This is a genomic window from Cupriavidus sp. FW306-1B-F12B, assembly GCF_058781795.1.
The window spans coordinates 620,224-676,795 of record NZ_JBYSXC010000001.1 but is presented as its reverse complement, the minus strand read 5'-3'; the positions used below and the strand labels follow the sequence as shown (position 1 = coordinate 676,795).

Genomic DNA, 56,572 nt, shown 5'->3' with positions numbered 1-56,572 from the left:
GCGCAGGATACAGTCCAGCAGCGTATTCGCGGCCACGCCCATCGGGCGGCCAGCCTTCACCAGCAGGCGTGCCTTGGCGGCCTCGAACAGCGGATGGGCGATAGGCAGCGTCACCAGCTCGCCGGACTGCAATTCACGATAGGCCGCGAACCCGCCGATGAGCGTGATGCCATCATGCCGCTTCACGAAATGGCGCAGCACGGCCAGGGAGTTCGTGGTCAGCGTCGGGCGGATCTGGACATTCTCCGTGTAGGCCAGCATCTGCACGACCTGCCCGAGTCCGAATGCCGGCGGCATCATCGCCAGCGGGTAGTCGCCCAGTTCGTGCACGTCGACCTTGCCGCCCCGGCGTGCCAGCGGATGCCCGGCATGCACCAGCAGCACCACCGGCTGCGATGACGTGGCAACCCAGGCGATATCGGCATGCGCAGGCGGATTGTAGGCCAGCCCGATATGCGCGCGGCTTTCCGCTACCTCTTGCAGGACGTTGTTGACCGGGAGGATGTCGACGGTCACGTCGAGCCTGGGATAGCGCGCACAGAAGTCCGTCAGCACTTCGTCCATCAGTCCGTCGACATAGCCCTCGCTGGTGGCGATGCGCACCTGGCCGTGCTGCAGGCCGCGCAAGGCCTGCAGGCGGTCTTCGAAGAGCTCCTGCTGTGCGCGGCAGCCGCGCCAGTACTCGAGCAGATGCACCGCGGCTTCGGTCGGCTGCACCCCGCGTGCATGGCGGTCGAACAGCGGCGCGCCGACCTCATCTTCCAGCAGCCGGATCTGGCGCGTGATCACCGATGGCGAGGTGTTGATGCTGTCGGCCGCGCCACGGATCGAGCCATGTGTCAGTACCTCGTGAAAATAGCGCAGCCTGCGCTGGTTCAGTTCCCGCATATCGGATCCCGCTGTTGCCAATAGGGCAACGATAGCTGACTTAAGTTGCTCTTGCTCTGTTTTTTCATATGCCAGACGATCGACCCTGAACGACATCGCATCCACAAGAGATAGAGCCGACCACGGGAGAGACCGACATGTCCGCAACCCTGCCCCCACGTACCACGCCGGAGTATGGCAGCGCCGCGCAGCAGGCGCTGTACCGCAAGCTGAACTGGCGCCTGTTGCCGTTCCTGCTGCTCTGCTACACCTTTGCCTACCTGGATCGCGTCAACATCGGCTTTGCCAAGCTGCAGATGCAAAGCGATCTCGGCTTTTCCGATGCGGTGTACGGGCTGGGCGCCGGCATCTTCTTCTTCGGCTACGTCCTGTTCGAAATCCCGAGCAACCTGCTGCTGCCCCGGATTGGCGCCCGCAAGACCATCAGCCGCATCCTGGTGCTGTGGGGTCTCACTTCCGCGGGCATGATGTTCGTGCGTGACGAGACCACGTTCTATGTGCTGCGCTTCCTGCTCGGCGTGTTCGAGGCCGGCTTTGCACCGGGCATGATCTTCTACCTGACCTACTGGTACGGGCAGCGTCGCATGGCGCGCGTGATGGCCGTGGTGATGCTGGCCGGGCCCATCGGCGGGATCTTCGGCTCGCCGCTGTCGACGTGGCTGATGACAGGACTGTCCGGCGCCTACGGCCTGGCGGGCTGGCAATGGATGTTCCTGGTCGAAGGGCTGCCTTGCGTGCTGCTCGGTGCGCTGGCGCTGCGCGTGCTGGCCGACCGGCCCGCCGAGGCGAAGTGGCTCAGCGACGAAGAGAAGCGCATGCTGGCGGCTGAACTGCAGGTGCCGGCAGGCGGCCACCAGTCATTCGGCCAGGTCGCGCGCGACCGGCGCGTCTACCTGCTGGCCTTTGCCTATTTCACGATGATCTGCGGCATCTACGCCGTGAGCTTCTGGCTGCCGTCGATCCTCAAGGCCGACGGCGTCACGGACACCATGCAGATCGGGCTGTATTCGATGATTCCGTACATGGCGGCGGCAATCGCCATGGTCGTGATCGGCCGCAGCTCGGATCGCCGCGGCGAGCGCCGCTGGCACAGCGCGGTCCCCGCATTTGTCGGCGCCGTGGCGCTGGCCCTGGCCACGGTCTCGAGTGGAAACCTGCCGCTGTCATTGCTCTGCATGACCGTCGCCACGGCGATGATGTGGGCCGCCTATACCGTGTTCTGGGCGATTCCGTCGCAATACCTGAAGGGCGATGCCGCCGCCGGTGGCATCGCGCTGATCAATACCATCGGCCTGATTGGCGGCTTCCTGAGCCCGACCATCATTGGCGCGGTGCGTACCGCCACCGGCAGCATGCAGGCCGGCCTGCTGGTGATGGTGGCGCTGCTGATGGCCGGAGCGGCCGTACTGGTAGCCAACCGGATGCCCTCGCCCCAGGGCGCGGTCTCGCCCGCCTGAGGCTGGCCATTCAATTCACGGAGAGAACATTGGCAACACGGATTCTGATCGCCGGATTTCAGCACGAGACCAACACCTTTGCGCCGTCAAAGGCCACCTATGCCAGCTTCGAGCGCGGCGAAGGCTTTCCGGCGATGGTGCGTGGCGATGACGTGCTGTCGCTGCGCGACGTCAACATTCCGGCCGGCGGCTTCATTGCCGCGGCTGAGCGGCGCGGCTGGATGCTGCTGCCGGTGATCTGGGCCGGCGCCAGCCCATCCGCGCACGTGACCGAGGATGCGTTCGAGCGCATTGCCGGCGAAATCGTCGAGGCCACGCGCGCCGGCGGATTCGATGCGGTCTATCTGGACCTGCACGGCGCGATGGTTGCCGAACATAGGGACGATGGCGAAGGCACCTTGCTCGCGCGCATCCGTGCCGTGGTGGGGCCGGGCGTGCCGGTGGTCGCATCGCTCGATCTGCATGCCAACGTCACGCGGGCGATGCTCGAGGCCGCCGACGCACTGGTGGCCTATCGAACGTATCCGCACGTGGACATGGCCGAGACCGGCGAGCGGGCCGCGGCATTGCTGCAGCGCTTGCTGGAGGGCAGGGGGCCGCTGCATCGCGCAGTACGCCGGCTGCCGTTCCTGATCCCGATCAACGGCATGTGCACGATGCTGGAGCCTGCCCGCGCCATGTATTCGCTGCTGCAGCAGGGGGAAAGCGGCGCCGTGGTGTCGCTGTCGTTCGCGCCGGGCTTTCCCGCAGCCGATTTCCCGGAATGCGGGCCGGTGGTCTGGGGATACGGCGAGGACGCCGCAGCGGTCGACGCGGCGGTGCAGGCCTTGTACGACCGGATGCTGGCCGATGAGCCTGCCTGGGAGGTCCCGTTCCTCTCGCCGGACGAAGCCGTGCTCGAGGCCATGCGGCTGGCCGAGGGGGCGACGCGCCCGGTGGTCATTGCCGACACGCAGGACAACCCCGGGGCCGGTGGCGACTCGAACACCACGGGCATGCTGCGCGCCTTGCTGCGCCACGGCGCGCGGCACGCGGCCATCGGGCTGATCTGGGATCCGGCCGTGGCGGCCGAGGCGCACCGCGCCGGCGTGGGAGCCACCATCGACGTCGCTCTCGGCGGGGTTTCCGGGGTGCCCGGTGACGAGCCGCTGCGGGGGCGCTTCAAGGTGCTGAAGCTCTCCGATGGCGTATGCCGCTACGGCGGGCCGATGATGAACGGCATGCTGGCCGATGTCGGGCCCGTTGCGCTGCTGCGTATCGACGATGTGCTGGTGGTCGTCAGTGCCGGCAAGGCCCAGATGCTGGACCGCAACCTGTTCCGCGTGGGCGGGGTGGAGCCCGAGGCCATGAAGATTCTCGTCAACAAGAGCTCGGTGCATTTCCGGGCCGATTTCCAGGGCATTGCGCACGCCGTGCTGGTGGCCAAGGCGCCCGGCCCGATGACGGCGGATCCCGCGGACCTGCCCTGGACCAGGCTTGCCCCCGGCATCCGTCTCAAGCCGATGGGCAAGCCCTTCCAGGGCTAGTACCGCGTCAGCGGCGCGGCCTGGCGACCCGGCGGGGCGTCAGTTGAAGACATCCTGCCGGTACCTGCCCGCGCTGACCATCTCCGCCAGCCAGTCAGACGCCGCCTCTGCCGTCATCCCCTCTTGCTCTGCGCAGATCTGAATCAGCACCTGCCTGACCGCGGGCGCCATGTGGCGGCCGTCGCCGCACACGTAGATGATCGCACCCTGGTTCAGCCGCGCCCAGACATCGGCACGGCGCTGCCACAGCAGGTCCTGCACGTAGCGCGGCTCGCCATCCACGACGACTGAACAGGCCAGGTGGACCTGCACCACGCCCTGTGCCTGCCAGCGCTCCACGTCGTCGCGGTAGAGCCAGTCGTGCGCGGGGTGGCGGCAGCCGTAGTACAGCTGCACCGGGGCCAGCGGCTGCCCGGCTGCCTGTTGCGCGGCCCGCTCCTCAAGGAAGCCGCGGAACGGCGCGATGCCCGTGCCGGGGCCGATCAGGATCATGGGCGTGGCCGGGTCCGCCGCGGGCGCGAAGGTGGGATTGGGCGTGCGGATGGCGCCCGCCATCATGGCGCCTGGCGCCAGGCTTTGCAGCCAGGTGGAAGCCACGCCGCGGAAGAGCCCGCGGCCAGACAGCGCCGGTGACCAGACCGTGCCGACGGTGATGGTCGCCACGTCGGGCGAGACCAGCGGCGATGAGGCAATCGAATAGAACCTCGGCCGCATCGGCACGGTGCAAGCGAGCAGGCCGGCCAGATCCACCTCGATCGCTGGAAAGCGGTCCAGCACTTCGGCCAGCCCGAGCCGGCGCGGCGCCACCTGGGCGGCGTACCCGCTCCCGGCGTCGTCCGAGGCCAGCTGCTGCAGGGCCTGGCGCGTGACCGGGCAGCGCGAAGACTGCGACAGCAGGCGCAGGGTATGGCGCGACACCACGTCCTGCAGCTCCACAAAATGGGTCAGCAACTGGCGCACGGACAGGGCCTCGCCCAGCGGCAGGCCGCGCGCGGCCCCGCCGGAGGCGGACAAGGTGACGATGGCGTCCGGGTCGATGCCGATCCGCTCGCACAGGGCCGCGACCATCCCGGGCTGGTTCTGCGGATAGACGGCGAGGTGGTCGCCGGTGGCGTAGCGCACGCCTTCGGGCAGCCTGAGGCGGATATCGCGCGTGGAAGTCCGCGGCGCCTCGCGCGAGAAATCCCACAGGCCGGCTGGATCGTTCACCAGCTCGGTGTTGGCCAGGACCGTGAAGGCCTGGGTGTTCGCCGGCAGCGTGGATGCGCGGATTTCGGCGACGTCTTTCACCTGCACCCGGACCGGCGGCGTTCCCTGGGCCGGCCCGCCCACGCCGTCACCGGCCTGCAAGGCTTGCCACAGCAAGGCGAGCCAGCGTTCCGCGGCCTGGTCGAAGTCGCCGTTGCCGTCAGCTTCGCCACGCGGCAGCAGCGGACTGGCGCCGGCATTGGTGAAGAATTCATAGACCCGGCGCGGGAAGGCCTGGTACGTCGGCCATTGCGAGTTGCCGCAGCCCAGCACGGCCACGCTCAGCGCTTCTGCCCGGTAGCCGCTGGCGGCGCCGCTGTCGAGCAGTGCTTCGAGCCGCCTTGCCGAGTCCGGCGCGCGGCCGTTATAGGTGGCGGCGATGATGACGGCCAGGCCGGTGGTCGGCAGCGCGTCGGCCACGTCGTCCAGGTCGCGCAGCGTCGCATCGAAGCCCGCCGCCAGCGCGCCGGCATGCACCTGCTCAGCCAGTTCGCGCGCGGTGCCAAGGCTGGATCCGTACAGCACGGCAAGCGTCCTGCCGCCGCCCCGCACATCGGGGCCCGCCTGCGGCGCTTGCGCGATCCCGGCGAGCGGCGCCGCAGCGATGCGCTCATGCGGCCGGCGCCGGCGCGCACGCACCGTGAATCCGTCGGGCTTGATCGTCAGTGTTTCCTTGATGCGGAACTGGTAGTCGTGCGCGTCGGTGAACTGGAAATTGCGCAGCATCAGCGCCAGTGCCAGCTTGGCCTCGGTCAGCGCAAACTGGCGGCCGATGCAGGCACGTTCCCCGTTGCCGAAAGGCATGTAGGCGTGGCGTGGCAGCTTTGCCTCCTGCTCAGGCAGGAAACGGTCGATGTCAAAGCGTTCCGGGTCGGCCCACACCTTGGGGTCGCGGTGCAGCGCGGTCAGCACCACCGACAGGCGCCTGTCCTTGCGGATCAGGTAGCGGCCGCCCAGCAGCGTGTCTTCAAACGGCGCCACGGCGAAGGCGGGCGCGGTGGGCCACAGGCGCAAGGTTTCCTTCAGCACGCGGTCCAGTACCGGCAGCCGCGCCAGGTCGGCGTAGACCGGCGCCGCGTCGCCGGGCAGCACGGCGTCCACCTCCGCGTAGGCCTGTGCCATCACGCCCGGGTTGCGCAGCAGTTCATACAGCGCGAAGGTGAGCAGCCCGCTGGTGGTCTCGTGGCCCGCAATCAGGAACGTGATCACCTGGTTGCGGATGTTCTCGTCGTCCAGCCGCTGGCCGGTGTCCGGGTCCCGCGCTTCCAGCATCAGGCCGAGCAGGTCGTTGGCCGTGCCGCCCCTGCGTTCGCCCGCGTCGCCCGCGCGCCGCCGCCGGATCACGTCGTCCACCAGGTCGCGCATGAAGCGGGTGTCGTGGTCGAACTTCTGGTGTGCCGCGTGCATGAAGCGGTCTTGCAGGGCAAAGCGCGTCAGCTTGGACATCGCCTCTTCCAGCGCGCCCACCATGGCCTCGATGAAGGGGTGCAGTTCCGCGCTGGCGAACGATTCAAAGTCATAGCCAAAGCCGGACAGCGCGATGGTATCGAGCGTCAGCCGCGTCATGTCGTCGGCGACCGCGATATCGGCATCCGGGCCTTGCCGGTCCCATTTGTCCACCAGCCGGTTGGCCACGCGCAGCATGACGTCGAAGTAGCCCTTCATCGCGCGCTGGCTGAACGCCGGCATCAGGATGCGGTGCGCCTTGCCCCAGTTGGCCTCGTCGGAGCGTGCGGTGAACAGCCCGTCGCCGGCCATGCCGCGCAGGTAGGACAGCGGCGGGCCGATGTACTTGCGGAACTGCGCGGCATCGCACAACTCGGAGGCCAGTGCCACCGACGTCACGAACGGCACGCGCCGGCCGGCGAAATTCAGCTCGAAGATGCCGTCATGGTGGCGGCTGCGCGCCAGCAGGTGCTGGCCCAGCGCACCAGGCGTGATCTGCAGCAGGTTGCCGACCAGCGGCCAACCCGGGTCGCGCGGGATGGGCTCGGGGATGGGGGCATGCATGGAGCGGGCAGGGGTTTGATGCGGCGCGTCGGACGCCTGGTCGGGGCTGGATAGCTCAATGGGCGGCGGCATGGCGGGGCGGTGTCTCCTGAACGGGCGCTGACACGCGATTTGCCACGTGCGGCCGTTTCATTTAACGTAGACATCTGTCTACCGGCCCAAGCGTAGACAACCGTAGACATGCTGTCAACGAAGCCTGTCGGGCAAAAACCGAGTCCTGCTACTAAACCACATTCATGGAAGCCATTGCCGACGGCAAACGCCGCCTGATCGACGCCGCGTTGCGGCTGGCCGCAGCCAAGCGCAGCTTTGCGGCACTCAAGCTGCGCGAGATCGCGCGCGAGGCCGGCCTGAATCCCAACACGTTCTACCGGCATTTCAGCGACATGGAAGACCTGGCCATCACCGCCATGGCCGAAGTCAGCGCTGAACTGCGGCCGATGCTGCGTGCGGTCCGATGGGCCGCTGCCCGCGACAACCCGGGTGAAGTGGCCAAGCGTGCCTGCGAAGCCCTGTTCTTGTACGCGCAGCATCACCCGGATGCATTCATCGTTGGTGTATGCGGGATCACGGGCCCGCAGCCCGCGCTTCGCGTTGCCATTCGCACGGTGCTGGATGACATCGCCGCCGAGATGGCGGAAGACATCGAGCGGCTGGGGTTGTGTCCCAAGCTCTCACGCCCGGTCATTGACGACGTCTGCGCGTACGTCGTTTCCTACCTTTTCCATCAATGCGTCGACTACATCGAAGCCGATGCCGCCGGACGGCGCAGGCTGATGGCGCGCTCGGTGCAGTTGAGTTGCTGGCTGCTGCAGGGCGCGGCAGGGCCGAATGCCCAGCCGGGAACGAAATCAGGCAGGGAGCGCAAGGCCGTGGCGGCGTAGCCTGCTGCGACGAAACACGCGGAAGGAAGAATTCAGCCGAAGCAGTGGCCGAAGCGAAGGCGTGTGTCCGGGCCAGCGCTCACCCTGAAATCGTGATGCCGCACTCTTGCGCCACCGCCAGGAGCTTTTCCATGTCCGGCGCGCCTGGCGCAATTTCCTCATCGAGCCGCGTGAACAGGCGCGATGCGTTTCCGCCATGGCTGGTGACTGAAATCATTTCGCCGCCGCCGAAGCCGAAACGGAAGTAATGCACCGTGCCCGCTGGCACATGGACAAAGGTGCCAGCGGCAGCAGTGATCGCTTGATCGCCATAGCCGATCTCGACCGTCCCCTTGGTAATGAAGAACGATTCGTCCCAGTCATGGCTATGGGGCGGTGGGCCACTGCCTTCTTCGCCCTGCTGCAGAAACACCTCATAGCCTTGCGTGGCGGTCCTGGATGCCAGCACCGTGATCCTTTCTCCCACCACGTTGAGCGCGCGTCCATACGCATCCGGAGTCACCGCAAATGGTTCTGGTTTCATGCTGTTCTGCTCCGTCAGTGAGAACGCCGACGTGGCGATGCTGTCCAGGTGTGAGGCATGCGGCAGCTCCAAAGCGAGCCGGCCACGATGCCGGACGGGCGGGGCATGGGCTGCTCCCATATTTGATGTCTGGGAATTTTAGGCGGCCCACGATCGGAAGTCATCGCCAGGAATGAGGATTGCCATGGCCAATGTGCGTCAGCAAACGTTCCTCCCATGCGCAATGTCACTTGCCCCTGGCTCGCTTTCCCATTTCAATGGAGTTGACAGGGAGAGGGGATGACATCATGACAGTCACTCGCTTGCAGAGCATTCCCGGCATCGGGGTTGACAGGATGGCCGACAAGGCTGACTCGATGCGAAACGCCAATATCTTGCGACTGGAGAACCTCGACACTGACTTGCGGCCGCCGCCAGCAGCAATCCGGCGCACGCATGAGGCAATCGATGACGATGCTGCCAACAGCTATCTGCCATTCATGGGCCAGCGTGCACTGCGGGAAGCCGCGGTGGCGCGTGTCCGGCGCATCTCCGGCGTCACATACCACCCTGATACCGAATGCATCATCTCCGCGGGTGGATTGGCCGGGATTCTGAATGTCCTGTTATCCACAATCGAGACGGGGGACGAGGTGGTACTGACGGATCCGACCTACGCAGGCCTGATCAATCGTGTCTACCTCGCAGGCGGGCTGCCAAGATTTGCGCGCCTCATGCCAGGGGTCGACGGCTGGCGACTCGACCTGGACAGCCTCGCCGACGCGATCGGGCCGCGCACACGGGCATTGCTCATCATGTCGCCGTCGATGCCGACTGGCTTCGTCGTGTCCGCGCCGGAGTGGGAGGAGATCGCCCGGCACTGCGAGCAGGTCGGTGCGTGGCTGGTATATGACGCAGCCATGGAAAGAATCCTGTTCGACGGTCGGCAGGTGATCCACCCCGTTTCTCTGCCTGGCATGCGCGAGCGCACTATCACCGTTGGTTCGGTCTCCAAGGAATATCGCATGATTGGCTGGAGAGTCGGCTGGATAGTCGGGCCGGAGCCGCTGATGGCCGACGTGCGGCTGACCAGCTTGTCGAACGTCGTGTGCCAGGTCGGTATCGCCATGCCAGGGGCCACAGCCGCACTGACTGCCAGCGACGATGGCGTGGCCGCGGCAACGGCAGAGTGGGAATCACGCCGCGATATGATGTTGTCCGCGCTGGCCGATCTCCCCGTGATTCGCCCGCACGGCGGATGGTCGCTTCTGATGGATACCCAACGGCTCGGTCTTGCACCGTCTGAAGCGTCCAGGCGCTTGCTGGCGCGCGGCGACGTGGCGGCCACGCCGATGGATAACTGGGGGCCAAGCGGCATCCGGTACCTGCGCTTCGTCTTTGCCAATGAGCCGGTCCAGCGCCTGGCTGACATTCGCGAGCGGATTCGCCTGGCGTGGGACCTCTGACACGTGCAACGCTGAGCGACGAAAATGCCGGCCGCTTCTGGTCATGGTGGTTCCGAGGGCAACGACCGGACCCTGCTGTATTTCGGCTGGCTGACCCTGTTCATCGCCCTGGCAACGCCGGCCGGCTACCTGGTCGATATACAGACGTCGTACCTGCTCAAGAACCAGTTGCATGCGACGGCGACTGAGATATCGATATTCCGGCTGGTGACGGGCATACCAGTCTACCTTGCGTTCGTTTTTGGCCTCGCGCGCGACCAATGGAACCCGCTGGGATTGCGCGATCGGGGCTTCTTCCTGATTTTCGCCCCGGCGACCGCGGCGGCATTCATCTGGATGGCGTATTCAGGTTTCTCATACGCGGGACTGGTCATCGGGATGCTGCTGGCAATGCTGTCGTCCCGATTTATCGCTGCAGCCTATCAGGGGTTGATCGCGCTGGTGGGCCAGGAGAAGCTCATGTCCGGGCGCCTGAGCGCGCTGTTGAACGTGGTCGGCTCCGTCCCGGTGGTTGCGGGGGCGTTCGCCTCCGGGTACATCTCGGATCATCTTGCCGCAAAGGAAGCCTTTCTCCTGATGGCGATGTTCGCCTTGTCGATTGCGGTGCTGGGGCTCTGGAAGCCCGCTTCGGTCTTCCGCCACATCTACGAGAAGCCACAAGCCAGGGGCACGGATCTCGTTGGCAATGTCAGGCGGCTGGTGAGACATAAGGCTGTCTATCCAGCGGTTCTCATCTGCTTTCTGTGGAACTTTGCGCCAGGCGCGGCCACGCCGCTGCAGTTCTATCTGAGCAATGAGCTGCATGCATCGGATTCCGTTTACTCGTACTACAACGGGATCTTTGCCGCCGCGTTCATCCCGACATTCCTGCTGTATGGCTTTCTGTGCAAGAAGGTATCGCTGAACAAGCTGCTGTGGTGGGGAACGATCGTCGCAGTGCCGCAGATGGTTCCGCTGGCATTCATCGACTCAGCCAATCTTGCCCTGGTACTGGCGGCACCGATAGGGCTGATGGGCGGTGTCGCCACGGCGGCATACTTCGATCTCGCGATGCGGTCCTGTCCGCCGGGCCTGCAAGGAACCCTGATGATGCTGGTGGATGGCGTTCTTGCGCTCTCGGCGCGTGCCGGCGATGTCCTGGGATCATGGATCTATAACAGCAGCCCGACGCACGGTTTCACATATTGTGTGATCGCGACGACAGTGGTGTACGCACTGATCCTGTTTTTGATCCCGCTGGCGCCAAAAGAATTGATTGCTACCCGGGACGGCGAAGCAAATCCGGAGGTCCTCAGTCAGCGCACCGTTGAATGAACTGCGTGATGGCGGGCAGGATGGATTGCCGGAAACGCTGGCCGGCGAAGGTGCCGTAGTGACCCACGCCATCGACGACCAGGTGTTCCTTCCGGTCGGCCGCAAGACCGGCGCAGAGCGCGTGAGCCGCTTCGGTCTGGCCGCGGCCGGTGATGTCGTCGTCGCTGCCTTCGATGGTCAGCAATGAAACGTTGGCAATGGCCTCGGGGTAGACGCGGCGCTGGCCGACTTCCATGCAGCCGCGGCACAGGTGATGCTCCAGGAAAACCTTCTGGATGGTTTCCAGGTAGTACTCGGCCGGCACGTCGAGCACGGCGTTGTACTCGTCATAGAACTTGCGGTGCCTGGCTGCCTCGGTCTGCCTGCCATCGACCAGGTGGCGGTAGAAGTCGAGGTGCGCACCGGCGTGCTGTGCGACGTTCATCGATACGAAGCCTGCCAGCTGGAGGAAGCCCGGATAAACCCGGCGCCCGTTTCCCGGGTAGCCGGCGGGCACCCGTTCGATGACGTTGGCCTCGAACCACGCCAGCGAATATTGCTGCGCGAACTGGTCGACCGCCGTCGGGCTGACGCGCGTGTCGATGGGCGCGGCGATCAGGGTCATTGAGCGAGGCTGCACCTGCTCGTTGTCTTCGGCCATCTGGGCGACCGCGCAAAGCACCGGGACCCCGGGCTGGCAAACCGCGACGATATGCGTGCCGGCGCCGAGGTAGCGCAAGAACTTTTTCAGGTAGTCGACATAGCCGCCAAGATCGAAGTGCCCGGCGTCAAGCGGGACCTGGCGCGCATCGGCCCAGTCGGTGATGTAGACATCGTGCTCCGGCAGCAATGCCTCGACCGTCGGGCGCAGCAGGGTGGCGTAGTGGCCGGAGAGCGGTGCCACCAGCAACACGCGGGGCCCAGGGCTGGACATGTCCTTCCTGAAATGCAGCAGCCGGCAGAAGGGCGCTTCGATGAGCGCGGTCTCGGTGACGGCCACCGGCTGCCCGCGCACCAGGACCTCGTCGATCTCAAAGCGAGGTTTCCCGTAGGCCTTGGTCAGCCGGGTGAACAACTCAAGCGCGGCGTCGGTCTCGCGCAGCCCCGGAAGCCAGGCGACCGACTCGCCCCAGAAATTGACTGCACGATAACCCGCTTCGATCATCGCCCCGAGCGGGCCAAGGGATTGCAGCGTGAGTTCCCGCAGAGCGTAGAGCGCCATGGCGATTCCCGCCTTCTTGATAGGGTTGGTGTGTTGTTCTGGCGCAGGGGCCGGCAAACCGGGCAGAGACCAGTGCTTTCTTGCAGGTGCTGCGCGATGCGGGCGTCAGCGCAGGTGGCGCGCCCGGCAGCCGCACGGCCGGCTTCGTGCAAGATGGCTGGGCGGGCGACAGGCTTCTGCCGCGGGTGCGTCAGTGGGAAGGTGGCGCTGGTGCACCGCGAAGTGCTGCGCGCGGCTCAGGTGCCGTCGATGTCGAATGGACTGGTTGCGGGAAGCACCGGCGTTGCCGTGGCGGCCGTTGCGGCCGGACAGGTGCGCGCGGCCCAGGTCGCACGCGAATCGGCTGGAATGCTGCATGATGCCCCCCTACTACTCAAGCCACCGGCATTGCGTCGCAATGCCAGCGGTACAGCTTGCAATCAAGTTACGTCATTTACATTCAGTAACATATTCGATCTAACCCTATTGCAACGCTTTGCATACGTCATTTGCAACGAAATGAAGGCTGGCTGGTTCATTCGATGCGAATGTGGCTTATGTGCTGCCGGGATGTGATCCTCTATAGCCAGCAGGGCGGATGCCGTCAGGCCGTCTGCTGGGCTATTTGTAAATCTTTGCAAGTTACGTTCGGGTAAAACGCCAGGCAGGCGGATGCGGTTGACCCGCCCGGTGCCGCTTCCGCGCTGTCAAGCTGCCCGGCCAATGACCGGAATCACGCCGAAGGCAACGGTAGCCAGCATCATGACCACTGCCGCCGACAGCGCCCAGAGCAGCGTATAGCGCTGGTGATCGCCGAATTCGACCTCGGCCAGGCCGACTAGCAGGTAGGTCGACGCGACCAGCGGGCTCAGCAGGTGAACCTGCTGCCCGATCAGCGAGGCGCGTCCGATTTCCGCCGCGCCGATGCCATAGACGGCGGCGGCCTTGGCCAGGATCGGCAGGATGCCGAAGTAGAACGCGTCGTTCGAGATAAAGAAGGTGAACGGAATGCTCAGCACCCCGGTCACCAGGGCCATGTAGGGACCCATCCAGTCCGGCACGGCGCTGATGACGCTGTTGGCGATGGCGTCGACCATCTTGGTGCCGGACAGGATCCCGACGAAGATGCCGGCGGCAAAAATCAGCGACACCACCGGCACGACGTTGGCGGCATGCGCGCTCATGCGCTCCTTCTGTTCGTGCAGGCTCGGGTAGTTGACCATCAGCGCGATGGCGGACGCGATGATGAACAGCGCAGGCAGCGGCAAGGTGCCGAGAATCAGCAGCACCATCAGGCCGCTGGTCAGCAGGAAGTTGAACCACAGCAGCTTGGGCCTGGCGATCCGGGGATCGCCGGTGGCAGCCTCCGGCATGGCATGGCCGTCATCGCCGGCCCCGGTGCGCATCAGGGCGATGCCGGCCAAGCCGGTTGCGTTCGCGGCGGCCGAGCAGGAATGCCACGAACAGGCCCCACATGCCGGTGACGATCATCGGCAGGATCATCGGCACGAACAGCGAGCCCACGTCCACGCCCAGCGCGCTGGCGGCACGCGCGGTCGGGCCGCCCCAGGGCAGGATGTTCATCAGCCCGCCGGCCATCATGATCACGCAGGCCAGCACCAGCCGGCTGATGCCCAGGCGCTTGTAGAGCGGGAGCATGGCGGCGCAGGTGATCATGTAAGTGGTCGAGCCGTCGCCGTCGAGCGACACCAGCGCGGCCAGCACGAAGGTGCCCATGATGATCTTGACCGGATCGCCGCCCACTATCTTCAGGATCGCGCGCACCACCGGATCGAACAGCCCGGCATCGATCATCAGGCCGAAATACAGGATGGCGAACATCAGCATCACGCCGGTCGGCGCCAGCTTCTTGACGCCGTCCAGCATCATCGGGCCGAGTTCGGGGCCGAAACCGCCGATCGCGGCGAACGCAATCGGAACCAGGATCAGCGCCACCATGGCGGAGAGCCGCTTGGTCATGATCAGTGCCATGAACACGATCACCATCGAATAGGCGAGCAGGGTCAACATCTTTTTCTGGATCTCTTTGCCGCCCTGCAGCGTGGGGTGCATGCGGGCGGGTGTGTGTGCGTCCGTGCGGCGCACGAGGTTAAAAGCAAGGCCGATCCCGCCGGCACGCCAGGGCGTGCCGGGTATGGAATGACCGCGGAGGGTGGCAGTCTTGCGCGCTGGCCCGGGCGGGCCGCGCGGGCGCGGCTCAGCTGGCGGAAACGATGCGTTTCACTACCGCGTCCGCGAACTGCAGCGTGGTGGCCGTGCCGTGGAGGTCGCCGGTCTTCACCTGGTCCTGGACGAGCGTCAGCTCGATGGCCGTGCGCAGGCGCGTGGCCAGGTCCTGGCGGCCCACGTGGTCGAGCATCAGGCCGGCGGCCAGCATCAGCGAGATCGGGTTGGCAATGCCTTTGCCGGCGATGTCTGGCGCCGAGCCGTGCACGGCCTCGAAGATCGCGGCCTGGTCGCCGATGTTGGCGCCCGGCGCCATGCCAAGCCCGCCAACGAGGCCGGCGATCTGGTCCGACAGGATGTCGCCGAACAGGTTGGTACAGAGCAGCATGTCGAAGCGCCACGGGTTGAGCACCAGCTGCATGGCGCAGGCGTCGACAATGATGTCGTCCATGTCCACGCGGCCCGCGTAGTCCTTGGCGACCTCGCGCGCCGCTTCCAGGAAGATGCCGGTGAGCGCCTTCAGGATATTGGCCTTGTGCACCACCGTGATCTTCTTGCGGCCGTTTTTGACGGCGTACTCGAAGGCGAAGCGGGCAATGCGCCGGCACGCGTCGCGCGTGTTGGTGCCGGTCGACACCGCCACCGCATGCGGGTCGTCGCCAACCGGGATGTAGTAGTCATGGGCCACATAGAAGCCGCCGACGTTCTCGCGCACCAGCACCAGGTCGATATTCTCGAAGCGGCCCGGCACCAGGGTGCGGGCCGGGCGTACATTGGCATAGAGGTTGAACGTCTCGCGCAGGCGCACATTGACCGAGCGGAAACCACCGCCCACCGGCGTGGTCAGCGGCCCCTTCAGGGCCAGGCCGGTGCGGCCGATGCTGTCCAGCGTGTCTTGCGGCAGGGGATCGCCGCTGTATTCGACGCCGGCCATCCCCGCGCGCCGGATATCCCAGGCAAACGGGGCGTCCAGCGCTTCCAGCACCCTGACGGTGGCGTCCACAACTTCGGGACCGATCCCGTCGCCGGGGATCAGCGTGGCCGGGATCTGTTCGCGTGCACCGTTTTCCATTTGCGTTCCTGTCGTGAATTGAGCGTTTCGCTGGCCGGCCAGGGCGCCAGGGAGGCTATGTTTCTCGTCGCCGGGCGGGCGCCGGTCCGGGTGACCAGGGGCCCGATTCTAGGCGGGGAAGGCTGTCAGGAATCTGTCAATGTGCCGGCTATGTCATTGGGGTTTACGCGGAGGGGGACGATCTCTGCTGACGGAGAGCGGCTGGCCGCGACGTTGAACGGGCGCTGATGCCCGGAAGCCGGGCTAGGCGGGCAGGCGTGCCGCCTTGAATTGTTTCCAGAGGCGGCGCAGCGGCTGCCGGTCAACGCTGACACCCCTTGCGATATAGCCGCGCGCATAGCCGCAGCCAATGGCAAGTTGCTGCCGTTCTGTCCCCAGGCGCAGCAACAACCCCGCTGCAACCGCCATATCATTGCGCCATCCGAGGTCATCCTGCAGGCGCGACAATTGCCGGCGATAGCGGTGCACCTTGTTCGCGGCAAACAAGGATCCAAAGAACTCGGTCGCATAGCGCAGCTTCTTTGCGGCGATACGCGCACGATGGCGCCGCTGCTCATCGAGCTTTGCCATGCCCCGTCCCCGCTTGAGCAGCCTGCGTTGCCGCTTGCGCAGCGTGGTCAGCGCGAAATCCCTGGCGGGTCCGGTGAGTGCCGTGCGCTGCGCCTCGCCAAGGCCATCGCGCCAGCCCGCGCTGCCCAGCCAATGGCTCAGCGTCAGGATCAGCCGGGTGTAGCGATCGGAATTCACGGCCTGGGCCGCGCGTTGCCGGGCATCGGCTGCGACTGCCTTCGCCGCGGCAAGCACCGCGCCGGCGCCCACGTCCTCCGGCGCCCCATCGAACGCGTCACGCAAGGTGGTATTGGCAAGCACTTCCCAGTCTCGTGCGGGGCCGAGTTCATCGGCAATCCATTTGAGGTCCGATTGCAGTGCCGGCGGGCAGGCAAGCAGCGGCTCAAAGATATCGAGCGCGGAGCGCAGGCGACGCAGGCCGACACGCATCTGGTGCACGCTTTCCGGATTGGAGCCGTTCACCACGCCGCGTTCGTTCCCGGAGATTTGCGCCAGGCAGTTCTGGGCAATGCACCGAAACACCGCCTCCGCCGAGCCGGCATCGGCCAGCCTGAGGGGCTGCGCCCGTACCGCTTCTTCGGCCTCGGCAGCCACCAGCGCATAGCCACGGTCGCCTTTGCTGGCGCGGCTCAGGCGCATTGGCACTGCGTCGAGCAGCCGCAGGGCAAACGCTGACAGATGGGCCGGCTCCCCGGCCTGGATCTCCATCTCAAGCTCGCGGATCGGCTCCGTGGCGTCGTTCGCGCGGACAACGCCGCGATCGACCGCCAGTTCGACCTCGTCCCCCTGTGGCAAGCGCAACAGCAGGACCGTGCGCCGGACATCCGTGATGAAGATCGGCTTCAGGCGTTGTGCCAGGTCGCCTTCACGCAGCAGCGTCCCCAACGCAGTGCCTTCGGGCAGCTTGTCTCGCAGTGCACCCAGATCTGGCGTATTTCCGGGGACCGCCGACTCAAACTCTTCCCGCTCGTAAAGCGCCCCATGCTGCGTGCCCCAGGTCTTCAAGGTCTGCACATAATGTTCACCCGCTTGCCGCACGCGCAGCGACGCGTGCATACGCCGAAAAGCAAGGTCCGACGTATCGAAATACGTGCTCACGAGCCTGTCTTCGTGCGGCGGCTCCACACAGCAGGACGACACCAGGGGCAAGCCGATCAGCGCTTCGGCCTGATCCTGCAGCAACTCGAGCTTGAGTTCGCGTTCCATTTATCCGAGCTTTGCCGTGCCCTCGAATTTTGCGAATACCCTGGCCTGGACTGCGTTCATCACTGCAAGGGTCTCGTCACTGGCAGGGCCGCTGGTGGTCACCCCGGTGGCGTTCTTCGGCTTCGAGCCGGGCGGGTCGAAGATAAAGAGCGTATCGAACTTTCCGGCCGACTCTTTCTTCAGGCGCCGGTTAAGTGCTTTCAGGTATCGTTTCTTGTCAGTCTTCGACATAGGTTCCAAGGTTATCTGCGGTGGCAATAACGACCCAGGTCATTGAACTACCTGCTTAATGAGCTCACGCTTCGCCAGGCACCCCTGCTAGTGAGACTGGCTGGCATTCGACTCCCCGCCGAAGGGGATTTCGTGCTCCCGCAACTTCTGCAGCGATTGGGTCAGCCTGGCGCCGTGCTTGCGGTCCGCGGCCAGCAGCAGTGCCTCTATGCCGTCCTCCAGCCCGGCAAGCTCGCGGTCACCCGGCAGCCTGGTCGCTTTCATATCCTGCAATTCGTTGGCAATGCGCTTCCCCAACTTGCGCACAAACTCCGGGTCAAGGTGACCTCGCGCTGCAGCACCTCCAATATGCTCGATCAAGCGCATCAGCCCTTCCGGGGTGGTCTCGGTCGCAGATGGTATTACGTGGGTCATTGGCAGCTCCAGTGGGCGCGTCAGATCATTCTACGCATCGGATGCTCATAAGATGGTACGTATTTCGCGGGAGCAGTGCGATCAGTTTCGCCCCGATATGCGCGATACGCCAGCTAGAATCGGGAAGGATTCCCCCGCACAGGCACTCACATCATGAAACCCGAATCCGATCCCATGCAGAATGCGTCACCGATGGTCGCGGGGGAGGGGCGCCTCGGCACCCCGGTCGACGCGGATGGCCTGCCGAATGGCAATGAGCTCTATATCAACCGCGAACTCAGCCAGCTGGAGTTCTTCGGCCGCGTGCTGCAGCAGGCCGCCGATCCCGCGGTGCCACTGCTGGAGCGGCTGCGTGCCCTGTGCACCTTCAGCAGCAACCTGGATGAGTTCTACGAGATCCGCGTCGCAGGCCTGAAGGAGCAGTGCTTGCTTCAGTCCCCGGTGGCGGGCCCGGACGGGCTGACGCCGCAGGCGGTCTATGCCAGGGTCAACCAGCGGGTCCGGGAGCTGATCGACCAGCAGTACCGCCTGTTCAATGACATGCTGATCCCGGCCATGTCCGAGCAGCAGATCCGCTTCTTGCGGCGGCCCACGTGGAACCCCGCGCAGGCGGAATGGATCCGGGAGTTCTTCTTCGCCGAGCTGATGCCGGTCCTGACGCCGATCGGGCTGGACCCGGCGCATCCGTTTCCACGGGTGCTCAACAAGAGCCTGAACTTCGCCGTTGAGCTCGAGGGCAAGGATGCGTTCGGGCGCAACTCCGGCTATGCCATCGTGCAGGCGCCGCGAGCGCTGCCGCGGGTCATCGTCTTGCCGCCGGAGACTGCCGGATGCGAGCATGGCTTTGTGTTCCTGTCTTCCATCCTGCATGCCCACGTCGGCGAGCTGTTCAGTGGCATGACGGTGCGCGGCTGCTACCAGTTCCGCGTGACCCGCAACAGCGAGCTGTTCGTGGACGAGGAAGAGGTCAAGAACCTGCGCGAGGCGCTGCAAGGCGAACTGCCGCACCGTCATTATGGTGACGCGGTCCGGCTGGAGGTGGCTGACAACTGCACGCCGGCAATGACTGGGTTCCTGCAGCAGCAGTTCGGCCTGGCGGCAAGCGAGGTGTTCTCCGTCAACGGACCGGTCAACCTGGTTCGCCTGATGCAGGTGCCGGACCAGGTGGACCGGCCCGAACTGAAGTACCTGCCTTTCCGGGCCGGCCTGCCGAAGGTGCTGCACGAGCAATCCGATATCTTCCGCGCCATTCGCGAGGGCGACATCCTGCTGCATCACCCGTTCCAGTCGTTCACTCCGGTGGTGGACTTTGTCAGGCAGGCGGCACAGGACCCCGATGTGGTGGCAATCAGCCAGACCGTGTATCGGGCCGGGCATGACTCGGTCCTGCTCTCTGCACTGATCGAGGCCGCGCGCAACGGCAAGGAAGTCACCGTCGTGGTGGAACTGCTGGCCCGCTTCGATGAAGAGGCCAATATCGGTTGGGCGACGCAACTGGAGGAAGTCGGCGCGCATGTCATCTATGGGGTCGTCGGTTTCAAGGCGCACGCCAAGATGGTCATGGTATTGCGGCGCGAGGGCGGGAAGCTCCGCCGCTATGTGCATCTCGGAACCGGGAACTATCACCACCAGACCACGCGCACCTACACGGATTTTGGCTTGCTCACCTGCAGTGAGTCGCTGACGCAGGATGTGGCGCAAGTGTTCAGCCAGCTGACCGGCCGCGGCCAGACCCATAGCATGACCCATATCTGGCAATCGCCCTTCACCATGAAGCAGGCGTTGCTTGAAGCGATCCGGTGCGAAGCCGGGCACGCCAGGGCCGGCCGCAAGGGATGGATCGTGGTCAAGATGAATGCGCTGCTGGAACCCGACCTGATTCAGGCGCTGTACGACGCCTCACGCGACGGAGTCCGTATCGACCTGATCATCCGGGGCGCCTGTGCGCTGCGCCCCGGCGTTGCCGGCCTGTCGGAGAACATTACGGTGAAATCCGTCATGGGCCGGTTTCTCGAGCACTCGCGCATCTTTTATTTTCACGATGGCGGCGCGGAAAAGGTCATGCTGTCCAGCGGTGAATGGATGGAGCGAAGCCTGTCCCGGCGGATCGAGATCTGCTTTCCCATCCTTGATGCCGGGTTGAAGGAGCGCGTTATCGCGGAAGGGCTGAAACCGTACCTGGCAGACCGGCGTGACACCTGGCAGATGGCGCCGGACGGAACCTACGAGCGTCAGGCCTCGCGTGACGGCGAGGGGGTGCAGGATATCCTGCTGTCGGCTTTGACGTGATCCCTGCATAAGGGCGCCAGCGTGATCGTGCCTTTGCTCAACTGAGATCGTCCTGGATCGGCCGGTGGCCTGCCTTCATCATTAATTTGATGTGGCCCGTGACGTTTCATTTCCTATACATACTTTTTCCGGTCGCTTTGGCGGTCTGCCTACTACTTTCTCGGTAAGCCGTTCAGCTCGCGCGGGCATTCCACTCCAGTGGGGATTGACGGCATTTTCCGGGGCGTTGGATACCCGTTTCGCAGTGCCTGCCGGAGCCTCCGGAAACGACTTTCCATGACTGGCAATGCCTTGTCCTGCAAGGCTTCACGGGAAACCCGCGGCCCCGCGGCTGACTAGTGCCGTGCGCTCCGACATAATCCCGCGCGCCGGTGGCGCGGCGCATTTTCATCCGCTGCGGGACGCCATTCCGTATAACCGAAGCTCGTCCATAGAGCCGATTTTCCATTCCGATTCCGCCAGCTAGATTGACCTCATCGTTGGCGCTGCCAATGCCATCGAATCTCACGTGCTCAAAAGGCCAAGGAAAGGGGGTCCATCCATGAAACGCATCCACATGAAGCTGGCGGCCTTGCCGCTCGCCTGTCTCGTCATCACGGTCGCAGGTTGCGGGGGAGGCGGGGGCGACTCGACGCCTGCCCCTGCCGCCACCACGGCACCAGGCACCGGAACGTCAACGTCAACGCCAACGTCACCAACGTCGCCAACAACGCAGACCGCGGCCAGCAGCAGCGCCATGCTGTCGGGTACCACCGATCCCGGGTCCGAGATCGGTAAGGACGGGGACTTCTACCTGAATACCGTGACCTGGATGCTGTTCGGGCCCAAGGCAAACGGCGTGTGGCCGGCAGGGGTTTCGGTGGCGGGTACCGGCAATACCGGGGCGGCCGGGAACACGATCCTGTCCGGCTCGGTCGATCCGACTGACAGCGTCGGCAACAATGGCGACTACTACATCAATACCTCCACCTCGACCCTGTTCGGGCCCAAGGCAAACGGCACGTGGCCGCCGGGCGTCCAGATGGGTGGCGGCACCGGGTCGGGCGCCGGCGGCGGCGTCGTCCTGACGGGCGCGGGGGCGCCAGCCAACAGTGTCGGCAACAATGGCGACTACTACCTCGACACCGACACCTGGACGCTGTACGGGCCCAAGGCCAATGACGTGTGGCCGGCAGGGGTTTCGCTGGTCACCCAGCCGGGCGGCAGCGGCGGCACCGGCGGCACCGGTGGCGGCACTGTCGGCAATGGCGGTCACATCCTGTACGGCAGCGGTGCACCGACCAACGATATCGGCGTCGATGGCGACTTCTATTTCGACACCGCGACCTCGACGCTGTACGGTCCCAAGGCGGGCGGCCAGTGGCCGACCTCGGGCGTGCCCATGGGGACAGGCACCGTCTACAACGGCAACTTCAACGTGCCAGCCACGCTCAGCCGCGGCAACTATGCCATGACCGGCGCCGGCGGGGCGGTTGCCTTGCCGTCGGACTTCGGCGTCGTGATCCCCTACGATTGCAGCCGTGTCACGCTCACTGCCACCACACTCGGCAAGGTGCAGGGAACGCTGGACATTTCGGTGCACACGGTGACAGGGGCCGGCGCTTCGGCGACCATCACGCCGGTCAGGGACCTGAGCTGCAAGATCAGCAATGGCCAGCAGAGCTGCAGCAAGGAGGTGCCGTCCGGAACCGTCATTCGCAACGACAAGCTGCAGGTACAGGTCGACACCAACCAGGCCACCGATTGGGGAGGCCTCACCGTCAAGCTTGCCTGCGTCATCTAAGCCGGTTGGACGGGGGCGCGCGTCTGTGCCGGGGGGCAGATGGGCGCCTGAGCGGAGGCAGGGCAAATTGCCCTGCCTCCTTTTCATTTCCCCGCCAGGGATGGTGAGCGACTGCGTGTAGCCCGTTCGGCCTGACCTGCGGATCGCGGAGAGCCCCGGCAGGGACGAGCGAGGGCGTCGGCCACCGCTACGACGTGCGGTTTCCGCTCAACGTGACCTATGGGTGGGGATCTGGCAGAGGAGTTCGGGCAACACGTCGGCCATCGCCGACGTCATGATGCGCATCGGAACCGCGCCCATCTGGCCGGACAATGACTAGCCACCAGCGCGGGCCACATCTTCAGCCGGTAGCCTGCCCAGTACCCTGAGCGTCGCGGCAAGCAGCCGCTCGCAACGGCGCCGCCATGATGGCCGCATCGCGTCGTCGGGCCACGGGCACGGCTGTGCCGGCTCCGTATCGGCTGACACGTCCGCTTGCAGCACGGGCTGCGCGAAGACGGCGTGCCCTCTGTACTGGGCCAGCAGTTCCTCGCGGCTGACTTCCTGCACCCCACCGCCCCAGCCTGGCAGGGCGACGAGAAACCGTCCGTGCTCGCAGCGCTGCAGCAGTACGCACGGCCTGTTCTTGTCCAGCAACAGGATTGCCGGTATCGAGGTATCCGGGATATCGTCGAGGTCGCGCTCCGCCAGCCGGGCCGACAAGCCGGCGCGCGCCGCTGCGGCGCAGAGCATCGGCAACGTCAGGGCCTGTCCATCCAGCGGCAGTCCTTCCAGCAGGACCGCTGAAGGCACCGTCCGTTGCAGGGCCCGGTTCAGCAACAGCAGGCAGCCCAGCATCGGATCGTCCGCACCCGTGAGCCGGCTCATTGCGGCAGGAGGCTCCTGGCGGCCAGCCATGACGTACAGGCCGGAAGTCCCGGGATGCACAGCGGGCGTTGTGCTGTGTGTGCGCCGCGGTGGCGCTGATCCAGCTTCGATGTCTTCTGCTGGCGCCTCGCATAGTGCAAGGTCAGCCGACGCATGTCGCCCGCGCGGACTCTGTTCACCCATGATTCCCCCCGGTTTCAGTGGCGTGAGCTCTACTGCGAGGGTAGTGCACCACGGTGCGAGAGCCCATCCTGCAAACAGGCTAGTGCAGACGCGGCAAGACTGATTCAGGATTGAAACGCCCGGGGCGTGCCTGTTCGCTGGCGTGGACCGGCCGCCCCCCTCAACGCCGCTGCGCCAGCCAGATCCCCGCCGCGATCGCGGCCAGTCCCACGGCGTGGTACCAGCGGGGCCAGTCGCCCAGCAGCAGCGTGGACAGCAGGGCGGCGAACACCGGCGTCAGGGTGATAAAGAACACCGGCAACTGCGCGCCCGCGCGGGCGATGGCGCGGTCCCAGGCAAAGTAGGCGAGCAGCGAGGGAATGGTCGCTACATAGAGCAGGATGGCGGCGACCTTGCCGTTCCATTGCAGCGGCTGGTCCAGCGTCATCAGCTCCCATGCCGTCACGGGAGCGCTTGCCAGTACGCCGGTGACGATCTGCGCGAACAGCAGCGCCGGCAGCGGCATGGCGGGGCGCTGCTTGCGCAGCAGCCAGGTATAGCCGCTCCAGGCGATGGTGGCGGCCAGCATGAACAGGTCGCCGGCAACCAGGTCCAGCTGGGCGAGCCGGCCCAGCTCGCCGCGTACCAGGACGAAGGTCACGCCGACCATGCACAGCAGCGCCCCGGCGACATGCCATGGCTTCACCCGTTCGCCAAAACAGATCGCGCCGATCACGATCAGAAACAGCGGCGTGGATGCGCCGATCAGCGTCACGTTGATCGGGGTCGAGGTGGTCAGCGCCAGGTACTGCAGGGCGTTATAGCTGGCGATCGAAAGCACGCCCAGGGCGGTGATCACGCCGGCGTGCCGGCGCAGTGCCGCGCGGTGCTCGATCACGCCGCGCCAGGCAAAGGGTGCCAGCAGCAGCCCTGCCAGCACCCAGCGCACAGAGTTCAGGGTGATGGGCGGCACAGTGCCGGCGGCCAGGCGGCCGATGATGGCATTGCCGGCCCAGCTCAGTGGCGGGAAGGTAAGCAGGAACAGCGTTGTCCAGTCGATGCGTCCAGTGGTGTTGCTGCTTGCGGGCATGGGAGGGAGGTGCTTGCAAATAGCGCATTATCCGCCATATGCGGCGCCGGGGCGCCGGGCGCCAAGGGTCAGGCAGCCGGGCAGGGGCCAGCAAGCAAGGAAGCGCACGAGGAAATCGGGCGGCGAATCAGCCCGCCCGTCGCAGGGGAATCGTCATGGCCTTGCGCAGGCCATGACCGCTGTCACATGTCAGGCGTCCCGAGCGCCCGGCTGATGCGCAAGGCGGCCAGCGTGCCGATCACGCCAGACAGCAGGTAGAGGCTGACCGCCGCCAGGCCGAACAGCGAAGACAGGCCCAGCGCCACCAGCGGCGCAAAGGCGGCGCCGAACAGCCAGCCGAAGTCGGTGGTCAGCGCGGCGCCGGTGTAGCGGAAGCGGCGTTCGAAGTTCGACGTCACCACGCCCGCAGCCTGTCCGTACGACAGGCCCAGCAAGCCGAAGCCGACCAGGATGAAGATGTCCTGGCCGGTCGCGCCGCCACCGAGCAGCCACGGCGTTGCCAGGCTGAAGATGCCGATCAGCACGGCCATTGCCGACAGCGTGGTGCGCCGGCCGATGCGGTCCGCGATCCAGCCGGATAGCAGCGTGCCGATGAACGCGATGAAGCCGCCCACGATCTGCACGGCCAGCACGTCGGAGATGCTCTGGGTGCGGTGCAGGATTACCCAGGAGAGCGGGAACACCGTGACCAGGTGGAACAGCGCATAGCTGGCCAGCGCAGCAAAGGCCCCCAGGAAGATGTTGAAGCCTTGCGCGTTCACCATCTGCAAGGTGCTGATCGGCTCCAGCTCGTCTTCCTCGAGCAGCTGCGTGTACTCATGGGTCACCACCAGGCGCAGCCGTGCAAACAGTGCCACGACGTTGATGGCGAAGGCCACGTAGAACGGATAGCGCCAGCCCCACTCGATGAATTCAGGCGGGGTCAGGCTGGCATGCAGGAACAGGTACAGCGAACTGGCGACGATAAACCCGGTGGGTGCGCCGAGCTGGCCCACCATCGCATACCAGCCGCGCTTGTCCTCCGGCGTGTTGAGCGCCAGCAGCGACGGCAGCCCGTCCCACGACCCGCCGAACGCAATGCCCTGCAGGAAGCGGAACAGCGCCAGCAGGTAGATCGACGCGGCCCCGATCGAGGCGTAGGACGGCAGGAACGCAATCCCCACCGTGGCCGTGCCGAGCAGGAACAGCGACGCCGTCAGCTTGATGCCGCGGCCCCAGCGCCGCTGGATGCGCATGAACAGCGCGGTGCCGAACGGGCGTCCGATAAACGCAAACGAGAAGATCGTGAAACTGAAGAGCAACCCCGCCAGCTCGCTTGCAAACGGGAAGTAGACCGCCGGGAAGACAAGCACGGAGGCGATGCCGTACACGAAGAAGTCGAAGTACTCGGAGGCCCGACCGATCACCACCCCGGTGGCGATCTCGGCAGGCGCCACCTGGTGGTGGCCGGGTGCCGGAGGTGCAGTCGGCGATGCGCGATGCTGGTGGGTGAGGCTGGCCATCGTCAAGTCTCCTTCTGGCAGGAGTGCGTCGATACTGCACATGGAGCCGACCCCATTCCGATGAAATTGGCTCTTAAGTCTCGCACTGACAAGAATAGCGCCTAAACTGCCTTAGAAAAACGAAAGGTGAGTTCGCCGGCAGTTTGCCGATATTCCTCAGACGCCACTTCCGAGACTATGGGCCGCTTCGACTCTGTAGTGCCGCCAAGACGTGTGCAGGGAAGACTACTGCTGCGATGCGCCGCCGCAGTCATGCTGGCGTGCCTGGCCGGTTGTAACGCAGTGCTGCTTGCGCCATCCGGCGACATGGCCTTGCGCCAGCGCGACCTGATCATCATCGCCACCTGCCTGATGTTGCTGATCATCGTTCCGGTGATCATCCTCACGCTGCTGTTTGCGTGGCGCTATCGGGAAAGCGCGACCGACGCGCCCTACAACCCCGACTGGGATCATTCCACGGTGCTCGAGCTGGCGATCTGGGCCGCGCCGCTGCTGATCATCATCGCGCTGGGCGCCGTGACCTGGGTCAGCACCCACCAGCTCGATCCGTACCGGCCGCTGACGCGGATCGACGCAGGCCGGCCGGTTCCGGCGGACGTGAAGCCGCTGACGGTGGAGGTGGTGGCAATGGACTGGAAGTGGCTGTTCCTGTATCCCGAGCAGGGCATCGCCACCGTCAACGAGCTGGCGGCGCCGGTCGACCGGCCCATCGCTTTCCGCATCACCGCCACCTCGGTGATGAACGCATTCTTCGTCCCGTCGCTGGCGGGCATGGTCTACGCCATGCCCGGCATGGAAACCAAGCTGCATGCCGTGATCAACAAGTCCGGCGTGTATGAAGGCTTCTCCGCCAACTACAGCGGCGCGGGCTTCTCCCACATGCGTTTCAAGTTCCATGGGCTGTCCAACCAGGACTTCGAGCGCTGGATCCAGCAGGTCAAGTCATCGGGCCAGGGCCTGTCCACGGATATGTACCTCAAGCTCGCGCAGCCCAGCGAGCGCGACGCGGTGCAACGCTATGCCAGCGTGGCGCCAGGCCTGTACGACCTGATCCTGAACCGCTGTGTGGGCGGCGGGCGGTGCATGGCAGACACCATGGCGCTTGACCGCAGCCGCGGCAAATTCGACCCGTTCGCCGGCATCTGCACGGCGCGCAACACCGCGGCCACAGCGCCCGTGTTCGCGTCGGAGTCCGCGCGCAATGACGGCCGGGTGCTGCTGCAGTAGGGTGCGGATCCGGATCTTCCCTCGCGGTACTGGCCAGCCCCATCGGCCATGGTTGGTTAATTCAGGCCCCAGGTGACAAACATGCCCGAGCGCTCGGAACTCGCCAATTTGATCTTCGGCCGGCTTTCGTGGGAGGCCCTCCCGCTGCACGATCCCATCCTGCTCGGCACCTTCATCGTGGTGGTGATCGGCGGGGGCGCAATCGTCGCGGCGCTCACCTACTATCGCCTCTGGGGCTACCTGTGGCGGGAATGGTTCACCAGCATCGACCACAAGAAGATCGGCATCATGTATGTGATCCTGGGCATCGTGATGCTGCTGCGGGGCTTTGCCGATGCGATCATGATGCGCATCCAGCAGGCCATCGCGTTCGGCGACAACCTTGGCTACCTGCCGCCGCACCACTACGACCAGATCTTTACCGCGCACGGCGTGATCATGATCTTCTTCGTTGCCATGCCGCTGGTCACGGGGTTGATGAACTTCGTCATGCCGCTGCAGATCGGCGCGCGCGACGTGGCCTTCCCGTTCCTGAACAACTTCAGCTTCTGGATGACCACGGGCGGTGCCATCCTGGTCATGATGTCGCTGTTCGTGGGCGAGTTCGCGCGCACCGGCTGGCTGGCCTATCCGCCGTTGTCCGGCATCATCCACAGCCCTGACGTCGGCGTCGACTACTACATCTGGGCGCTGCAGGTGGCCGGGGTAGGGACGCTGCTATCCGGGATCAACCTGCTGGTGACCATCGTCAAGATGCGGGCGCCCGGCATGACGCTGATGCGCATGCCGATCTTCACCTGGACCGCGCTGTGCACCAACGTGCTGATCATCGCCGCGTTCCCGGTGCTGACCGCGGCGCTGGCGCTGCTTGCGCTGGACCGCTACGTCGGCACCAACTTCTTCACCACCGAGCTGGGCGGCAGCGCCATGATGTACGTGAACCTGATCTGGATATGGGGCCATCCGGAGGTGTACATCCTTGTGCTGCCCGTGTTCGGGGTGTTCTCGGAAGTGGTCGCCACGTTCTGCCGCAAGCGCCTGTTCGGGTACGCGTCGATGGTCTACGCCACGGTGGTGATCACCGTGCTGTCGTACCTGGTCTGGTTGCACCATTTCTTCACGATGGGATCGGGTGCCAGCGTCAATTCGTTCTTCGGCATCACCACCATGATCATATCGATCCCCACCGGTGCCAAGATCTTCAACTGGCTGTTCACGATGTACCACGGCAAGATCCGCTTCGAGCCCCCCATGCTCTGGACCATCGGCTTCATGGTCACGTTCGTGATCGGCGGCATGACCGGCGTGCTGCTGGCGGTGCCGCCGGCTGACTTTTCCTTGCACAACAGCCTGTTCCTGATCGCGCATTTCCACAACGTGATCATCGGCGGTGTGCTGTTCGGCCTGATGGCAGGCATTACTTACTGGTTCCCGAAGGCATTCGGCTATCGCCTGGTCTCGTCCTGGGGCAAGGCATCGTTCTGGTTCTGGCTGGTCGGCTTCTACTTTGCGTTCATGCCGCTGTACTGGCTGGGGCTGCATGGCGTGACCCGGCGCATGAGCCATTTCGAGGACGCAACCCACCAGGTCTGGTTCCAGCTGGCTGCGTTCGGCGCCTTGCTGATCGCCATCGGCATTGCCTGCTTCCTGGTCCAGCTGGTGGTCAGCTTCATCCACCGCGAGGCGCTGCGCGACCTGACCGGCGATCCGTGGAACGGCCGCACGCTCGAATGGTCGACGTCGTCCCCGCCGCCGCAGTACAACTTCGCCTTTACGCCGGTGGTGCACGACACCGACGCCTGGTGGCACATGAAGCAGAACGGCTACGCGCGGCCACAGCAGGGCTTTATTCCGATCCACATGCCGAAGAACACCGCGGCCGGGATCGTGCTCGCGGGACTGTCCACGCTCTGCGGTTTCGCGTTGATCTGGCACATCTGGTGGCTGGCGGCGGCATCGTTCGCGGCAACGATCATCGGCGCGATCATCCATACGTTCAACTACCAGCGCGACTATTACCTCCCGGCGGACCTGGTGGTCCAGACCGAAGCGGCGCGCACACAGCGGATGGCTGGCCATGGCTGACACGACCTTTCCCAACCATGTGAGCGGCACCGGCACCGCTGACGCGGCCCCGCCGGGGGGCTACCAGTTCTACCTGCCCGAAGACCATCACCCGCAGAACGGGACGCTGCTGGGGTTCTGGCTTTACCTGATGAGCGACTGCCTGATATTCGCGTGCCTGTTCGCCGCGTATGGCGTGCTGGGCCGGGAGTATGCGGGGGGACCGAGCGGGGCAGAGCTGTTCGAGCTGCCGCTGGTGGCACTGAACACCTCGTTCCTGCTGTTGTCGTCGATTACCTACGGCTTTGCCATGCTGCAGATGCAGCAGAACCGCATCGCCGGAACCCAGATCTGGCTGGCCATCACGGGGGTCTTCGGCGCGGGGTTCCTGGCGGTCGAGCTTTATGAGTTCGCGCACCTGATCAATGAGGGCGCAGGGCCGCAGCGCAGCGCGTTCCTGACCTCGTTCTTCGCGCTGGTCGGCACCCACGGGCTGCACGTCACGTGCGGCATCATCTGGCTGGTCGTGCTGATGACCCAGGTGGCGCAGCACGGGCTGATCACGGCCAACAAGCGCAGGCTGATGTGCCTGTCGATGTTCTGGCACTTTCTCGACGTCGTCTGGATCGGCGTCTTTACCTTCGTCTACCTGATGGGAGCGTTGCCATGAGCGCGCACGACGAAACGCTGGACAGCCACGGACACAGCCACGGGCATGACGAGGAAGTGGGGCCGCACGCCACGCTGGGCGGTTACCTGACGGGCTTCGTGCTGTCCGTCTTCCTGACCGCGATCCCGTTCTGGCTGGTCATGGGAAAGGTGTTCGACAAGTCGTCCACCACCGCCATCGTCATCCTGCTGATCGGCGCCGTGCAGATCGTGGTGCACATGATCTACTTCCTGCACATGAACGCGCGGTCGGAGGGCGGCTGGAACATGCTGTCGCTGATGTTCACGCTGGTGCTGGTGGTGATCACGCTGACGGGTTCGCTCTGGGTCATGTTCCACCTGAACAGCAACATGATGCCGACCATGCAGCACGAGCGCACCACCGACGCCGGCACTGCGATCGTGCCGCCCAGGACCAAGTAGGAACAGGCTCACGGAGGCGGGAATCGGATCCCGCCTCATTCCCGTTCACGGAGCCTGGCATGCGCGCAACGCGCCTTGTCGCGGCCCTGTGCCTGGCGCTGCTTTCCGTGCCGGCTTGCGCGCAGCGGCTGGCCGTGGAGGTCGAGAATTTCAGCACGCCAGGCCCATGCGCGGAAGAAGACAATGTCTCGTTCGCCCTGTCCGCCGCCGCGGTTGGCAGCTTCCGCATCCAGGCGTTGCATCCCCCCTACGTCAACGCCATCCGCATTGACAGCTCCGCGCCGGATTTCTCCGGGTGCAACTTCGGCAAGACGCCTCACCCGACTGATCCCCGCCATGTCTTCGTGCCGCGCACGGTCACCCTTTACGACGGCAGGAATATTGCCATTGTCGGCATCACGTTCGCCAGCTTCTGGCGGCCACATCGGGTGCCGGTCACGGTAGCGGGCAGGGCCGATGCCGGTTTTCACCTGATCCAGGTGTTCCGGAAATCCGGCCGGACCCGTGCCGAGGTCCTGGTGCTCTATCCCGCCGATGGCTACTGGCGGGCGAAACCGTTGCCGGCCCGTCATCTGGGTGTCAATGCCTATGGCTCTTCGTTCCTGCTGGGGCCGATAGAGCAGGAAGGGCGCCCGGTGGTCAACATCGCTCGGATAGAAATCGAGCCGCAGCCCTTGGCTTTCAGGCTGCATTTCACTGGCGGAGGCCAGGCAACGGTCACCATCACTGAAATCAGCGACATGCGTACTGCGCTCGATGTCCGGTTCCTGCCGGCCTATGACGCCAAGCGCCCGTTCGCGATGCTGCGCTCCATGTACGTTGCCGACGACAACGCAGACGCGAGCGAGGTCACCTGGACGACCGGGCCGGCTGGTGAGGCCATCAGGAAGCCGGTGATGGCAGTCACTTCAATGCAGGCGACCGCGGTGCGATTCGGCCGTACGGTCCGGTCGCGTCACAACACCAGCGCCCCCGATCTTTTGTTCGATGCCTTCGAGGCGCCCGCGACGGAGGGCACGGCGCCAACGGGCAAGAAGCCGGACTGAATCGATTCCCGGCAACCTCACGACCAGCCAAATATATTCATGTCGACAATAAAAATTTCGACTGCTATGATTTGCGCACGATAGCCTGAGCCGGTAGCAATTGCTTGCCGCACAGTGGTGGGGCTGGCAGCACTTTTCAGGCTGGGAAATAGTCGAGAGAACATGGGGACGACGATGTCATCACTGAACAAGCTGCTCGCCATCACATTGTGCGCGGAGGCAATCATTGCCCTGTGCGCGCCAGGGCCGCTGCAGGCACAGGAAGCCTGGCCCGCACGCCCGATTCAAATGATCGTTCCGTCGTCTCCCGGCTCGGGAACCGACGCGCTGGCGCGGGCCATGGCGCAGCGCCTTTCCGAATCGCTGAAGCAGGCCGTGGTCGTGGAGAACCGGCCGGGCGGCAGCGGCGTGATCGGGACCAATGCCGTTCTCAAGGCGGCGCCGGACGGCTACACGATTCTCTACACGACGGCATCCAACATGGTGGTTGCGCCTGCTGTCATGAAGTCCATATCCCAGGAGGCAAGAAAGAGCCTCATGCCGATCGCGCAGACAGCCGCGGGTGGGGTGTTGCTGCTGGTGAGCCCGGATCTGCCGGTGCACGACTTGCCAGGACTCATCGAGCTGGTGAAGGCGAATCCGGACAAGTACAGCTATGGCAGCTGGGCCACCGGCTCGTCCGCGCACTTGACCATGGAATGGCTGAAGAAGCAGACCGGCATGAAGACCGAGCACGTCGCATATCGGACAACAAGTCAACTGCTCACCGAGCTTTCCTCAGGGGTGCTGAAGATCGGCTGGACCGATCCCAGCGTGGCGGTTCCGTTCCTGCGTTCCGGGAAGGTGCGTGGCATTGCCATCGTCGGCAACGTGCGCTCGCCACAGCTTGCCGACGTCAAGACCATGAGTGAACAGGGCTACAAGTTCAACACGGTGGGATGGTTCGGCATGTTCGCCCCGGCCGGAACCAGTCCGGCAATCGTGAAGCGGCTGTCCGATGAGGCCAACAAGGTGCAGGCATTGCCGGAGATCGCGGCGCTGATGAAGAAACTGAACTTCGAGCCGCCGCCGGTAAAGACCTCCGCGCAGCTGGGCGAGATCGTCCGGAGCGATCTGCAAGTCTGGTCGAGGATCGCCAACGACGCAGGGATCAGGGTCGACGAATAAGGCTGGCGCCCCGTCATTGCGGCCTGCCCAGCGGCCCATTGCCCGCCATGATGGCAGCCGGCCGTCAACGATCCAGTGCGCCTGCACCAGCGAATCCTTGTCATAAGAAGGAAAGTCCAAGGCGTGCCAGGTAAAGCGGAACGTTGCGCCCTGCCAGATGATTCGATCGTCGCGAAACACACTCGGACATCAACCCATCCACTGCATCACCAAACCGGTTTGTCCTTCGGCGAGCTCAAGGGGCGATCCGCAGGTGAACGGTCATATTCGATAGAGAACAGGAGACGGCATGGCGAAAATCGTTAAGTTCCATGAAACCGGCGGACCCGACGTCCTTCGTCTTGAGGACGGCAGCGTTGGCGAGCCCGGAGCGGGGGAGGTCCGCGTTCGCCACGTGGCGGCAGGCCTGAACTTTGCCGATACCTACTTCCGCAGCGGCACGTACAAGGTGCCGCTGCCCAGCGGCATCGGCAACGAGGCCGCTGGCGTGATCGAGGCCGTCGGCGCCGGCGTCACCCATCTGGCGGTCGGCGACCGTGTGACCTATACGGGCTTCACCAACACGCTGGGCGCCTACAGCACGGAGCGGCTGATCTGTGCCGATCCGCTGATCGGGCTGCCGCAGGCAATCAGTTGCGAAGTCGCGGCGGCCATGACCATGCGCGGCTTGTCGGCGGCCTACCTGATGCGCCGGATCTACCCCTTCAAGGCGGGCGACTCCATCCTGCTGCATGCCGCGGCAGGTGGTGTTGGCCTGATTGTTTCGCAGTGGGCCAAATTGTTGGGGCTGACGGTGATCGGCACGGTTTCGACCGATGCCAAGGCCGAAGTGGCGCGCGCCCACGGCTGTGACCACACCATCAACTACAGCCATGAGGACGTGGCCAGGCGCGTGCGGGAACTGACCGACGGCGTGGGCGTGAACGTGGTCTTCGATAGCGTGGGCAAGGACACCTTCATGTCCTCGCTGGACTCCCTCAAGCGCCGCGGCCTGCTGGTGTGCGTGGGTTTCGCCTCCGGCCCGGTCACCGGGTTCGATCCGGCAATCCTGGCCCGCAAAGGCTCGGCCTTCCTGACGCGCCCGGGCCTGGCCGACTATATCGCCGATCCTGCCGAAAAGGCGGAACTGGTCGGCGAGCTGTTCGGCCACGTGGCGGCTGGCCGCATCCGCATCGGGATCAATCAGCGCTATGCCCTGGAGGATGCCGTGCAGGCACACCGGGACCTGGAGTCGCGGAAGACCACCGGCTCGTCCATTTTCGTGATTTGACGGCACGAAGCAGCCGTCTCATCCAGTTCGACCTTCTCAAGATTCACATCTCAACCCGGAGATCCATCAACATGAACTTCCTTGACGGCCACCTGTATCCCGAGAACCAGCAGCCTCTGATCATCACCGCCGCTCCCTATGCGCCGGGCTGGATCCCGTCAGACTTCCCGGAAGATATCCCTGTCACCATGGCGGACCAGATCCAGAAGGCGGTGGATTGCTACGAAGCCGGTGCGAGAGTGCTGCATCTGCACGTGCGCGAAGAGGACGGCAAGGGCAGCAAGCGCCTGTCCAAGTTCAATGAGCTGATCGCCGGCGTGCGCAAGGCCTGTCCGGAAATGGTCATCCAGGTGGGCGGCTCTATCAGCTTCGCGCCTGAAGAGGGCCAAGGCGCCAAATGGCTTAGCGATGACACGCGGCATATGCTGGCCGAACTCGATCCTAAGCCCGACCAGGTGACGGTGACCGTCAACACCTCGCAGATGAATGTGACGGAGCATGCCGGTGTGGATGATTTCAAGGGACTGTCGCGAGGGTTCGCGCACCTCTACGATACCTACAAGGACATGGTCGTGCCCTCGAATCCCAGCTGGTTCGAGGAGCACGTTCGGCGCCTGACAGCCGCCGGGATCCAGAGTGAGTTTCAGTGCTACAACATCAACAGCTTTGAAACGATTGAGCGGATGATTCGCCGCGGCGTCTACAAGGGCCCGCTGGTGATGAACTGGGTGGCGATCAGCGGCGGCATGGATCAGGCGAACATCTACAACCTGGCAAACATCCTGCGCGCTGTGCCGGACGGAGCCGTGGTAACGGTGGAGAGTTCGGTGCTGAATGTGCTTCCCATCAACATGATTGGCATGGCCTTGGGCCTGCATGTGCGGTGTGGCATCGAGGACGTGCTCTGGAACCAGACCCGCACGGGAAAGATGAGCACCGTCGAGCAGATCAAGCAACTGGTGCGTATCGCCGGCGAATTTGGCCGCCCCATCGCGACGGCGCAGCAGACCCGCGAGATCTTGCAGCTTGGGGTCTTCTACGACACGGTGGAAGAGACGCTTCAGAAGAATGGCTTCGCACCCAATCGTAACGGTGGCCACCAGGGCTTCCTGCGCAAGGCCGAATGCATGTAAAGAGCCCTTGGGGGAACTGACGGCCGGGCATCCCGGACCCAACATGTGATGGCGAAGGCGGGACCCGCGACGGTATGCGGCCCGTTCTTTCGCCTTGCTGCCGTGGACCCTCGAGACCTCAATTGCCGTGTGGCCGATACCGCGAGCAGGGTTTTCCCTCTGTTTGCGCGAATCGACAACAACTTGGCGTGATCGGTCAAGCCGGTTGACGCAGGGCGATCCGAGAATGGAGAAAAGACGGCAATCAAGAGGTACAGACATGAGGAAGCGAACCAATAACCTATGGTGGCGCGGATACGCCTTGGCGATCGGAGTTGGTGTCGTCGGTGGAGTGCCCGTGGCCCAGGCCCAGGAGGATTGGCCAAGCAAGCCGATCCGCCTGGTGGTGGCGGGGCCTGCCGGCGGCAGCGCCGACGCCTTGGCGCGGCTGCTGGCGGAAGGCCTGCAGAAGGCATGGAGCAAGCCGGTTATCGTGGAAAACAAGCCTGGTGCCGCCGGCGCGCTGGCGATCACCGATTTGCAGGTCACCGGCAAGGACGGTCATACCCTTCTGGTCATCCAGGGCGGCGTCGTCAGCGAAGCGCCGTTGGCCTACAAGGTCCATTACAAGCCCTTTGCCGACCTGAAGCCCCTGGCCCAGGTCAGCCGCACGGGGTTGGTGCTGGTTGCCAACAAGGATGTGCCGGTCTCTAACCTGAAGCAGTTGGTGGACTACGGCAAATCGCAGAAGGACGGCCTGGTTTTCGCTTCCTACGCTGCGGGATTGAGGGGCCACACCTCGGGCATACTGCTCGGCCAACTCACCCAGGTGCAAATGCGGCATGTTGGCTACAAGGGCTCTCCTCCGGCATTGAACGACCTGATGGGCGGCCATGTGCCGCTGATGTTCGATGGGGTGACTACCTCAATGCCGCTGATCAAGGCGGGGAAGATCAGAGCGATTGCCGTGGCCTATCCGAGCCGGATTGCCGGATTGGCGGATGTGCCGACGTTCAAGGAGCTCGGTTACCCGCAGCTGGCGCAAGCAGGCTGGTTCGCCGTGTGGTCGCGCCCGGATGTCGCTCCGGCGGTCCAGCAAAAAATCCGCGAGGCGACGCTGGCGTATTTCAAGCAGCCCGCAGTGCAGAACCGCGTCAGGGATATGGGCATGGAGCAGGGGAATGCCGCCACCTCGGAAGAGATGATGGCGGACCTGAAGCAGGCATACCAGCAACAGGCCGCGCTGCTGAAGTCCATCAACTACCAGCCGGAATAATACGGCAGTCACCCGGCCGCGCAACTGGGCTGGGTGACTACCGTTGCGGCATGCCCGACCGGTCATGTCGATCTTTCAGTAAGGCGCGTCACCGATAATGGCGGTGCGCTCCATCTTCCGGTGGCACGGGGGGTAATCCATCACTGCGTAGTGCTGGGTCGAACGGTTGTCCCAGAACGCAACACTGTTTTTCTTCCAGCGAAAACGCACCTGGTACTCGGGGATGGTGGCCTGGCTGACCAGGTAGCTAAGCAGATTTGCGGCACCCGGGGCCTTGTCGATGCCGAAGCGCACGTTGGCCGGCACGTTGTAGTTGGTGAAGTGCGTGGTAAAGCTTCCATTGACGAACAGCAGTTTCTCTCCGGTTTCGGGATGGGTGCGCACCACCGGGTGCTCGGCGTCCGGGTACTGGGCCTTCAGCGCAAGACGCTTTTCGATCGGCATGGCGGCACCGAAGCTCGCCTCGATGCCGTGGCGCGCGCGCAATGTGGCGATCTTCGTCTTGATATCCTCGGGCAACTGGTTGTACGCCTCGACCATGTTGACCCACATCGTGTCTCCGCCCACGGGCGGGCACTCGATACAGCGCAGCACGCAGCCTAGCGGTGGCTTCTCGCGCCAGGTGGCATCGGTATGCCAGGAATTTTCGTTGCGGTCGGGAGGACTGTCCGGGGTTTTGTAGATCTGGACCAGCCCCGGGTAATCGGGATGGCTGCCTACCACCGGATGGTCCTCCAGCTCGCCGAAGCGGCGCGCAAAAGCCACGTGCTGCGCGCGCGTGATGTCCTGGTCGCGGAAGAACAGCACGCGATGTCTGAGGAGCAGGGCGCGGATTTCCGCCATCAGCTGGTCGTCTTCGGCAGCCGCGCCGAGGTTGACGTTGCTGAGCTCAGCACCGATCGTGCAGGTGACTGGCTCGACCTGGATCGAATTGCCCAGAGAGGTTGCGCGGACCACGGCGGGTGCCGCTTTGAGGCGTTGGATCATGAACGTTGTCTCCGATTTTTTGAACAGGCCGATCGATTCCTGCGAGTCTGGATCCAGCGGGTTTCTCCCGCTTGACACTACATGACCGGGATTTATCATTTCATGTCAATGTTCTACTCTGCTCGCCAATGTCGTCACTTGTCCGCGCTGCGGCCCTCACCAACTACAGCGAGGTCGCCCGCGCCGCCGGACTGGACCCGGTGCGGATGCTCCTTGATGCGGGGTTGAGTCCGGGCGTGCTGCGCGAGCCGGACCTCATGATTCCGGTTGAGCGTGTCGGGCGACTGCTGCAGGCGTCGGCAACCATGTCAGGCAACGAGAGTTTCGGACTGTGCATGGCCGAGTCGCGCCTGTTGTCCAATCTTGGGGCCGTAGGATTGCTGATCCGCGACCAGGCGACGCTGCGCGACTCGCTTCGCATGCTGATGCGCTATCAGGCGTTGCTCAACGGTGCGCTGTCGCTGGCGGTAGAGGAGTGCGGCGAACTGGTCATTATTCGCGAGGCGGTCATCGCTGGCAGCGCGCATCAGCCCACGCGCCAAAGGGTTGAACTGGCGCTGGGGGTAATGGTGCGGCTGATACGCCAGCTTCTCAAGCCCGACTGGGAGCCGCGGCGCGTATGCTTCGAGCACCCGGCGCCGCGCGACCTTGGTACGCACCAACGGTTTTTTGGCCCTTGCGTCGAGTTCGACTATGACTTCAACTGCATCATCTGCGCGAAGGCCGATCTCGATGCACGCAACCCGTCCGCCGATCCGGCCATGGCGCGCTACGCGCAGCAGCTGATCGACGCGTCTGTCATGTCGCAGCACGCGACCATGCTTGAGGACGTGCGGCGCATTGTCCTGCTGCTGTTGCCCAGCGGACGTTGCAGCATCGAGCAAGTGGCGGATCATCTGGGCGTGGTGTGCCGCACGGTCCAGCGCAGGCTGGCGGACGAGGGACAAAGCTTCTCGTCGATCGTCAACGACATCCGCACGGAGCTTGCCGCGCGTCATGTCATCGAGAGCGATCGTCCGTTGACCGAGGTGGCGACCCTGCTCGGCTTTTCCGCGCCGAGCGGATTCTCGCGCTGGTATCACGCGCAATTTGGTTGCAGCCCCAAGGAGAGCCGGTCCACGCGCGGCGCAGTGCGCCGAAAGACGACTGCCTAGCCTGCACCGACCGCGATGCCACCCTCGGCCATCCGCCCGATACGCCACGTAAGGTAAGATCTTGGGCGCTGCGAGCGGTGCAGCGCCGATCGAGGGCAACACCCGACCGGTTCCCCAATAATCGGAAGGACTTACCCCTCATGGGCAGACTCAAGACTACCAACACGCCAGAACTGCAGTCGCTGCTTGCGCCGCAAACACCGCAGAATCCGGTCACGCTGGCGGTCGAGCAGGCGCTTATGCATGGACGCGACTGGTCGGCATCCGTCGCTGACCAGATTGCGGTGCGGCTGGCGGGACTGATTACGATCGACGTGATCCACGCAGGCCAACGGCTGCTTGAGAAAGACATCAGCGAGGTCCTGGAGGTCAGCCGCGCTCCTGTGCGCGAGGCCTTGCGCATCCTGGAGCGGGAGCGGCTGGTCGAGTTCCGCGCGCGGCGCGGCGCCATTGTCACCGAGCCCAATGCCCAGGACCTGCGGGATATCTACGTGGTGCGGGACGCACTGTTTGCGATTCTGCTCAGGCAGCTGATGGAAGAGCGCGCGGACGCGCTTGATGCGTTATTCGAGCAATTCATGCCGCGGCTCGGCAAGGCCGTCGAGGAATCGGTGGACGCCTATATCAGCGTGACCTTCCTGGCGAACATGGCCATGGCAGACCTGTCGAGCAACCGGCTGGTCGGGGAGCTGCTGAATTCCATCTCGCTGCGGGTCCTGCGCTATGTGCGACTGGGGCTCGCATCCCGTCCCGGGTCGCTGGAGAATTCCTTCAAGACCTGGCGTGCCCTGCAGCGCGCCGTGACCAGGCGGGACATCGATGCGGTGCTGGAGACCGCGCACAAGCGCATCGGAAACTCCCGCGAAGCCGCCATCCGTGCCCTGGCATCCGGCGTCCGGAAAGGCAAGGCCGGCGCTGCCGGCAACGACGCTGTGCCAGCCGGCGCTTTCTGAGTCCGCGCGGGCGGGACTGCCCGCTTTGGCTCTCCGGTCAGGGGACCCGCGCCCGGCTGGCGAATGCATTCCATTCCCGGAAGACCGTGTCCAGGCACGATGCCGAATCGCAGCGGTCCCGCTTCTTGCGGAATGCTGCAATGTCGGCGTCGGTGATTGCCCGCGCCTTGAGCAGGCGCTGCTGGTCGGCATAGATGCGCTGGTAGCCCATGGAAAACAGCGCGGATTCGCAGATCAGGCGCTGCGCCTGCGTAGCGCTGGCGGCGGTGGCGGACGGATCGCAGTCGATGTCGGTGGCATGCGCGGTGCTCAGGAACATGAGGCTTGCGGATGCCAGGGTGTGGAGGGCGATGCGGACAATGCGGGTCATGACAGGTCGGGGGCAGGGCTGACGCTCGACGCAAAGGCGCCGCGTCAGGCGAATAGTAGCGCGCCCCGGTAGCGGGCCGGCAGGTTCACTGCATGCCGGCCCGCTTCGCCGCGCTTAGCGGAACACGCTGACCGCCTCCACCAGCCGTGTTGCCTGCTGCTTCAGGCTTTCCGCCGCGGCCGCGCTCTGCTCGACCAGCGCGGCGTTCTGCTGGGTGATGTTGTCAAGGTCGCTGACCGCGCCCCCTACCTGGGATATGCCGCTGCTTTGCTCGGTGGTGGCGGCGCTGATCTCGGCGATCAGGTCGGATACGCGCTTGACCTGCGAGACGATGTCGTCCATGGTCTTGCCGGCTTCGTCGACCAGCTTGGCGCCGGACGCGACGTTGTGGACGCTGACATCGATCAGTCCCTTGATTTCCTTGGCGGCGTTGGCGCTGCGCTGCGCCAGGCTGCGCACCTCGCCCGCCACCACGGCAAAGCCGCGGCCCTGTTCGCCGGCGCGGGCGGCTTCCACCGCCGCATTGAGCGCCAGGATATTGGTCTGGAAGGCAATGCCATCGATCACGCCGATGATATCGGCGATGCGCCTGGAGCTCTCGGTGATCTCGTTCATGGTGTTGACGACCTCCGACACCGCCTGCCCGCCGCGCTCCGCGGCGACGCTGGCGGAGCCGGACAGCTTGTTGGCTTGCGCCGCGGTTTCCGCGTTGCTCTGCACCGTGGACGTCATCTGCGCCATCGACGCGGATGTTTCCTGCACGCTGGACGCCGCCTGTTCGGTGCGCGCGCTCAGGTCGATATTGCCGCGCGCGATTTCATTGCTGGCGGTCTGGACATTGACGACCTGGCCGCTGACGTCGTCGATCAGCCAGCGGAACATCAGGCCGAGCTGGCTGATCGTGCGCAGCGTCATGCCGATCTCGTCGACCCGGTTCATGTGCACGGCCTTCTGGCTTTCGCCGGACGCCACGCGCAGCGCCTGCTGCAGGACCTGTTCCAGCGGGGTGGTGATCTGCCGTTGCAGCCACCAGGATGCCAGCAACGTGGCAAGCGCCATGACCCCTGCAAAACCTGGCAGTGCCATGCCAGAAAGGCCCATGCCCCAGGCGCCGATGATACTGACGGGGAGCAGGGCGGCCAGCGCCAGCCGCACGCGCCAGCGTACCGGCATGGTCTGGAACAGCGAGGTAAAGGCCATCAGGCCCGTGCGCACGATCAGTCCCTTGTGGAATTTCCGGCTGCCGGCCTGGCCCTCGCGGAAATCGCGATACAGCCTTTCCGCGGCCGCTATCTCCTCGCGTGTTGCCTTGGTGCGCACCGACATGTAGCCGGCGGGCCGGCCGTTGTGCACCACGGGCGTGGCATTGGCGCGGACCCAGTAATGGTCGCCGTTCTTGCGGCGGTTCTTGACCAGCGCGGTCCATGGCTCTCCGCCCTTGAGGGTGGCCCACATGTCGGCAAAGGCTTCAGCGGGCATGTCGGGATGGCGCACCAGGTTGTGCGGCTGCCCCTGGATTTCTTCCCGCGTGAATCCGCTGACCTCGACAAACGCGGCGTTGGCGTAGGTGATGTAGCTCTGCGTGTCGGTGGTCGACATCAGCGTGGCGTTGTCCGGGAAATCAAACTCGCGCTGGGTGACGGGCTGGTTGTCGCGCACGGCATTCCTCCTCATTCTCGATGGGCAGGGGGCGCATGCCTTGTTTGCTTTGCATGGATTCCGGCGCGCCACGGCTGCCGGTCCGCGCCCCCTTCTCCCCGCCATGTCGGCCGCAGTTCCCTGGCGCTGATCCCCTCTTCCGTAGGGGAGGGGTTGAATACACTCAAACGAGTGAGGGCGACACCGTGGCGCAGGGCGTGGGTGTGGATCTGGCGTGCCTGGCTTGCTACATCCGGAATACCACCCCCAGCCAGAAGCTGCGCGGCGCGCCCGGTGCCACGAACAGCGCGCTGGCGGCATCCCCCGGTGCCACATGCGGGCGCACCAGGCTGCCGCCGGGGAACACATCGTTCGCGATCTGTCCGTAGGTCTCGTAGCGCCGGTCAAAGACATTGGCCACGCGCGCATAGATCTCAAACCGCTGGTTCACCTTGTACGCCGCGCGCAGGTTCAGGGTGGCGTAGCCGGGCACATGCCAGTCGGCGGTCTTCGGCGGCGCGCCCGGCTGCGGGTCGCTGCGCAGGCCGTCTTCGTTGCCGCTGGAGACGGTGCCTGACACCGCCACCAGGTCGGCGCCAAGCGTCAGGCCGGCCAGTGCCTGCCAGTCGAGGCCCAGCTTGAGCGTATGGCGGGGCAGGCCCGCCATGCGCATGCCGGGCCGGATGTCGATGGTGCGTTCGCCGGCGGCAAGCTGGCCGGCGGCCTGGTAGGTGGCGTGCAGATAGCTGTAGGCAAGCCGCAGCGTGACATCGCCCACGCGCTGGCGGCCGCTGAGGTCCAGGCCCTGGTTGCGGGTGCGGTCGAAGTTGGCGAAGTAGCCGAGCTGGGTGTTCGGCGCGCGCAGAAAGAGGATGTCGTCGTGATTGTCGACGCGGTAGAGCGACGCGGTGACTTCGGTGTCCTTGCCGCGGTGCCAGCGCACGCCTGCTTCATAGGAGTGTGAGACCACCTGCTTCAGGTAGGGGTCGGCCTGCAGGCCGGCCGGCAGGCGGCAGGGCCGCGTCGGGTCGGCGCAGCCGAGTTCGAGGACGGTCGGCACACGGTTGTTCTGGGCGTAGCCTCCGAACACGGTGACGCCGCCGCCCAGCTTCTGCGAGAGCCCCAGCGCCGGGTTGAGGCGGCGGTAGGTAAAGCTCTCGCGCGGCTGTTCGCTGCCGTCGCTGTTGCGCAGGGTGTTGCTTACCGCGACGTGGTTCCACCTGGCCGAGGTGGTCAGGAAGGTGCTGGGGGTCAGCGACCAGGTGTCGGACAGGTACAGGCCGAGCATGCGCGAGCTGCCGCCGACGCCGGAGAACAGGGCGTTGGGCGCGTCCGGGTCGGCCACGGCGCCGCGGTCGTCGGTGAAGGTGCCGGGCTGCGCGTACTGCGAATAGGTCAGGCGGCTGCGATCCAGGGTCAGGCCGGCGTTGAGCAGGTGGCGGTCGGTCTCCCTGGCCATGCTCAGCGCCATGCCGACGGTCTGCTGCCACATATGGGTGGTGTTGATCACGGCGGGATGCAGCGCGGCGCCTTCGGCCCGGGTCATGCCGCAGTCGGCGCCGAGCGGGCTGCCGTCGGGCGCAAAGCCGTCCTCGCAGTCTTCGGCATAGGCCTCGTAGGCGGGGTTGACATCGCCGTTGGTGGTGTCGCGGCGGCTGGTGCGCACGTAGGCCAGCGCGGCGGCGCTGGTCTTGTCGTCGAACCAGTGGCGACCGTTGACGGCGACCTGGGTCACCTGGTTGCGGGTCTGGTCGGGGTAGGTGTACACGGCGTGGCGATTGCCCTGGTAGAGGTCTGGCAGCGTGCCGTTGCCGCTGGCGTGGAAGCTGGGCACCAGCCCGTTGCCGGTCAGCGTGCTGCGGCCATGCAGCACTGACACGTCCAAGCTGTCAGTGTCGCCCGCATAGCCAGCCTTGGCGAAGACGTTGCCAAGCCGGCCGCCCGACTGGTCGCGCCAGCCATGCTCCTGGAACAGGGTGCCGGCCGCGAATGCGTGCCAGCCGCTGTCGCTGCGCACGCCGCCGGACAGGTCGGCGCGCTTGCGGGCGCCGCTGCCGTAGGACAGGTCGGCCGTGAAGCCGGGTGCGTCCAGCCCGGAGCGAGTGGTCATGGCCAGCGCCCCGCCCAGGGTATTGAGGCCGTAGGCCGGGTTGGCGCTGGACACCAGCGACACGCTCGCCAGCGCGGCTTCCGGGATCATGTCCCAGCTGACCACGTCGCCGAAGGGCTCGTTGACGCGGATGCCGTCCAGGTAGACCGACAGGCCCTGCGGCACGCCCGCAATGGACGAGGCGCGGAAGCCGCGGTAGGTGATGTCGGTCTGGAACGGGCTGCCCTGGATGTCGTTGACGTTGACGCCGGCCAGGTTGCGGGACAGGTACTCGGCCAGGTTGCCGGCGCGCGACCGGTCCAGGTCGTCGCCGCGCACGGTCTGCACGGTGTAGGGCACCAGGTCGCTGTCGACGCCGATGCCTGGCAGCGGCGCGGCGGCCACCACCAGGACTTCCGGCAGCATGGCGCTGTCCTGGTTTGGGACAGCGGTGTCCTGCTGCGCAACAGCGGGCCGCTGGGCCATCAGGGCGACCGCCATGGCAATCGCGGTGGCGGCGCCGCGGCTGCTCCTGCGGCGGCAAGCCACGGTGTCGCGCGGCGCGTGCCCTGGCGGTGCGGGGCGCGGGTTGGCTGGCATGGTTCCGTCTCCTCCGGATAAGCGGCGCGATACCTGCATTGGGTAGCGCCTGTCCGGAGCTGAGCAGGTTTCGTACCGTGCATCGGGAGTCCGGCACTTGCGCGGTGAGCGGCCCGGGAACGCGCTGGCCGAACCCTCCTTGCGCCGACGCCTGTCACAAAACAGGACAGCTGCGGACACAGGCAGCGGACCGGTGCTCAACCATGGGACAGTCGTTCGCGGCGCACCGCACAAGGCACGGCCTGGCCGCAGCGTCCGGCAGAGCGTCCGGCGCGGCCAGGCAACGGCTGGCATGGAGCGCGGCCCGATGCTGCGCTGCACATGGTATCGGCCTTGCTCTGTTCACCTGCATCAACACTCTGTGGTGCTTAGCCATGTTCCGCCGCCTTGGTCGCTGCCTTGCCTGCCTGCTGTTGCCGTGCCTCGGCCTGGTCCATGCGGGCGACGCGCTGGCCGAGGGCGCGCACGGGTATCCGTCGCGGCCGATCACGCTGGTGGTGCCATGGCCAGCGGGCGGTGCCACCGATATCTCCATGCGCATCCTGGCGGAGCTGGCCGGGCGCGAGCTGGGGCAGCCGGTCGTGGTGGAGAACCGGCCGGGCGCCGGCGGCACGCTGGTGGGCGGCTTGCTTGCCGCGGCGCGCCCGGACGGCTACACCATCGGCCAGCTGCCGCTGACGGTGTATCGCTTCCCGCATCAGCAGAAGACCGCCTGGCAGCCGCTGCGCGACATCCAGCCGGTGCTGATGATCTCGGGCTATACCTTCGGCATCGTGGTGCCCGCAGACAGCCCGTTGCGCTCGCTGCGCGACCTGGTCGCCTGGGGCCGCGCGCATCCGGGCGAGCTGACCGTGGGTTCCACCGGCATCGGCACCACCGCCCATCTGGCGATGGAGGACGTGCTCGGGCGCAGCGGCGTGCGCTATATCCACGTGCCGTATCACGGCACCGCTGACCAGATGCTGGCGGTGGCCAACGGTTCGCTGATGGCGGGGGTCAATTCCACCGGCTTCGCGCCCTTCGTCGAGACCGGCAAGCTGCGCCTGCTGGCCGTGTTCAGCGCGCAGCGCTCACCGCGCTGGCCCGAGGTGCCGACGGTAAGCGAGCTGGGCTTTGCCGATGCGGTCCATCACTCGCCCTACGGCATCGGCGTGCCGCGCGGCACCGATCCGGCCATCGTCCGCCGCCTGCATGACGCATTCCGCGCCGCGATGCAGCAGCCGCGCCACCTTGCGGAACTGGCCAGGTACGACCAGGAGCTGACCTACCTGGATACCGCGCAATACGATGCCTTCCTGCGCCATGCGTGGGAGACCGAGCGGACCTTTGCCGAGCGCGTGGGCACTGCGCGGCCCAGGGGGCAGCTGTGATGGCCATGCAAGCGCCGTTGGCGCTGTGCTGCGACGCCGTGCGCAAGGCCTTCGGCAGCCGCGCGGCCCTGGACGGGGTCTCGCTCAGCGTGCGGCGCGGCGAGTTCGTGGCACTGCTCGGGCCCAACGGGGCGGGCAAGACCACGCTGTTCCAGATCCTCAGCGGCCTGTTCGTGGCGGATGCCGGGCAGGTCACGGTCATGGGCAGCGACATGCGGCGCGATCCGGTGCGCGCGCTGGCGCGGCTGGGCATCGTGTTCCAGCAGCCGGCCATCGACCTGGACCTGCCGGTGCTGGCCAACCTGCGCTTTCACGCGGACCTGCACGGGCTGCCGCGCGGCGTGGCGGCGCAGCGCATCGCCCGGCTGCTCGATGACTTCGGGCTGGCGGCGCGTGCGCGCGCACCGGTGCGCGAGCTTTCGGGCGGCAACCGGCGCAAGGTGGAACTGGCGCGCGCGCTGCTGCATGAACCGGCCATGCTGCTGCTGGACGAGCCCACGGTGGGGCTGGACCCGGCCGCGCGCGCGCAACTGGTGGCCGATGCCCGGCGCCTGACGGCGCGGGCGCAGGCCGGCGTGCTGTGGGCCACCCACCTGGTGCAGGAGGTGGAGCACGCCGACCGCGTGATCGTGCTGGACCGCGGCATGGTGCGTTTCGACGGCACCCCGGCCGCACTGCGCGGCGCCGCGGCGTGCGACACCCTGGAGGGCGCTTTCCTGGCCATGACGCCGCAGGCCCCTGTCACTGACCCGGCCGTGAGGCGCGTACCCGCATGAACAAGATGCCATCTCCCCGCTGGTTTGCCGGCGCCTTGCTGCTGGTCACGACGCTGCTGGTTGCCGCCGGCCTGGCCGAAGGCGCGCAGGGCGGGGCCGCGCGACCCGTCGGCCAGGCTAGCAACCAGGTCTTTGTCTCGAGCGAGAAGGACGATGCCCTCGCCGTCTTCGATGCCCGCAGCCGGCAGCTGGTCGCGGTATGGCGGCAGTGCAAGCGGCCGCGCCACCTGCAGCTGTCGCCCGACCGCACGCGCCTGTACGTGGCCTGCAGCGACGACAACCGGGTGGATGTGGTCGATGTGGCCAGCCGCAAGACCGTGGCATCGCTGCCGGTGGGGGACGATCCGGAGTTGTTCGATCTCAGCCAGGACGGCCGCACGCTCTATGTCTCGAATGAAGAAGACGGGCTGCTGTCGGCCTACGACACGGCGTCGGGCAAGCGCGTGTTCGCGGTCAGGGTGGGCGAGGAGCCGGAGGGCGTCAAGGTCAGCGCCGACGGCAGGCATGTGTACGTGACCTCGGAGGTGGCCAACCTGGTCCATGTCATCGACGTCGCCGCGCGCAAGGTGATCCGCAATATCCAGGTCGGCAACCGGCCGCGGCGGCTGCTGCTGGTTCGCGACGGCAAGGAGCTGTGGGTGTCCAACGAGCTCTCCGCCAGCGTCAGCGTGATCCGTACCGATACCTTCGAGGTGGCCCAGACCATCGCCTTCGCGCCGCGGGGCTTTCGCGCCGAGGACGTGACCCCGGTGGGCATGGCGGCCAGCGGCGACGGCACGCGCGCCTATATCGGGCTGGGCCGCGCCAACCATGTCGCGGTGGTCGAGGTGGCGTCGCGCCGGGTGCAGGACTATGTGCTGGTCGGCCGCCGCGCCTGGGGGCTGGCGCTGAGCCGCGACAACGCACGGCTTTATGTCGCCAACGGCCTGTCCGACGATGTCAGCGTGGTGGACACCGCCAGCCGCAAGGCGGTGGCCACGCTCAAGGCGGGCCGGGTGCCGCATTCGGTGGCGATCGATGACTGAGCGCTCGCGTGCGTGGTGGCAGTGGTGGCGTGCCGGGCTGGGCGCCATGGCGCTGGCGTGGCTGCCTGCCGCGGTGCACGCTGCCGAGGTGCGCGTGGCGGTCGTGTCGCAGGCCGACGACGCGCGCTATGCGCCCCGGCGCCTGGCGCAGCGCTATCCCGGCCAGCCGCAGGGCCGTGCGCTCGACGGCGCCCAGGTGGCGGCCGCCGAAGCGCGCGTGGCGCTCGAGGCCGCGGGCCAGTCGCTCAGGCTGGAAGCACAGGAAGCCCGCACTGAAGCCGAGGTGGCCCCGCTGGTCGCTGCGCTGGCGCGGCAGGGCACGCGCTATATCCTGCTGGACCTGCCGTCGGCATCGGTCAGGGCAGCCACGGGTGCGGTCAAGCCGGGCGAGGCCTTGTTGTTCAACGTGTCGGCCGATGACGACGCGTTGCGCGGCGCCGGCTGCGCGCCGGTGCTGCTGCACACGCTGCCCAGCCTGCGCATGCGCGCGGATGCGCTGATGCAGTACCTGGTATTGCGCAAATGGCGCCGTGCCCTGCTGCTGAGCGGCCCGTCCGCGGCCGATGCGGCGCAGCGCGACGCGCTGGTGACGTCGGCGCGGCGCTTTGGCATTGCCTGGTCGGCGCAGCGCGCCTTCAGGCTGTCCAACGACCCGCGTGAGCGCGACCAGGCCAACCTCGGCCTGCTGACCGGCGGCGTGGACTATGACGTGGTGGTGGTGGCCGATGCCGACGGCGAGTTCGCGCGCGGCGTGCCCTACGCCACGCTGCTGCCGCGCCCGGTGGTGGGCGCCAGCGGGCTGGGCGCGCAGGCGTGGCACTGGGCCTGGGAGCGCAATGGCGGGCCGCAGCTCAACCGGCGCTTCATGCGCGCGGCGGGCCGTCCGATGACCGGCTACGACTGGGCTGCCTGGGTGGCGGTCAAGGCCATCGCCGAGAGCGTGGCGCGCCTGCCCGGGGCCGGGTTTGCCGGACAGGCGCAAGCGCTTGCCGCCGGGCAGGTGGTGGTGGACGGCTTCAAGGGGCCGCCACTGTCGTTCCGCCGCTGGGACCGCCAGCTGCGCCAGCCGGTGTTGCTGGCCCACCCTGACGGCGTGGCCGGCATGGCCCCGGTGGACGGCGTGCTGCATCCGAAGAACAACCTCGACACCCTGGGCGCCGATGAAGCCGACACGGCGTGCCAAGCCCCATCCGCGTAGCGCACCCATGGCCTCCATCCTGATCCATCGCTGGCGCGCGCTGCGCGCGGTTTGCGGGCGCGAGCTGCGCAAGTACCTGCGCCAGCCCGGGCGCCTGCTGTCGTCGCTGGTGCGCCCGCTGCTGTGGCTGCTGGTGTTTGCCGCGGGCTTCCAGAACGCGCTGGGCGTCGCCATTGCGCCGCCCTACGACACCTACATCGAATACAAGGTCTACGTGGCGCCCGGACTGCTGGGCATGATCGCGCTGTTCAACGGCATGCAGTCGTCGCTGGCCATGGTGTACGACCGCGAGATGGGCGTGATGCGGCTGCTGCTGACCGCGCCGCTGCCGCGGGGCTGGCTGCTGGCTTGCAAGCTGGCGGCGGGCACGGTGCTGTCGCTGCTGCAGATGGCCGCGTTCCTGCTGGTGGCGATGGCCTTCGGCATCCGCTTCGAGCCCCTGCACCTGCTGGCGGCGACGGGCGCCATGGCGCTGGCCGCGCTGATGCTGGGCGCGCTGGGCCTGCTGCTGTCGGTCCATGTGCGCCAGCTCGAGAACTTTGCCGGCACCATGAACTTCGTGATCTTCCCGATGTTCTTCATCAGCTCGGCGCTGTACCCGCTGTGGAAGCTGCAGGAGTCGGGCGCGGAGGTGGTGTACCAGCTGGCCCGCTTCAATCCCTTCACCCACGCGGTCGAGGCGATCCGCTTTGCGCTGTACGGGCAGGTGGCGCCGCTGAGCCTGGCGGTGGTGGCGGGCAGCGCGGCGGTGTTCTTCGCGCTGGCGCTGCAGGGCTACGACCCGCAGCGCGGCATGGCGCGCCGGGGGCAGCAGGCATGAGGCGGCGGACGCGGGGCATGGTCCTGCTGATGGCGGCCGCTCTGGGCATGGCCAGTCCGGCGGTAGCGGCTGCCGCGGCAGACGGCGCCGTCATCGCGCACGGCGATCCGCTGCAGTCGCCGCAATGGGCCTGGATCCACAAGGAGCTGCTGCAGGCTGGCCCGGTGGTGTTCGACAGCCGCGTCAGGGTGACCGGGCCGGCGTTTGCGGAAGACCCCATGCGCGTGCCGATCGCCTTCGATGCCTCGGCGCTGGGCGAAGTGGATCGCATCGTGGTGGCGGTGGACCGCAACCCGATCCGCGAGGTGCTGGCGTTCGAACCGCTGCGGGTGCGCCCGTCGCTGTCGTTCCGCTTCAAGCTGGAACGGGCTTCGCCGGTGCGGGTGGCGGCGCGCACGCGCGATGGCACCTGGCATGTCGGCAGCGTGCTGGTCGATGCCGGCGGCGGGGGCTGCACGGTGCCTGGCGCCACGCGCCGCGACGGCAGCTGGAGCCGCACGCTCAACCGCGTGGACGCGCGCGTGTTCCCGGGCTTCGGCGGGGCCGCGGCGCGCGTGCGGCTGCGCGTGATGCATCCGATGGATACCGGCCTGGCGGCGGGCATCCCGGCGTTCCATATCGAGACCCTGGTGCTGGCCGACGCGGCCCGGCAGCCGCTGCTGCGCCTGACGCTGCATGAGCCGGTTGCCGAGAACCCGATCTTCTCCTTCGACCTGCGCGATGCCGTGCAGCCGGGCATGACGGTGGCCGGCCACGACAACAACGGCAACCGCATCGCCGCGCGGGTGTGGCCATGAAGCGACGCGTACTACTGTGGTTGCTGCTATGCCTGGCGGGCCAGCCCGTGCCGCCGGCATTCGCCCAGCAGGCCGTGCTGCAGCCTCCCGACTACCGCCTGGCCCCGCGCGAGATCGCCGCGGGCGTGTGGCTGCTGGAAGGCGCCAATGCCGACTTCGCGCCCGGCAACGGCTGCAACATCATCAATACCGCGTTTATCGACACCGGCGACGGCGTGGTGGTGATCAACACCGGCCCGTCGCGGTTGTATGGCGAGCAGCAGCGCAAGGCGATTGCATCGGTCACGGCCGCCCCGGTGCGGCTGGTGCTGAACCTGAACCTGCATCCCGACTATTTCTTCGGCAACCAGGCCTATGCCGATGTGGGCGGCAGCGCCCTGGCCGGCACCATCGACGGGGCGCGGCGCGAGGGTGCCGCTTATGCCGACAACCTCTACCGCCTGTGCGGCGACTGGATGCGCGGCACCGAGCCCGCGCCGGCTGCCCACGCGCTGGCGCCGGGCCGGCGCACGATCGGGCGCCATACGCTGGAGCTGGTGCGCCTGGACGGCCATACCGGCGACGACCTGGTGGTGCTGGACCACAGCGCGGGCGTGGTCTTTGCCGGCGGGCTGGTGTTCCGGCAACGCATTCCGACCACGCCGCACGCGGATATCGGCCGCTGGCTGGCCAGCCTGGACCGGCTGCAGGCGCTGCTGGCCGACAGCGGGGCGCGCGTGCTGGTCCCCAGCCACGGGCCAGTGCCTGCGGCCGGCGGCGGCGCAGAGGCCATCGCGCAGACGCGCGGCTACCTGCAATGGCTGGATACGCGCCTGCGCGAGGCCGCGGCGCAGGGGCGGGACCTGGCCGAGGTCATGGCGATGCCGGTGCCGCAGCCCTATGCGCACTGGGCCGCGATGCCCGCGGAGTACCTGCGCAACGTCGGACATCTCTACCCGGCGCGCGAGGAAAGCGCGCTTGGCCACTGACGCCGGCCAGCCGTGGCGGGCTGTTCAATTCTGGAGCAGCTGCAACGCAGTGTTGCGCGCTGGCACGGCTGGCATCACGCAACCGGGCCGCAACCGGCGTGCTGGTGCGGGGATGCGACTGGCATGGGACTTGCCAAAGGCATGTCTGGTGTGTGGCGCAGTGGCGCACCAGGGAAACCCAAAACAAGAGAGGAGATGGCAATGAGGACGTTACGAGTAGTGATGGCGGTTGCGGCTGCCGCGGCCAGTCTGGCCGCGCAGGCGGCAGTGACCGATGCCATGATCGAGAACGACGCAAAGAGCCCCGGCGATGTGTTGTCGTGGGGCATGGGCCCGCAAGGCCAGCGCTATTCCACGCTGTCGCGCATCAATACGAAGAACGTCGGGCAGCTGGTGCCGGCGTGGTCGTTCTCGTTTGGCGGCGAGAAGCAGCGCGGGCAGGAATCGCAGCCGCTGATCCATGACGGCAAGATGTTCGTGACGGCCTCGTATTCGCGCATCTATGCGCTGGACGTGAAGACCGGGCGCAAGCTCTGGAAGTATGAGCACCGGCTGCCCGAAGGCATCATGCCGTGCTGCGACGTGGTGAACCGCGGTGCGGCACTCTACGACAACCTGGTGATCTTCGGCACGCTCGATGCGCAACTGGTGGCGCTGGACCAGAAGACCGGCAAGGTGGTGTGGAAGGAGAAGCTGGAGGACTACGCCGCCGGCTATTCGTACACGGCGGCGCCCATGATCGTCAAGGGCATGGTGCTGACCGGCATCTCGGGCGGCGAGTTCGGCGTGGTGGGCCGGGTCGACGCACGCGATGCCAAGACCGGGCAGCTGGTGTGGTCGCGGCCGGTGGTGGAAGGCCATATGGGCTACAAGTACGACAAGGACGGCAACAAGACCGAGAACGGCGTGACCGGCACCGCCAACGCAAGCTGGCCGGGCGAGACCTGGAAGACCGGCGGCGCCGCCACCTGGCTGGGCGGCACCTATGATCCGGCCACCGGGCTGGTGTATTTCGGTACCGGCAATCCGGGCCCGTGGAACAGCCATATCCGCAAGGGCGACAACCTCTACTCGGCCTCGACGGTGGCGCTGGATCCCGCCACCGGCAAGATCGCCTGGCACTACCAGAACACCCCGAACGACGGCTGGGATTTCGATGGCGTCAATGAGTTCGTGACCTTCGACCTGGACGGCAAGCGCATGGGCGGCAAGGCCGACCGCAACGGCTTCTTCTACGTCAACGACGCGGCCAGCGGCAAGCTGGTCAACGCCTTCCCCTTCGTCAAGAAGATCACCTGGGCCACCGGCATCGACCTGAAGAGCGGCCGCCCCAACTACATCGCCGAAGGCCGCCCCGGCGACCCCGCCGCCGGCAGCGACGAGAAGAAGGGCAAGTCCGTGTTTGCCGCGCCGGGCTTCCTTGGCGGCAAGAACCAGCAGCCGATGGCCTACAGCCCGCAGACCGGCCTGTTCTACGTGCCCGCCAACGAGTGGGGCATGGATATCTGGAACGAGCCCATCAGCTACAAGAAGGGCGCTGCCTTCCTGGGCGCGGGCTTCACCATCCAGCCGCTGAACGAGGACTACATCGGCACGCTGCGGGCCATCAACCCCAAGAGCGGCAAGATCATGTGGGAGGTCAAGAACAGCGCGCCGCTGTGGGGCGGGGTGATGACCACTGCCGGCGGGCTGGTGTTCTGGGGCACGCCGGAAGGCTACCTGAAGGCGGCCGACGCCAGGACCGGCAAGGAGCTGTGGCAGTTCCAGACTGGCAGCGGCGTGGTGGCGCCCCCGGTCACCTGGGAAGAGAACGGCGAGCAGTACGTGGCCGTGGTGTCCGGCTGGGGCGGCGCGGTGCCGCTGTGGGGCGGCGAGGTGGCCAAGCGCGTGAATTTCCTGGAGCAGGGCGGCTCGGTGTGGGTGTTCAAGCTGCACAAGAGCTGAGCTGGCGGGAGATGACACTGCCCGGCGCACGCGCGCATCGCATCATGGGTGCGATGCGCGCGCCGGGCGCGGGTGCAACAGGATGAAACGGGACTCAGGTATGAAGAAGGAATGGATGGCGCTGGCGGTGGCTTCGGCGCTGCTGCCGGGCGCGGCACTGGCCGGCACGGCCGCCGACATGCAGGCCCTGGCCGACAAGAGCGGCTGCTTTTCCTGCCATGGCATGCAGTCAAAGCTGGTGGGGCCGGGGTTTGCCGAGGTGGCCGCCAAGTACAAGGGCGACAGCGAGGCGGCGGAGCGGCTGGCGAAGAAGATCCGCGAAGGCGGCAAGGGCGCGTGGGGGCGGATTCCGATGCCGCCGCATGGCAGCCTTGCTGAGGACGATGCGAAGAAGCTGGCGGAGTGGGTGTTGAGTGCCAGCTGAGGCCGGCGACTGTCTGGACGATGCCGGCATGCCGGCAAGGAACCCCGGCTGGCGCCTGCCATGCCGGGGTTTTCCCTTTCTTAGCGCTGGCCGCTGCTCAGCCGCAGCGAGTTGCCATCGCTGCGAAATACCATCGCTTGCTCGCGCGCCTGCGCCACGGCCAGCCGGCCCTGCAGCACGATCTCGCTGACCTTGTCGTGCGCGCCGGAGCGCTCGCACACCGGGTCCGTGGCGGCGGCGTCGCCGGTGACCAGGAACGCCTGGCAGCGGCAGCCGCCGTAGTCCTGCTCGCGCTGGTCGCAGGAACGGCAGGGTTCCTGCATCCACTGCGTGCCGCGGAAACGGCGGAAGGCATCGCTTTCGGTCCAGATCTCGCGCAGCCCCTGCGTGGCGACGTTGGGCAGCGCCAGGCCCGGCAGCATGCGCGCCGCGTGGCAGGGCAGCGCGGTGCCGTCCGGCGCCACGCCAAGGAAGGTGGTGCCCCAGCCGTTCATGCACTTCTTGGGCCGCGCCTCGAAGTAGTCAGGCACTACGAACAGGATCTGGCATTGCCTGCCGATACGCGCGCGGTACTGCCGGACCACGGCCTCGGCCTCGCGCAGCTGCTCATGGGTGGGCAGGAGCGCCAGCCGGTTCTCCCAGGCCCAGCCGTAGTACTGCGTGTTGGCCAGTTCCAGGTATTCGGCGCCCATCTGCAGGGCCATCTCGATGATGGTGCCGACATGCGGCAGGTTATGCCGGTGCAGCACGCAGTTCATCACCATCGGGTAGCCGTGCGCCTTGATCATGCGCGCCACGCGCTGCTTCAGGTCGAAGGTGCGCGTGCTGGACAGGAAGTCGTTGAGCTCGCGGGTGGAGTCCTGGAACGACAGCTGGATATGGTCCAGGCCGGCATCGCGCAGGGCGGCAAGGCGGGCATCGGTCAGGCCCACGCCCGAGGTGATGAGGTTGGTGTAGAAGCCCAGGCCATGCGCATGCCTGACCAGTACTTCAAGGTCCTTGCGCAGCAGCGGCTCGCCGCCGGACAGCCCGAGCTGCACCGCGCCCAGCGCCCGCGCCTGGCTGAACACGTCGCACCATTGCGCGGTGCTCAGCTCGGCCGTATGCCGGGCATAGTCCACCGGGTTGGAGCAGAAGGCGCAATGCAGCGGGCAGCGGTAGGTCAGCTCGGCCAGCAGCCACAGCGGCGGGCCGGGCGCGGCCTCAGACCAGCCAGCCGCGTTCGATCGCATGTTTGACAAAGGCATGTACCTCCGGGGCGATGCCCTGCACGCCAAACGCGGCCTGCAGGTCGTCGATCAGCATGTCCAGCGTGTGGCTGCCGTCGCAGCGCTGCAGGATCGCGGCGGCGCTGTCGTTGAGGGTGACCATGCCTTCCGGGTACAGCAGCACCCAGCTTTGCTGGGAGGCTTCCCATTGCAGGCGAAAGGTCCGGTGCAGGGTCGGTCTGGCGAGGTCTTGCGTGCTGGCTGTCATGGGTTGGCTTGCTGGATGGCGTCGAGCATCGACCAGAGCACGTCGAGCTTGAACTGCAGGATGTCGAGGGCACGCTGCTGTTGCGCCGCGCTACGGAAGTGGCCCAGCGTCACGCGCAGGCCATGGTCCACGTCGCGCTGCGCGAGCGGAATGCGAGAGCGGAAGTAGTCCAGCCCGGCGGCCTCGATCCACGGGTAATGCGTGGGCCAGCCGGCCAGGCGCTCCTGGTGGATTGCAGGCGCGAACATCTCCGTCAGCGACGAGCACACGGCTTCCTGCCACGGCGCCCGGCGCGCAAAGTTGACGTAGGCATCGACGGCAAAGCGCACCCCGGGCAGCACGTGCCGGTGGCTCAGCAGCGCTTCGCGCTCCAGGCCCACCGCCTGGCCCAGGCGCAGCCAGGCCTCGATGCCGCCGGGCTGGGTGTCGGTGCCGTCGTGGTCAAGGATGCGCACCACCCACTCGCGGCGGGTGTCGCGCTCGGGGCAGTTGGACAGGATGGCGGCGTCCTTCAGCGGGATGTTGTCCTGGTAGTAGAAGCGGTTGGCCACCCATGCGCGGATCTGCGCGGGCGAACACTGGCCCGCCGCCATGCGCTGGTTGAAGGGATGGTGGATGTGGTAGCCGCTTTCCATGGCGCGCAGGCGGGCCTCGAACTCGGCCTCGGTCCAGGCGATGGGGAGGATGGCAGATGTCATAGTGCGATTTCCATGCCGTCGTACGCGACCTCGATGCCGTGCCGCGCCAGCTCCGCGCGCTCCGGCGAGTCTTCCACCAGCACCGGGTTGGTATTGTTGATATGGATAAGGATCTTGCGGCTGGCGGGCAGCCGCTCCAGGACCTCGATCATGCCGCCGGGTCCGGACAGGGCCAGGTGGCCCATGTCGGCGGCGCTCTTGCCGGAAAAGCCCGGCGCCTGCATCTCGTCGTCGCGCCAGAAAGTGCCGTCGACCAGCACGATGTCGGCGCTGTGCAGCTCGGCAAAGACGTGGTCGTCGATGCGGCCCAGGCCGGGCGCATAGAAGGCGCTGCGGCCGCTGCGGCGGTCTTCGATGCGCAGGCCGATGTTGTCGCCCGCGCGCGGCGCGTGGCGGTTGGGCGAGTAGGGCGGGGCCTTGCTCTCCAGCGGTATCGCCGTCAGTGTCACGCCGTCCAGCGGCGGGACTGAAAACGCGGTGCCGTCGCAGGGCAGGGCATGCGTCTGCAGCCCGCAGTAGTGCGACAGGATGCGCGTCAGCGGGAAGGCAGCGCCCAGGTCGTCGAGCACGGCGGCGGTGGCATAGAGCGGCAGCGCCTGGCGGTGTTCGCGCAGCATCAGCAGGCCGGTGACGTGGTCGATCTGCGCATCCATCAGCACCACCGCCGCGATCGCGGTGTCGCGCGGCGCGCGCGCCGGCTGCAGCGCGGGTGCCTGGCGCAGCTGCTGCAGGATATCGGGCGAGGCATTGACCAGGATGGCATCAGGCCCGTCGCCCGTCAGCGCGATCGAGGATTGTGTGCGCGGCGTGGCGCGCACCGTGCCGCGGCGCACGCCGTCGCAGTTGTGGCAGTTGCAGTTCCACTGCGGAAAGCCGCCGCCGGCGGCCGACCCCAGTACCCGGATGCTTGTCATGGCGTGAGCGCTTGGTGTTGGGTCATGGCTTCACGGGGCAGGCGCCAGCCCTGGCGCCTGCCTGCGTTGGTTGTGCTTGCGGTCCGCGGCTTGCCTGTCGGCGCAGCGCCGGTCGCAGGCACCGTGGCACGTTCAGCGGTTGGCGATGTACATCGTGATTTCAAAGCCAAGCCGCAGCTCGGTGTAGGCGGGGGTGGTCCAGCGCATGTCTCTCTCCTTGGGTGGCATGGTTAGTGAATATCGTTGTGCAGCGGCGCCTGGCTGCCGCC

General features: G+C 66.2%; 47 protein-coding genes and 1 pseudogene (1 of these 48 cut by a window edge). 27 read left to right on the top strand and 21 right to left on the bottom strand.

From position 1 onward, the window contains the following. Positions 1–888, bottom strand: partial view of a LysR family transcriptional regulator gene (locus tag AC3WLE_RS03035; RefSeq protein WP_010809730.1) — the 5' portion only. It extends 75 nt beyond the left edge of the window; the window shows 888 of its 963 coding nt (coding positions 1–888); it begins with the start codon at positions 886–888; the stop codon falls past the left edge of the window. Positions 889–1,025: 137 nt separating this feature from the next. Between AC3WLE_RS03035 and AC3WLE_RS03030 the strand changes: the two genes are divergently transcribed. Next, the gene (locus AC3WLE_RS03030; RefSeq protein ID WP_058698529.1) at positions 1,026–2,345 is read left to right on the top strand and encodes an MFS transporter; all 1,320 of its coding nucleotides are present in this window, start codon (positions 1,026–1,028) and stop codon (positions 2,343–2,345) included. Between the two features lie 29 nt (positions 2,346–2,374). After that, positions 2,375–3,871, top strand: a complete 1,497-nt coding sequence (locus AC3WLE_RS03025; protein ID WP_492356170.1) for a M81 family metallopeptidase — start codon at positions 2,375–2,377, stop codon at positions 3,869–3,871. A 39-nt stretch (positions 3,872–3,910) separates the two neighbouring features. Here AC3WLE_RS03025 and AC3WLE_RS03020 read toward each other — a convergent pair whose 3' ends face one another. Beyond that, the gene (locus AC3WLE_RS03020; RefSeq protein ID WP_492356171.1) at positions 3,911–7,201 is read right to left on the bottom strand and encodes a bifunctional cytochrome P450/NADPH--P450 reductase; all 3,291 of its coding nucleotides are present in this window, start codon (positions 7,199–7,201) and stop codon (positions 3,911–3,913) included. Positions 7,202–7,365: 164 nt separating this feature from the next. Here AC3WLE_RS03020 and AC3WLE_RS03015 point away from each other — a divergent pair, with 164 nt between their 5' ends. Further along, entirely contained in the window at positions 7,366–8,013 is a 648-nt protein-coding gene (locus AC3WLE_RS03015; protein WP_492318644.1) for a TetR family transcriptional regulator, read from the top strand. A 79-nt stretch (positions 8,014–8,092) separates the two neighbouring features. On the opposite strand, the gene AC3WLE_RS03010 is transcribed toward AC3WLE_RS03015, so the two are convergent. After that, complete coding sequence (locus tag AC3WLE_RS03010) at positions 8,093–8,536, bottom strand: cupin domain-containing protein (protein ID WP_492318643.1); 444 nt, start codon at positions 8,534–8,536, stop codon at positions 8,093–8,095. A gap of 287 nt (positions 8,537–8,823) precedes the next feature. Here AC3WLE_RS03010 and AC3WLE_RS03005 point away from each other — a divergent pair, with 287 nt between their 5' ends. Together AC3WLE_RS03005 and AC3WLE_RS03000 are read left to right on the top strand one after the other, a co-directional pair. Beyond that, on the top strand, positions 8,824–9,981 hold the full coding sequence (locus AC3WLE_RS03005; RefSeq protein ID WP_492318642.1) for a pyridoxal phosphate-dependent aminotransferase: 1,158 nt from the start codon (positions 8,824–8,826) through the stop codon (positions 9,979–9,981). Between the two features lie 24 nt (positions 9,982–10,005). Further along, complete coding sequence (locus AC3WLE_RS03000) at positions 10,006–11,295, top strand: MFS transporter (RefSeq protein WP_492356172.1); 1,290 nt, start codon at positions 10,006–10,008, stop codon at positions 11,293–11,295. Here AC3WLE_RS03000 and AC3WLE_RS02995 read toward each other — a convergent pair. The 6 genes and pseudogenes from AC3WLE_RS02995 to AC3WLE_RS02970 all read right to left on the bottom strand — a co-directional run bounded on the left by AC3WLE_RS02995 (position 11,273) and on the right by AC3WLE_RS02970 (position 18,155). Continuing rightward, positions 11,273–12,496 carry a polyhydroxyalkanoate depolymerase gene (locus AC3WLE_RS02995; protein ID WP_492356173.1) on the bottom strand — a complete coding sequence of 408 codons (1,224 nt, stop codon included), beginning with the start codon at positions 12,494–12,496 and terminating at the stop codon, positions 11,273–11,275. The genes AC3WLE_RS03000 and AC3WLE_RS02995 overlap by 23 nt on opposite strands. A 686-nt stretch (positions 12,497–13,182) precedes the next feature. After that, a pseudogene (locus AC3WLE_RS02990) lies at positions 13,183–14,506 on the bottom strand (CitMHS family transporter). Between the two features lie 187 nt (positions 14,507–14,693). Then, positions 14,694–15,734: an isocitrate/isopropylmalate dehydrogenase family protein gene (locus AC3WLE_RS02985; protein ID WP_492318638.1), complete on the bottom strand. Its 1,041-nt coding sequence runs from the start codon at positions 15,732–15,734 to the stop codon at positions 14,694–14,696. A gap of 243 nt (positions 15,735–15,977) precedes the next feature. Next, the gene (locus tag AC3WLE_RS02980; protein ID WP_492351718.1) at positions 15,978–17,510 is read right to left on the bottom strand and encodes a CYTH and CHAD domain-containing protein; all 1,533 of its coding nucleotides are present in this window, start codon (positions 17,508–17,510) and stop codon (positions 15,978–15,980) included. Then, positions 17,511–17,741, bottom strand: coding sequence for a hypothetical protein (locus tag AC3WLE_RS02975; protein WP_492318636.1), 231 nt, complete (start codon positions 17,739–17,741; stop codon positions 17,511–17,513). It abuts the gene before it with no gap. 87 nt (positions 17,742–17,828) lie between these two features. Further along, complete coding sequence (locus tag AC3WLE_RS02970) at positions 17,829–18,155, bottom strand: hypothetical protein (protein WP_492356174.1); 327 nt, start codon at positions 18,153–18,155, stop codon at positions 17,829–17,831. Between the two features lie 153 nt (positions 18,156–18,308). Here AC3WLE_RS02970 and ppk1 point away from each other — a divergent pair, with 153 nt between their 5' ends. Then, complete coding sequence (gene ppk1, locus AC3WLE_RS02965; protein WP_492356175.1) at positions 18,309–20,444, top strand: polyphosphate kinase 1; 2,136 nt, start codon at positions 18,309–18,311, stop codon at positions 20,442–20,444. A 541-nt stretch (positions 20,445–20,985) separates the two neighbouring features. Beyond that, entirely contained in the window at positions 20,986–22,227 is a 1,242-nt protein-coding gene (locus AC3WLE_RS02960; RefSeq protein WP_492318633.1) for a hypothetical protein, read from the top strand. Between the two features lie 315 nt (positions 22,228–22,542). Here the strand turns inward: AC3WLE_RS02960 and AC3WLE_RS02955 are convergent, their stop codons facing one another. The 3 genes from AC3WLE_RS02955 to AC3WLE_RS02945 all read right to left on the bottom strand — a co-directional run bounded on the left by AC3WLE_RS02955 (position 22,543) and on the right by AC3WLE_RS02945 (position 25,848). Beyond that, positions 22,543–23,094, bottom strand: coding sequence for a cysteine peptidase family C39 domain-containing protein (locus AC3WLE_RS02955; protein ID WP_492356176.1), 552 nt, complete (start codon positions 23,092–23,094; stop codon positions 22,543–22,545). A 343-nt stretch (positions 23,095–23,437) separates the two neighbouring features. Next, positions 23,438–24,346 carry a DMT family transporter gene (locus AC3WLE_RS02950; protein ID WP_492356177.1) on the bottom strand — a complete coding sequence of 303 codons (909 nt, stop codon included), beginning with the start codon at positions 24,344–24,346 and terminating at the stop codon, positions 23,438–23,440. Positions 24,347–24,528: 182 nt separating this feature from the next. Next, the gene (locus AC3WLE_RS02945; RefSeq protein ID WP_492318630.1) at positions 24,529–25,848 is read right to left on the bottom strand and encodes an MFS transporter; all 1,320 of its coding nucleotides are present in this window, start codon (positions 25,846–25,848) and stop codon (positions 24,529–24,531) included. A 177-nt stretch (positions 25,849–26,025) separates the two neighbouring features. Here AC3WLE_RS02945 and cyoA point away from each other — a divergent pair, with 177 nt between their 5' ends. From cyoA to AC3WLE_RS02900, 9 genes are all read left to right on the top strand, one after another. Further along, entirely contained in the window at positions 26,026–27,075 is a 1,050-nt protein-coding gene (gene cyoA, locus AC3WLE_RS02940) for a ubiquinol oxidase subunit II (RefSeq protein WP_492356178.1), read from the top strand. 81 nt (positions 27,076–27,156) lie between these two features. After that, complete coding sequence (cyoB, locus tag AC3WLE_RS02935) at positions 27,157–29,160, top strand: cytochrome o ubiquinol oxidase subunit I (protein ID WP_492318628.1); 2,004 nt, start codon at positions 27,157–27,159, stop codon at positions 29,158–29,160. Continuing rightward, positions 29,153–29,809: a cytochrome o ubiquinol oxidase subunit III gene (gene cyoC, locus AC3WLE_RS02930; RefSeq protein ID WP_010809753.1), complete on the top strand. Its 657-nt coding sequence runs from the start codon at positions 29,153–29,155 to the stop codon at positions 29,807–29,809. Before cyoB ends, cyoC begins: the two co-directional genes overlap by 8 nt. Beyond that, the gene (gene cyoD / locus AC3WLE_RS02925) at positions 29,806–30,231 is read left to right on the top strand and encodes a cytochrome o ubiquinol oxidase subunit IV (RefSeq protein WP_013952667.1); all 426 of its coding nucleotides are present in this window, start codon (positions 29,806–29,808) and stop codon (positions 30,229–30,231) included. Before cyoC ends, cyoD begins: the two co-directional genes overlap by 4 nt. Positions 30,232–30,290: 59 nt before the next feature. Further along, entirely contained in the window at positions 30,291–31,277 is a 987-nt protein-coding gene (locus AC3WLE_RS02920) for a hypothetical protein (protein WP_492356179.1), read from the top strand. 174 nt (positions 31,278–31,451) lie between these two features. Continuing rightward, the gene (locus AC3WLE_RS02915) at positions 31,452–32,444 is read left to right on the top strand and encodes a Bug family tripartite tricarboxylate transporter substrate binding protein (RefSeq protein WP_492351725.1); all 993 of its coding nucleotides are present in this window, start codon (positions 31,452–31,454) and stop codon (positions 32,442–32,444) included. A gap of 289 nt (positions 32,445–32,733) precedes the next feature. After that, a complete protein-coding gene (locus AC3WLE_RS02910; protein ID WP_492356180.1) occupies positions 32,734–33,714 on the top strand; it encodes a quinone oxidoreductase family protein in 981 nt (326 codons plus the stop codon). A gap of 71 nt (positions 33,715–33,785) precedes the next feature. After that, positions 33,786–34,847 carry a beta-keto acid cleavage family enzyme gene (locus tag AC3WLE_RS02905; RefSeq protein ID WP_010809758.1) on the top strand — a complete coding sequence of 354 codons (1,062 nt, stop codon included), beginning with the start codon at positions 33,786–33,788 and terminating at the stop codon, positions 34,845–34,847. 259 nt (positions 34,848–35,106) lie between these two features. Then, positions 35,107–36,102 (top strand): Bug family tripartite tricarboxylate transporter substrate binding protein, encoded by a 996-nt coding sequence (locus tag AC3WLE_RS02900; RefSeq protein ID WP_492356181.1) that lies wholly within the window; start codon positions 35,107–35,109, stop codon positions 36,100–36,102. A gap of 75 nt (positions 36,103–36,177) precedes the next feature. On the opposite strand, the gene AC3WLE_RS02895 is transcribed toward AC3WLE_RS02900, so the two are convergent. Then, the gene (locus AC3WLE_RS02895; RefSeq protein WP_492318622.1) at positions 36,178–37,089 is read right to left on the bottom strand and encodes a TauD/TfdA dioxygenase family protein; all 912 of its coding nucleotides are present in this window, start codon (positions 37,087–37,089) and stop codon (positions 36,178–36,180) included. 128 nt (positions 37,090–37,217) lie between these two features. On the opposite strand from AC3WLE_RS02895, the gene AC3WLE_RS02890 reads away from it, so the two are divergent. Then, positions 37,218–38,243, top strand: coding sequence for an AraC family transcriptional regulator (locus tag AC3WLE_RS02890; protein WP_492318621.1), 1,026 nt, complete (start codon positions 37,218–37,220; stop codon positions 38,241–38,243). Positions 38,244–38,383: 140 nt separating this feature from the next. After that, positions 38,384–39,196: a GntR family transcriptional regulator gene (locus AC3WLE_RS02885; RefSeq protein WP_492356182.1), complete on the top strand. Its 813-nt coding sequence runs from the start codon at positions 38,384–38,386 to the stop codon at positions 39,194–39,196. Between the two features lie 37 nt (positions 39,197–39,233). On the opposite strand, the gene AC3WLE_RS02880 is transcribed toward AC3WLE_RS02885, so the two are convergent. The 3 genes from AC3WLE_RS02880 to AC3WLE_RS02870 all read right to left on the bottom strand — a co-directional run bounded on the left by AC3WLE_RS02880 (position 39,234) and on the right by AC3WLE_RS02870 (position 43,893). Beyond that, positions 39,234–39,566: a hypothetical protein gene (locus AC3WLE_RS02880; protein ID WP_492356183.1), complete on the bottom strand. Its 333-nt coding sequence runs from the start codon at positions 39,564–39,566 to the stop codon at positions 39,234–39,236. Between the two features lie 114 nt (positions 39,567–39,680). Further along, complete coding sequence (locus AC3WLE_RS02875) at positions 39,681–41,225, bottom strand: methyl-accepting chemotaxis protein (RefSeq protein WP_492356184.1); 1,545 nt, start codon at positions 41,223–41,225, stop codon at positions 39,681–39,683. A gap of 226 nt (positions 41,226–41,451) precedes the next feature. After that, positions 41,452–43,893, bottom strand: coding sequence for a TonB-dependent receptor (locus AC3WLE_RS02870; protein WP_492356185.1), 2,442 nt, complete (start codon positions 43,891–43,893; stop codon positions 41,452–41,454). Between the two features lie 374 nt (positions 43,894–44,267). Between AC3WLE_RS02870 and AC3WLE_RS02865 the strand changes: the two genes are divergently transcribed. The 9 genes from AC3WLE_RS02865 to AC3WLE_RS02825 all read left to right on the top strand — a co-directional run bounded on the left by AC3WLE_RS02865 (position 44,268) and on the right by AC3WLE_RS02825 (position 53,215). After that, entirely contained in the window at positions 44,268–45,263 is a 996-nt protein-coding gene (locus AC3WLE_RS02865) for a tripartite tricarboxylate transporter substrate binding protein (protein ID WP_492356186.1), read from the top strand. Further along, entirely contained in the window at positions 45,263–46,039 is a 777-nt protein-coding gene (locus tag AC3WLE_RS02860; protein WP_492356187.1) for an ABC transporter ATP-binding protein, read from the top strand. The genes AC3WLE_RS02865 and AC3WLE_RS02860 overlap by 1 nt, the downstream gene beginning before the upstream one ends. Continuing rightward, positions 46,036–47,064: a PQQ-dependent catabolism-associated beta-propeller protein gene (locus AC3WLE_RS02855; protein ID WP_492356188.1), complete on the top strand. Its 1,029-nt coding sequence runs from the start codon at positions 46,036–46,038 to the stop codon at positions 47,062–47,064. Before AC3WLE_RS02860 ends, AC3WLE_RS02855 begins: the two co-directional genes overlap by 4 nt. Then, entirely contained in the window at positions 47,057–48,262 is a 1,206-nt protein-coding gene (locus AC3WLE_RS02850; protein ID WP_492356189.1) for a type 1 periplasmic-binding domain-containing protein, read from the top strand. The genes AC3WLE_RS02855 and AC3WLE_RS02850 overlap by 8 nt, the downstream gene beginning before the upstream one ends. 7 nt (positions 48,263–48,269) lie before the next feature. Then, positions 48,270–49,082, top strand: coding sequence for an ABC transporter permease (locus AC3WLE_RS02845; protein WP_492356190.1), 813 nt, complete (start codon positions 48,270–48,272; stop codon positions 49,080–49,082). Positions 49,083–49,099: 17 nt separating this feature from the next. Further along, positions 49,100–49,879, top strand: a complete 780-nt coding sequence (locus tag AC3WLE_RS02840; RefSeq protein WP_492356191.1) for a quinoprotein dehydrogenase-associated SoxYZ-like carrier — start codon at positions 49,100–49,102, stop codon at positions 49,877–49,879. Next, entirely contained in the window at positions 49,876–50,847 is a 972-nt protein-coding gene (locus AC3WLE_RS02835) for a quinoprotein relay system zinc metallohydrolase 1 (RefSeq protein ID WP_492318611.1), read from the top strand. Before AC3WLE_RS02840 ends, AC3WLE_RS02835 begins: the two co-directional genes overlap by 4 nt. A 201-nt stretch (positions 50,848–51,048) precedes the next feature. Beyond that, entirely contained in the window at positions 51,049–52,791 is a 1,743-nt protein-coding gene (locus AC3WLE_RS02830; protein ID WP_492318610.1) for a PQQ-dependent methanol/ethanol family dehydrogenase, read from the top strand. Positions 52,792–52,891: 100 nt separating this feature from the next. Further along, the gene (locus tag AC3WLE_RS02825; RefSeq protein WP_492356192.1) at positions 52,892–53,215 is read left to right on the top strand and encodes a c-type cytochrome; all 324 of its coding nucleotides are present in this window, start codon (positions 52,892–52,894) and stop codon (positions 53,213–53,215) included. An 80-nt stretch (positions 53,216–53,295) separates the two neighbouring features. Here the strand turns inward: AC3WLE_RS02825 and pqqE are convergent, their stop codons facing one another. The 5 genes from pqqE to pqqA all read right to left on the bottom strand — a co-directional run bounded on the left by pqqE (position 53,296) and on the right by pqqA (position 56,510). Continuing rightward, the gene (gene pqqE, locus AC3WLE_RS02820) at positions 53,296–54,447 is read right to left on the bottom strand and encodes a pyrroloquinoline quinone biosynthesis protein PqqE (protein ID WP_492356197.1); all 1,152 of its coding nucleotides are present in this window, start codon (positions 54,445–54,447) and stop codon (positions 53,296–53,298) included. Continuing rightward, a complete protein-coding gene (gene pqqD, locus AC3WLE_RS02815; protein ID WP_010809775.1) occupies positions 54,419–54,691 on the bottom strand; it encodes a pyrroloquinoline quinone biosynthesis peptide chaperone PqqD in 273 nt (90 codons plus the stop codon). Before pqqD ends, pqqE begins: the two co-directional genes overlap by 29 nt. Then, positions 54,688–55,389, bottom strand: coding sequence for a pyrroloquinoline-quinone synthase PqqC (gene pqqC, locus AC3WLE_RS02810; protein ID WP_492318609.1), 702 nt, complete (start codon positions 55,387–55,389; stop codon positions 54,688–54,690). Before pqqC ends, pqqD begins: the two co-directional genes overlap by 4 nt. Then, positions 55,386–56,303 carry a pyrroloquinoline quinone biosynthesis protein PqqB gene (gene pqqB, locus AC3WLE_RS02805; protein WP_492318608.1) on the bottom strand — a complete coding sequence of 306 codons (918 nt, stop codon included), beginning with the start codon at positions 56,301–56,303 and terminating at the stop codon, positions 55,386–55,388. The genes pqqC and pqqB overlap by 4 nt, the downstream gene beginning before the upstream one ends. A gap of 132 nt (positions 56,304–56,435) precedes the next feature. Then, positions 56,436–56,510, bottom strand: a complete 75-nt coding sequence (pqqA, locus tag AC3WLE_RS02800; RefSeq protein WP_010809778.1) for a pyrroloquinoline quinone precursor peptide PqqA — start codon at positions 56,508–56,510, stop codon at positions 56,436–56,438. Between the last annotated feature and the right edge of the window lie 62 nt (positions 56,511–56,572).

Excerpts from the sequence above, each read along its gene's own strand:
- cyoC (WP_010809753.1), top strand. The coding sequence starts at position 29,153 with ATGGCTGACACGACCTTTCCCAACCATGTGAGCGGCACCGGCACCGCT.
- AC3WLE_RS02895 (WP_492318622.1), bottom strand. The coding sequence starts at position 37,089 with ATGATCCAACGCCTCAAAGCGGCACCCGCCGTGGTCCGCGCAACCTCT.
- pqqE (WP_492356197.1), bottom strand. The coding sequence starts at position 54,447 with ATGCGATCGAACGCGGCTGGCTGGTCTGAGGCCGCGCCCGGCCCGCCG.
- AC3WLE_RS02850 (WP_492356189.1), top strand. The coding sequence starts at position 47,057 with ATGACTGAGCGCTCGCGTGCGTGGTGGCAGTGGTGGCGTGCCGGGCTG.
- AC3WLE_RS02975 (WP_492318636.1), bottom strand. The coding sequence starts at position 17,741 with ATGTCGAAGACTGACAAGAAACGATACCTGAAAGCACTTAACCGGCGC.
- AC3WLE_RS02860 (WP_492356187.1), top strand. The coding sequence starts at position 45,263 with ATGGCCATGCAAGCGCCGTTGGCGCTGTGCTGCGACGCCGTGCGCAAG.
- AC3WLE_RS02960 (WP_492318633.1), top strand. The coding sequence starts at position 20,986 with ATGAAACGCATCCACATGAAGCTGGCGGCCTTGCCGCTCGCCTGTCTC.
- AC3WLE_RS02950 (WP_492356177.1), bottom strand. The coding sequence starts at position 24,346 with ATGCCCGCAAGCAGCAACACCACTGGACGCATCGACTGGACAACGCTG.
- AC3WLE_RS03005 (WP_492318642.1), top strand. The coding sequence starts at position 8,824 with ATGACAGTCACTCGCTTGCAGAGCATTCCCGGCATCGGGGTTGACAGG.
- pqqD (WP_010809775.1), bottom strand. The coding sequence starts at position 54,691 with ATGACAGCCAGCACGCAAGACCTCGCCAGACCGACCCTGCACCGGACC.
- AC3WLE_RS02825 (WP_492356192.1), top strand. The coding sequence starts at position 52,892 with ATGAAGAAGGAATGGATGGCGCTGGCGGTGGCTTCGGCGCTGCTGCCG.
- AC3WLE_RS02995 (WP_492356173.1), bottom strand. The coding sequence starts at position 12,496 with ATGGCGCTCTACGCTCTGCGGGAACTCACGCTGCAATCCCTTGGCCCG.
- AC3WLE_RS02880 (WP_492356183.1), bottom strand. The coding sequence starts at position 39,566 with ATGACCCGCATTGTCCGCATCGCCCTCCACACCCTGGCATCCGCAAGC.
- AC3WLE_RS02945 (WP_492318630.1), bottom strand. The coding sequence starts at position 25,848 with ATGGCCAGCCTCACCCACCAGCATCGCGCATCGCCGACTGCACCTCCG.
- AC3WLE_RS02905 (WP_010809758.1), top strand. The coding sequence starts at position 33,786 with ATGAACTTCCTTGACGGCCACCTGTATCCCGAGAACCAGCAGCCTCTG.
- AC3WLE_RS02845 (WP_492356190.1), top strand. The coding sequence starts at position 48,270 with ATGGCCTCCATCCTGATCCATCGCTGGCGCGCGCTGCGCGCGGTTTGC.
- AC3WLE_RS02865 (WP_492356186.1), top strand. The coding sequence starts at position 44,268 with ATGTTCCGCCGCCTTGGTCGCTGCCTTGCCTGCCTGCTGTTGCCGTGC.
- AC3WLE_RS02870 (WP_492356185.1), bottom strand. The coding sequence starts at position 43,893 with ATGCCAGCCAACCCGCGCCCCGCACCGCCAGGGCACGCGCCGCGCGAC.
- AC3WLE_RS02920 (WP_492356179.1), top strand. The coding sequence starts at position 30,291 with ATGCGCGCAACGCGCCTTGTCGCGGCCCTGTGCCTGGCGCTGCTTTCC.
- cyoB (WP_492318628.1), top strand. The coding sequence starts at position 27,157 with ATGCCCGAGCGCTCGGAACTCGCCAATTTGATCTTCGGCCGGCTTTCG.
- AC3WLE_RS03010 (WP_492318643.1), bottom strand. The coding sequence starts at position 8,536 with ATGAAACCAGAACCATTTGCGGTGACTCCGGATGCGTATGGACGCGCG.
- AC3WLE_RS02980 (WP_492351718.1), bottom strand. The coding sequence starts at position 17,510 with ATGGAACGCGAACTCAAGCTCGAGTTGCTGCAGGATCAGGCCGAAGCG.
- AC3WLE_RS02830 (WP_492318610.1), top strand. The coding sequence starts at position 51,049 with ATGAGGACGTTACGAGTAGTGATGGCGGTTGCGGCTGCCGCGGCCAGT.
- AC3WLE_RS02910 (WP_492356180.1), top strand. The coding sequence starts at position 32,734 with ATGGCGAAAATCGTTAAGTTCCATGAAACCGGCGGACCCGACGTCCTT.
- AC3WLE_RS02985 (WP_492318638.1), bottom strand. The coding sequence starts at position 15,734 with ATGGAAAACGGTGCACGCGAACAGATCCCGGCCACGCTGATCCCCGGC.
- AC3WLE_RS02900 (WP_492356181.1), top strand. The coding sequence starts at position 35,107 with ATGAGGAAGCGAACCAATAACCTATGGTGGCGCGGATACGCCTTGGCG.
- AC3WLE_RS02970 (WP_492356174.1), bottom strand. The coding sequence starts at position 18,155 with ATGACCCACGTAATACCATCTGCGACCGAGACCACCCCGGAAGGGCTG.
- AC3WLE_RS03015 (WP_492318644.1), top strand. The coding sequence starts at position 7,366 with ATGGAAGCCATTGCCGACGGCAAACGCCGCCTGATCGACGCCGCGTTG.
- ppk1 (WP_492356175.1), top strand. The coding sequence starts at position 18,309 with ATGAAACCCGAATCCGATCCCATGCAGAATGCGTCACCGATGGTCGCG.
- AC3WLE_RS03030 (WP_058698529.1), top strand. The coding sequence starts at position 1,026 with ATGTCCGCAACCCTGCCCCCACGTACCACGCCGGAGTATGGCAGCGCC.
- AC3WLE_RS02915 (WP_492351725.1), top strand. The coding sequence starts at position 31,452 with ATGTCATCACTGAACAAGCTGCTCGCCATCACATTGTGCGCGGAGGCA.
- pqqB (WP_492318608.1), bottom strand. The coding sequence starts at position 56,303 with ATGACAAGCATCCGGGTACTGGGGTCGGCCGCCGGCGGCGGCTTTCCG.
- AC3WLE_RS02890 (WP_492318621.1), top strand. The coding sequence starts at position 37,218 with ATGTCGTCACTTGTCCGCGCTGCGGCCCTCACCAACTACAGCGAGGTC.
- AC3WLE_RS02855 (WP_492356188.1), top strand. The coding sequence starts at position 46,036 with ATGAACAAGATGCCATCTCCCCGCTGGTTTGCCGGCGCCTTGCTGCTG.
- AC3WLE_RS02955 (WP_492356176.1), bottom strand. The coding sequence starts at position 23,094 with ATGAGCCGGCTCACGGGTGCGGACGATCCGATGCTGGGCTGCCTGCTG.
- cyoA (WP_492356178.1), top strand. The coding sequence starts at position 26,026 with ATGGGCCGCTTCGACTCTGTAGTGCCGCCAAGACGTGTGCAGGGAAGA.
- AC3WLE_RS02835 (WP_492318611.1), top strand. The coding sequence starts at position 49,876 with ATGAAGCGACGCGTACTACTGTGGTTGCTGCTATGCCTGGCGGGCCAG.
- pqqC (WP_492318609.1), bottom strand. The coding sequence starts at position 55,389 with ATGACATCTGCCATCCTCCCCATCGCCTGGACCGAGGCCGAGTTCGAG.
- AC3WLE_RS02885 (WP_492356182.1), top strand. The coding sequence starts at position 38,384 with ATGGGCAGACTCAAGACTACCAACACGCCAGAACTGCAGTCGCTGCTT.
- AC3WLE_RS03000 (WP_492356172.1), top strand. The coding sequence starts at position 10,006 with ATGCCGGCCGCTTCTGGTCATGGTGGTTCCGAGGGCAACGACCGGACC.
- AC3WLE_RS03020 (WP_492356171.1), bottom strand. The coding sequence starts at position 7,201 with ATGCCGCCGCCCATTGAGCTATCCAGCCCCGACCAGGCGTCCGACGCG.
- AC3WLE_RS02840 (WP_492356191.1), top strand. The coding sequence starts at position 49,100 with ATGGTCCTGCTGATGGCGGCCGCTCTGGGCATGGCCAGTCCGGCGGTA.
- cyoD (WP_013952667.1), top strand. The coding sequence starts at position 29,806 with ATGAGCGCGCACGACGAAACGCTGGACAGCCACGGACACAGCCACGGG.